The organism is Hymenobacter setariae (assembly GCF_007713685.1).
Taxonomy (GTDB): Bacteria; Bacteroidota; Bacteroidia; order Cytophagales; family Hymenobacteraceae; genus Hymenobacter; species Hymenobacter setariae.
Genome location: NZ_VMRJ01000004.1, coordinates 512,250 through 569,920 on the forward strand (window position 1 = coordinate 512,250; position 57,671 = coordinate 569,920).

Consider the following 57,671-nt stretch of genomic DNA (forward strand, 5'->3'; position numbering starts at 1 on the left):
GTATGGTTTTTACTTACCCACAGCGCGGTGTCTAGCTTCAAAGCCGTGTATACCGGCGCATAGGCCGCAGGGCCTAGCAGCTGGGTTATTCGGGCCGCGTCTTTCACGTACACCTGGGCAATGCCGCAGTCCTGGTTGCGGCCCATCGTTTCGATTTCAAATTCGTCATCGGCCTTTGCTGCGTCCGGGGCAATGTCGTCGTTTTGCCGGCAGCCGGCCATTGACAGCGCTAGTAGCACTAGGTATTTTTTCATGGCTGGGAAGCAGCTTATTTACTGACAGATTCTCACAGGTAGCCTACTAGTTGCATCTACTTGCCAAACCGCACGCCAAAGAAGTCGCCCTTATTCCAGGTGGGGCGCTTCACGGCCTGGGCCACTTGGTAGCCAATGAGAAAGTTGAGCTGCGCATACTTGGCGCCGGCCGCCCAGTCAAAAGTGCCGCCCTCAAAATTGTCTTGCGGCTTATGGTAGGTTAGGGCGCGCCACTTCTGCACAGTCTCGCTAAGATTATTCTGGCCGTCGGCCGTTTTGTTGCCGTACTTGATGTGCAACGCCGGAATACCCTGCACTACGAAGCTGTACTGGTCGCTGCGAATGAAGCGGTTTTGAGTCGGCTCGGGGTCAGGCTCGATGCTGAGATTTAAGTAATTGGCCGCCCGCGTCACTTCCGTAAGCAGCGACGAGTGGTCGGCACCTAGGGGCACCACCGCAAGCAGAGGCGCAATGAGCGTGGGCATGTCGGTGTTGACATCGGCCACCAGCGCCCGCTGCGGCACCGTCGGCAGCTTGGCAAAATAGGCCGAGCCGATTAGTCCCATTTCCTCACCCGTCATCAGCACGAACAGCACCGAGCGGCGAGGCTTAGACTTGAGGCCAGCATAGAGCTTGCTGATTTCGAGCACGCTGGCTACGCCCGTGGCATTGTCGTGCGCGCCATTGTATATCGAGTCGCCGTTGATGGCCGTGCCCACGCCTAGGTGGTCGAGGTGGGCGCTGTGCACCACGTACTCGTTTTTGAGGATGGGGTCGGAACCCGTGAGCTTACCCACCACATTGTAGCTGTCTATGTCCTGGTAGCGGCTGCGGTAGTGGGCACTCAGCCGGCCCGTCAAAGCCACCGGGGCCGCTTTGCCACCGCGTAAGGTACCTAAGGCCCGCGTGGTATCAGTAGTGGCGCCCGCAAAAAGCTGTTGCAGCGTAGCCGGGCTAATAGACCCCACCAGTTGCACCGAGCCCGCTGCGTAGCTGCGCGACACTACCACTTGCCCATCGGGACCTAGGGCGCTCACTACACCTTTCGGAAACTCGGGTAGCTTGGCCTCGGCGTGGGCACTGGCCATCAGCACACCCACCGCGCCGTGGCGAGCGGCTGTTTCAAGCACCGTGCGCACGTCAGCGAAGTATTGGCGCTCATTATCAGCAAACTGCTTAGGCGGCTGGCGCGTGACTACTACCACCTTGCCCTTAGCATCGAGGCCAGCATAGTCGTCGTATTTTAGCTCGGGCGCCGAGATGCCGTAGCCCGCGAACACCAGTGGGGCATTGGCCACATCCACCGCGGGCTGGCCAGGGTTAGGGTACACCGTAATGGCCGGGCCGTAGGCCAGCGGCTGGGTGGCCCCCGCAGCAGGCTGGTAGCTCAGCGTAGCACCCGGCTCTACAAAGGCGCGGCGCAGGCGCACTTTCTGGGTGTAGCCGCCTTGGTCGCCGGCCGGGGCCACGCCGTTTTTCTTAAACTGTGCGGCCACGTAGTCTACGGCCATCTGGTAGCCGGGCGTGCCGGGCAGGCGGCCGCGCAGACGGTCGTCGGCCAGGTACCGCACGTGGGCTTCTAGGTCAGCGGGGCGCACGGTCTGCAGTTGCTCGGCCACGGGCTTGGGCAGCGTGAGGGTTTGGGCGGCAGCCGGGAACGCCAGCATACTCGCACCTAGTAAATTAATCCAAATTTTCATAAAAGGGTATCAAGTTAGTAAGCCAGTTAGGCACACCACCTAGGTCTCTGTCAGCACGGTTTTGAACCCAGCTAACCGCCCTGCTACATCGCGGCCCAGCGCGTAGGCGTGCACCTGGGTTCCCTCGCCGATGCGGTACACCTGCGCGCCGTCCAATTCTTGCTTCATATAAAGCTGCAAGGCTTTGTAGCGGTTGGCAATACTTACATCGCCCGACTTGCCGCTATCCGCAGTTTGGTTGCGCAAAAACTGGGTGAGCTCCACTTTCTCTACGTTGGCTCCAGCAGGCTCCCCTAGGGCCTGTAGCAACTGAGCATCGGAAAGGTCACCGGTGGGCGCGGCATAGCTCACGGCTTCAAGCGGGGCCTCTGCTTCGCTGCTGAATACCAAGCCTTCAGTTAGTTTTTGCAACTGAGTTAGCGTCGCATCATTGGGGTCAGCAGCGGGCGCGGCGGTAGTTCTAGCGGCCGATGCAGCAGCGGGCGCGGGCAGGCCACTGCCCCCTGGCACCTGGGCCGCAATGGCGGCAGCTAGCTCCTGCATGCGCTCGGCAGGCACGGTTATTTTGGGGTTGGCAAAATTCATATCCCCCACCTTGTTCATCGGGATGAGATGGATATGTGCGTGGGGCACTTCTAGCCCAATCACCGCCACGCCAATGCGCCGGCACGGTACGGCCGCCTGCACGCCCTTGGCCACGCGCTGGGCAAAGACATGCAGCGCCGCCAGCGCCTGGGGCGTCATGTCAAAAATGTAGTCGACTTCCTTCTTGGGGATAACAAGCGTGTGGCCTTCGACCAGCGGCGTAATGTCAAGAAACGCGAGGTGGTCAGCGTCTTCGGCCACCTTATGGGCGGGCAGCTCGCCCGAAACGATGCGAGAGAAAATAGAAGGCATTTTGATTGGCTATTAGCTACTGGCCGTTAGCTGCTAGCTTCCAGCCGGTGAATGGTGACGCTAATAACGACAAAAGGCCGCTGATTCGCTCAGCGGCCTTTCTATACATGAAAAGCTAACAGCTAGCAGCCAGAAGCTAACAGCCCAAAAATTACCGACCTACCTCCAAAATCTCAAATTGGAGCTTGCCAGCGGGCACCGTGATTTCGGCTACGTCGCCGGCCGATTTGCCCAGCAATCCTTTGCCGATAGGCGACTTAATGGAGATTTTACCAGCGGCCAAGTTGGCTTCTTCCTCAGCTACCAGCAGGTAGTCGAGCACCATGTTGTTTTTGAGGTTCTTCAGTTTCACCTTGCTCTGAATGAGCACTTTGCTGAAGTCCATATTCGTCTCGTCCAAGATGCGGGCGTTGCCGACCACTTCTTCGAGCTTCGATATTTTTAGTTCGAGCAAGCCTTGGGCGTCTTTAGCAGCGTCGTACTCGGCGTTCTCGCTCAAGTCGCCCTTATCGCGGGCTTCGCGCAGGTCTTCGGCGGCCTTGGCGCGGCCCCGCACTTTGAGGTCCTGAAGTTCGTCTTTCAGCTTTTGCAGGCCCTCGGCGGTGTAATAATTAATAGTAGCCATAAGTGGTCAGGACTGTTTTCGCGTAGCGGGTGGGTCTGATAAAAAAGAAAGAGAACGGCTGGCACCTGGCCAGCCGTTCTCCCCCATAGGTAAGGCAAAGATACGGCAAAAAGTTGGGCCTTGGTACTCCGGCCCTGCCAGCGCATACCTAGGGAAGCAAGCAGCAAGGCCGTGCTTAAACCCGAGATGGCTAGGATGGCGGCACTAGTACTTACTCACCCAGTAGCACCCGAATTTTCTCTACTAGCACTTCATTAATACGCTGATAGCTCTGGTGCGTCCAGCCGCCGACGTGGGGCGACAGCACCACATTTGGGGCGGTGCGCAAGTAGTCGAAGCTGGCCTGCTGAGCGGGCGTGAGGGTGGCGAGCTTTTCGTTGTCGAGCACGTCGAGGGCCGCGCCGCGCACCTGGCCGCTTTGCAGGCGGGCCACCAGGGCGGCTTGGTCGAGCACCTCGCCACGGGCGGTATTCAGCAGCCAGATGTGGTGCGGGAAGGCCGCCAGAAACGCCTCATTCACAAACTGGTGGTTGGCCTCGAAGTACGGAATGTGGATGCTCAGCACCTCGGCCCGCGCTTGCAGCTCGGCCAGCGGCACCAGTTCGGCGTTGCCGTCGGTGGTCACGGCCGGGTCGTGGTCGTGGGCCAGCACCGTGCAGCCGAAGCCGCGCAGGCGCTTGGCAAACGCCCGGCCCATGTGCCCGTAGCCGAGCAGGCCCACGGTTTTGGTACCTAGCTCTTCGCCGCGGTTGGCTTCGCGGTGCCACTCGGCGCGGCGCACTTCGGCGTCGGCCGTCACGGTGTGGCGCAGCAGCGCCAGCAATTGGCCCACCGCAAACTCGCCCACCGCGTCGCGGTTGCCCTCGGGGGCATTCACGAGCGTCACGCCCGCGGCGGCCAGGGCGTCCTCGTCGATGTTATCGACGCCGGCGCCGGCGCGGGCCACGTAGCGCAGCTGCGGGCCGTGGGCCAGCAGCGCAGCCGTGATACGCATTTTGCTGCGCACCATTAGCCCTAGGTAGGGCTTGGCCGCCAGGGCGGCGGGCACGTCGGCGGCAGCTAACTTAGGTTGATAGTCACCCTCGACGCCGATGCTGCGGAGCATCGGCAAAAGCGAGGGGTGCATTTCGTCTATTATCAGGCAGAGGTTCATGTTAAAATCTTCCTACTGGGCGCAGCGCCGAATCGCCGGTCAGTTGCACCATCTTTCTATCTAACTCAGACCTAGAAAACGGCCCGAGCCTGTTTTGTTGCACCTCTGCCAGTGACGAGGCTCGTAGCGGAAAAGCAAAGTAAAAATTGATGCCCGCCCGTGCTACTACGTAGCTGTCATTGCGCTGGGTATCATAAACCTTGTCTAACAAAGGCTCGTCAGCAAATTTCTCTGGGTCTTTGTGCCAATGCAACGCGGTACCCTCGTCATAATTAGCCGTGTAATAGCCACCACCTAATGAACGGATGTCATCCCCATCAAAGAACTCATTTGATACGACGTACCAGCCTAAACATAAGGCTACTATCGCTCCTACCCAATAAGATAATGACTTGTGTGCCACTGTTGCGCTAGGCTAACTGGCCTGAAACCAGATTTGTCAATTCCACAAACTCCCCTACCCCCAGCTGCTCGGCGCGCTTGTCGAATAGCTCCCCACTCATAGCCTCACTAGATAGACCTAAGGGCTTCAGGGCATTGCGCAGGGTCTTGCGGCGGGTTGAGAAGGCTTGTTTCACGACCCGGAAGAACAGCTTCTCGTCGCAGTCCAGCTTTTCGGTGGCATTGCGGGTGAGGCGCACCACGGCCGACTCGACCTTGGGCGGCGGGATGAACACGTGCGGCGGCACCGTAAACAAGTACTCGATGTCGTAGTACGCCTGCAAAAGCACGCTCAAAATGCCGTAGGTTTTAGAGCCAGGCGGCTCGGCCAGGCGTTCGGCCACTTCCTTCTGAATCATGCCCACCACCTCGCGCACCTGCTGCCGATTGGCGAGCACCTGGAAGAATATCTGGCTGCTGATGTTATAGGGAAAGTTGCCGATAATAGCCAGCGGCTGCCCCGGAAACATCGTCCCTAGGTCCTGCCGCAGAAAGTCGGTGGCATAGATGCGCGGGGCCAGCGCCGGGTAGTGCTGCCCTAGGTAGGCTACCGACTCTTGGTCAATCTCGACCACGCTGGTCTGGTAAGCCGGATTTTCGAGCAGGTACTGCGTGAGCACGCCCATGCCAGGACCGATTTCGAGTACCTCGCGCACCCCATCGGGCAGGCGCAGGCTCTCCACAATGCGGCGGGCAATGTTAGGGTCGGCCAAAAAGTGCTGACCTAGGTGTTTTTTGGGGCGAACGGCAGGTTGGGCCACGGCAAGAGTATCAGTTAAAAGCAGTTGGCATGCTGACGAAGGAAGCATCTCATCAGGAAAGGGCGGTACCATGCATTCTGACAAGATGCTTCCTTCGTCAGCATGACAACCGTGAGGCTAGCTAATTAGTCTATTAGCACGCCTACGTAGTAGTTAAACGTGTCGACCTCCACATTGTCTTTAGTGGCGCCCGGCAGGTCGAGCGCAGCCCACTTGGTGGTCGGCGTCACGAAGCGGTACTCGCCGCCCTTGGTGCGCACCCGCACGGGCAGGTCGAAGTTTGGCACCGAGGCCACCCAACGCCCTAGGAGCTGGTTTTTCTCCATTCGCATTTCAAGCACCGGCAGTTCGCCGTGCTGAAGGTATTGGGCAAAGACCCGGCTGAAATCACGGCCCGATTCCTTATTGATGTAGTCGATAACCTGCTGGCCAGTCACGGTCTGGTGGTAGAAAGTCTTGCTGAGGCCACGCAGAATATTGCGCCACTTGGTATCGTCGTTGATGGTAGTGCGCACCATGTTGAGCAGACTGGCGCCCTTATCATACATGTCGCCAGAGCCCTCTTTGTTCACGCCGTAGGGGCCGATGATGGGGCCGTCGTTTTGGATGTTGCGGCGCTGGCCGTGCAGGTATTCCTGCCCCGCCTGCTTGCCGTACTGCGTCTCCACAAACAGACCTTCGGAGTAGCAGGTGAAGCTTTCGTGCACCCACATATCGGCGATATCCTTAGTGGTGATGTTGTTACCAAACCACTCGTGACCGCTTTCGTGGATGATGATGAAGTCGAACTTGTCGCCCCAGCCGGTGTTCGAGCGGTCGCGCCCTAGGTAGCCATTTTGGTATTTATTGCCATAAGCCACAGCGCTCTGGTGTTCCATTCCAAGGTGCGGCGTTTCTACCAGCTTGTAACCATCTTGGTAAAACGGATATGGCCCAAACCACGCTTCCATGCTCTTGAGCATAGGCTTCACGTTGGCGGCAAACTGCTTTTTAGCCTTCTCTAGGCTTTCGGGCAGCACCCAGTAGTCAAGCGAAAGCGGCCCTTTCTCGCCCTGATACGTGTCGGAAAAGTGGCTATAATTAGCCACGTTCAGGGCCACGTCGTAGTTGTTGATGGGGTTGCGCACGGCCCAGTCGTAGCGAGTGTAGCCACCTGCTAGCTTCTTGGTGCCACGCAAGCGGCCATTTGACACGTCTTTTAGCCCCTGCGGCACGGCCACGCTGATGAGCATGCTGTCCACCTCATCAGCTTGTTGGTCTTTGGTAGGCCACCAGATGCTGGCGCCCACGCCCTGGCAGGCCGTGGCTACCCATGGTTGGCCCTGCGCATCCTGCGCGAACACCACACCACCATCCCAGGGTGCTTTTTTGGCGATAGTCGGGAAGCCCGAGTATTCGACCGTAAACTCGTCGCGAGTGCCTTTTTTAATAGGCTGGGGAAAGGTCACGAATACGGCGTTGGCCTCGCGCTTATAAGGTACTTCTCGCCCGTGGTACAGCACCTTGCCTACCTCTAAGTTGGCAAATAGGTCGAATTGCAGCCGCGTAAAATCTTGGGTAGCCGTGAAGCGGAACAGATTAGAGCCACTGATATACTTGCGGGCCACATCGAGCTTCACATCGAGGTGGTAGTAGTTGATATCGTAGCAGGTGCGGGCGGCGGGCTGCCCACCGCGCAGCGAATCGGCGCGGGTGAAAGTCGCTTTCGGCTGCATTAATTGGGCCGAAGCCAGCAGCGATGAGCCGAGCAGCGGCAGCAGTAGCCGGAGAGTTTTCCGAAGAATCATGGGGGTGTAAAGCGAAGTGGCACGCCACTTCTTCTGAGAGCAGACCTGACGCAAAACGGAGTGCCACTCCGTTTTACAATACCTTCACGCCAAAGTTACGTTTCTATTTGTTGCTCTATGTCGCTCACGCTCGCCCACGCCACCACCACTCCGGCCCAGGCCACCCAGGTGTTTGTGCTTCCCCTAGGTACCACGGCCCTGCCCGCGCCCGCTGCTACCGACCTGCCCGCCGAGGCCCGCGCCTACGTCGATGGCGCCCTGGCCGCCGGCCAGAAGTTTGTTGTGCTCAACCACTTTTCGCACCAGCACTACTTTGTGGTGCTCGAAGAAAAGCGCTCGGCCGACCTCACCTTAGAAGCCCTGCGCCAAGCCGGCCACCAGCTGTACGCCGCGCTGAAAAAAGAAAAAACCGCCGAGGTTTTTATTCAAAACCTGACCTCAACTACCGACGCTGCCCGCACGCTGGCTGAGGGCTTATTTCTATCGGCCTACCAGTTTGCCGGCTACAAGACCGATGAGAAGTCGCGCGAGGCCGCGCCCCTTACTACCATCACCTTGGTCGGGGAGGCCGCTACTGAAGCTCAAGTTAAGGAGCTGCAAAACCTACTCGAAGGTGTCGTTTTTGCCCGCGACCTCGTCAATGCGCCGCTCAATAAGCTCAATGCCCAGCAGCTGGCCGAGCGCCTCGCCGAGGCCGGCGACGCGGCTGGCTACACCACCGACATTCTCGACCTCGCCAAAATCGAAAGCCTGCGCATGGGCGGTCTACTCGCCGTTAACCTAGGTTCGCCTGAGCCGCCCACCTTCAGCATCTTGGAGTGGAAGCCCGAAGGTGCTAAAAATGAGCGCCCCTACGTGCTGGTGGGCAAAGGTGTAGTGTACGACACCGGTGGCCTCAGCCTCAAGCCTACGCCCAACAGCATGGACATGATGAAGTGCGACATGGCCGGCGGCGCAGCCGTGGGCGGCACACTTTACGCCTTGGCTAAGAACAACGTACCGCTGCACGTCATCGGCTTGGTACCAGCCACCGACAACCGCCCCGGCGGCCTCGCCTATGTACCCGGCGATGTGCTCACCATGTTCTCGGGCCTCACCGTGGAAGTCAAAAACACCGACGCCGAAGGTCGCCTGCTCTTGGCCGACGCCCTGAGCTTTGCGAAGAAATACAATCCCGAGTTGGTCATCGACCTAGCTACCCTTACCGGTGCCGCCGTGCGGGCCGTGGGCACCGAGGCCGCCGCCGTGATGGGTACTGCTGAGGCTGACACCACTGCGCAGCTGCTAGCCGCCGCCCACCGCGTGCACGAACGCCTCGTCGAGTTTCCGCTCTGGGACGACTACGCCGACCACATGAAGTCGGACATCGCCGACCTCTCCAACCTAGGCAAGGGTGATGCCGGCCACATTTCGGCCGCCAAGTTCTTAGAACGCTTCATCGAAGGCACGCCTTGGCTGCACCTCGACATTGCCGGCCCTGCCTTCCTCACCGCCCCCGACTCGTATCGTGGCAAGGGCGGCACTGGCATGGGCGTGCGCTTATTATATGAATTCCTGACCAAGCAATTGGCGTAAGTAACAACGGGTATCGCACTGCACTACACGCTGCGCGATACCCGTTCGTTGGCGGCTGAAAACAATATCGCTGCTCGCAACGCCGGCTAGGCACAGGTCCACGCCTCTACCCTCTTCTCTAATGGCTGACTTCCTCGTCATCGGGGCCGGCATTGGCGGCCTAGCTACCGCGCAGGCGCTGCTGCGGCTAGGCCACCAAGTGCGCGTGTACGAGGCCGCCGCTGAGCTCCGCGAAATCGGGGCCGGAGTAGTTCTGGGGGCCAATGCCACGCGGGCACTCGACGAGCTAGGCCTGCACGCGGCCGTGCGGCCGGTGGGTACGCCTCTCACCACCGTGCGCCTGCTTAGCGAGCACGGCCGGATACTCAATCGGGCCAATACGTTGCCCTTCACCGAGCGGCTGGGCTACGATAACCTAGGGGTGCTGCGGGCCGATTTGCAGCACGCGCTGCTGCGGGCGCTGCCGCCTAGTGTGATGCACCTAGGGCGTCGATTGGCGCGCTTCGAGCAGACTGATACCCACGTCACGGCATTTTTTGAAAACGGCGAGCAGGCTACGGCTGAGGCGCTGATAGCAGCCGATGGCATTCGCTCGCGGGTGCGCCGGCAACTATTGCCAACCAGCCAGCCACGCTATGCTGGCTACACCTGCTGGCGCGCAGTGGTTCAGGCCGATATCGCCGACCTGCCCACTACCGGCTCCAGCGAAACCTGGGGCCGTGCCGGACGCTTTGGGCTAGTACCAGTGGCTAATAATCGCGTTTACTGGTTTGCTTGCCTCAACAGCTCCGTCCCGAACAACCCGACTTTTCAGGCTTACCGAGTAGCCGACTTACAACGTCATTTTGCCGGTTTCCACGCGCCCATTCCGCAGGTGCTGGCTGCTACTACCGATGCCAATTTGCTTTGGGGCGACCTCTTCGACCTCGTCCCACTAGCCAGTCTGGCGTTTGGCCGGGTGCTGCTGTTAGGCGATGCTGGGCACGCCACCACGCCCAACCTAGGGCAGGGCGCCGGTATGGCTGTTGAAGATGCGGCCGTGCTGGCGCGCTGCATAAGCAATGCAGCAGCCGACTTGCCCACTGCGTTCAAGGCCTTCGACCAGCAGCGTCGGCCTCGTACCCGCCGCATCGTGCAACAGTCGCGGCAATTAGGACAGCTGGCACAGTTTACCCCGGCTTGGCTAGCTCCATTGCGCAACGCGGTTCTGGCCGCTGTACCCGACTGGCTCACGGCCCGTCAGATAGCCTGGCTTTACCAAGAGTTGTAAGCGCCTGACTACTTACTCCAAGTATACTACCCTAAGCTACCCGCACAAGCGGCGCTACTTTTGAGCACTAATTAGCGGCCCACCGCGCCAGCTACCCCGGTGCCTTCCCGACCATGAGCCTTCCTCCCGCAAAAAATACACTACCTCGCCTCGGCTTTTCCGTGGGCGACCTCGCCGGCATCGGCCCCGAGGTTATTTATAAAACCCTGCGCGACGAGCGCCTACTCCAGCAGTGCACCCCAGTGGTGTACGGCACGGCAACCGCGCTTTTCGATGAATTTCCGGTTGAGCAAGGTGCCGAGCCGCTCACTTTTCGGCAACTACGCAATGCGGCCGACATTGCCCCCGGCCGCCTCAACGCCGTCACGTGCTGGGATGAGGATTTTCACCTCACCCCTGGCCAGCCCTCGCCCGCTAGCGGCCAGGCCGCCCGCGAAAGCCTCCTCGCCGCCAGCCGCGACCTAAAAGCTGGCTTGCTCGATGCCATCGTAACGGCCCCCATCAGCAAGGAAAACACCCAGTCCGACGACTTCCGCTATCCCGGCCACACCGAGTTCCTGGCCAGCTACTTTGGCGCCGCTGACAGCCTCATGTTTTTGGTTGATGAGGAAAAGGACCTACGCATCGCCACTGCCACTGGCCACCTGCCGCTCAAAGACGTGTCGACGCGCCTGACGGGCGACCTGCTGCGCACCAAAATTCGCCTGCTGCTACGGTCATTGCAGCACGACTTTGGTATTCAGAAACCCAAGGTGGCCGTGCTCGGCCTCAACCCCCACGCGGGCGAAAATGGCCTCCTAGGACGCGAAGAAAACGACGTGATAGCGCCCGTTATCCGGCAGTTTGAGCACGATGGCCACCTTGTTTTTGGCCCCTACCCTGCCGATGGCTACTTCGGTACCGGGCAGTTTCGGCAGTTCGATGCCACCCTTTCTATCTATCACGACCAGGGGCTTATCCCCTTCAAGCTCATGGCTTTCGAGCGTGGTGTTAACTTCACGGCAGGCCTGCCCGTAGTGCGCACCTCGCCCGACCATGGTACGGCCTACGGCCTAGCGGGCAAGTTTGCAGCCGATGCTTCCTCCTTCCGGGCGGCCGTGTACTTGGCTTGCGATGTAGTGCGCGCCCGGCAGTTCGGCGCTGTCGACCCACGCTCGGTACGCTAGGGCTGCTTTTCGATTAAAAACCGCCTGAGGCTGAAGCTATAGCCCTAGGTAGGCTTGATAAAGCCAACAAAAACCCGTACCTTTGCCCCCCGTTAATTCGGCTAACTGTGAAAAACGACCCCCAATTCGACCTGCCTATTGCTAGGCTTTCGCTTAAAACGCACCACTTTGCGTTTGAGCTCGGGCGTGCTTTTTTCGAGCAGTTCGACCCCAAAGGCGAGTTTATTGCCGATGGCAATCTGCATGCTGACGTGACGCTCCATAAAACCGAGCGCCTCATCACTATCGACTCGCACATCACGGGTACGGTACGCCTCACCTGCGACCGGAGCCTCGATGAGTACGACCAGCCGCTCGACATCGACAACCAACTGCTCGTGCGCTACGGCGACGAGCCGAAGGAGCTTGACGACGATGTGCTGCAAGTGACGCCCGACACGCTGACGCTCAATATTGCGCAGCACCTCTACGATTATATCGGCTTGGCTTTGCCGATGAAAAAGCTGCATCCACGCTTCCAAAACGAAGCCGATGACGACCCCGATTCCGAAACCAAGCTCATTTTCTCGACCCGGCCCGCCGACGAGAAGCCCGATGATGACGAGCCTATCGACCCCCGCTGGGCCGCTCTCAAAAACCTGAATTAGGACCCTGTGCTAATTCATCATTCCTAATTCTTAACTCTTAATTTTCTTCCAAGACCATGGCACATCCTAAGCGCCGGACCTCCACAGCTACCCGCGACAAACGCCGTAGCCACCACAAGCTGACCCCCAAAGCCGTGACCATCTGCCCCAACACGGGTGAGTTGCACCTGCGTCACAAGGCTTATGTAGTAGATGGTGATTTGTACCACAATGGCCAGCTGGCTATCAAAAACTACACCTCGGTAGCAGCTCCGGCCGCCGCTGGCGACACGGGTTCGGACGAAGAATAGCCGAAAGCGTTGTTATTTCGCGGTACCATCGGGCCGGACTGCTCTAGTTAAGCTTGGCAGTCCGGCCCGGTTTGGTTTCGCACGTTGCGCTCTCTGGCTGATTCTTTCCTATTCCCGCGTTCATGAAAATTGCCCTCGACGCTATGGGCGGCGACTTTGCCCCCCAGGCTGCCGTGGCTGGTGCCGTGCTGGCTGCCCAGCGCCTAGCCGGCAAAGCCCAGGTGGTACTCATCGGCACCGAAGCCGAGGTACGGCCACTTCTCCAACAGTATGGCCCCGCTGCGGCTGCGCTAGAGCTCGTCTTTTCGACCCAGGTCATTGAAATGGGCGAGCATCCAGCCAAAGCTTTCCAGCAAAAGCAGGATAGCAGCATTGCTGTAGGCTATCGCATGCTGCACAGTGGCGAAATAGATGCCTTCTGCTCGGCTGGCAACACTGGCGCTATGCTAGTAGGCGCCATGTTTACGGTGCGGCCGGTGGCAGGCGTACTGCGCCCTGCCATTGCCAACTTTGTGCCCAAGCTGGCCGGTGGCTACGGTATTTTGGTAGATGCGGGCGCTAACGCCGATTGCAAACCCGAAATGCTCGAGCAGTTTGGTGAGTTGGGCTCTCTCTACGCCCAGTACGTGCTCGGCATTGCCCGCCCCAAGGTGGGCCTGATGAGCCTAGGTGAGGAAGAGGGCAAGGGCTCGGCCGTGACCCAGGCAGCTCACCAACTCTTCAAGGTGAACCCCCATGTGCACTTCATTGGCAATATTGAGGGCCGCGACTTGTTCAATGACAAAGCCGACGTCATCGTGTGCGATGGCTTTGTGGGCAACGTGATGCTGAAAATGGCTGAGTCGATGTACGACATCATGGTGCAGCGCAACCTAAACGACGAGTTTTTTGAGAAAGTAAACTACGAAACCATCGGGGGCTCGCCCATTTTGGGTATCAACGATAACGCGATTATTGGCCACGGGGTAAGTACGCCGCTGGCTATTTGTAACATGCTGATGCAGGGCTACCAAATGGCCCATTCGGGCATCGTGGACCAAATCAAAGACTCTTTCAAATCCTAACTCGAAAAAGCCGGGCCTAGGGCCGGCTTTTTGCGTTTGGGCCGCACCTTTGCGCTCATGAAGATTACCGCCGCCATTACCGGAGTCGGAGGCTACGTGCCCGACTACGTGCTCACCAACCAGGAGCTGGAGCAACTGGTCGATACTACTGACGAATGGATTACGACGCGCACCGGCATTAAGGAGCGCCGCATTTTGAAGGGTAAAGACCAGGGTAGTTCGGTGATGGGCATTAAAGCAGTGCAGCAGCTGCTTGAGAAGACCAATACTCGCCCCGAAGAGGTAGACCTGCTCATCTGCGCCACCGTGACGCCCGATGTGCTATTTCCGGCCACGGCCAATATCATTTCTAATGGCTGCGGCATCACGAAGGCGTTCAGCTATGATATGAATGCGGCGTGTTCTAGCTTCCTGTTTGCGCTTACCACCGGGGCCCAGTTTATCCAGAGTGGCCTCTATAAGAAAGTGGTTATTGTAGGCGCCGATAAGATGTCGGCCATCGTGGATTATACTGACCGCTCCAACTGCATCATTTTTGGCGACGGTGCGGCGGCTGTACTGCTAGAGCCCAACCTAGAAGGCTACGGTGTGCTCGACCAAGTGCTATGCACTGACGGCAGCGGCGAGCAGTTTTTGCATCAGAAAGCTGGTGGCAGTCGCCGCCCGCCTACGGCCGAGACCATCGCCAACCGCGAGCACTTTATCTACCAAGAAGGTGCTACGGTCTTCAAGTTTGCCGTTAAGAACATGGCTGATGTCGCCGCCCAAGTAATGGCTCGTCAGCACCTTAGCCACGACGACATTGCCTGGCTGGTGCCTCACCAAGCCAATAAGCGCATCATCGACGCCACGGCCAACCGCATGGGAGTGGGCCCCGAAAAAGTAATGCTAAACATCCAGCGCTACGGTAACACGACCAGCGCTACTATTCCGCTGTGCTTGTGGGATTTTGAAAAGCAGCTTCACAAAGGCGACAATCTCATCTTGGCTGCCTTTGGGGGTGGCTTTACCTGGGGCGCGATGCACGTGAAATGGGCGTATAATTCTTAAGTTAGGAGTTGGCATTTTTGCCACTAGAATTTATAGCTTCAACTCTTAACTCAATAACTTTTAACTCTTAACCAAACATGGCATCCACCGCCGACTTTCGCAACGGGCTCGTGCTCAACTACAACAACGAGCTGCACGTTATCACTGATTTTCAGCACGTAAAACCTGGCAAAGGCCCTGCCTTCGTGCGCACCAAGATGCGCAACATCAAGACTGGCCGCACCATCGACAACACCTTCAACGCTGGGGTGAAGGTAGAAACAGCCCGCGTAGAGCAGCGCCCGCACCAGTTTCTATTTAAGGACGACTACGGCTACACGTTCATGAACAAGGATGACTTTGAGCAGGTAGTGCTGCCCGAAGCCATGGTACCCTTTGCCGACCTCATGAAGGAAGGCCAGGACGTAACCATCCTATTTCATGCCGAAACCGAGCAGCCCCTCACTGCCGAACTGCCCACTACTGTAGACCTAGTAGTAACTTACACCGAGCCTGGCTTGCGTGGCGATACCGCTACTAATACGCTGAAGCCAGCTACGGTAGAAACTGGTGCTCGCATTCAGGTGCCGCTGTTCATCGACCAAGACACCAAAATCCGCATCAAAACCAGCGATTACTCTTACGTAGAGCGCGTTAAGTAACTTTTTTTAAGCTGTTGGCTTTTAGCTGCTGGCCGCAGAAAAGCTAGCAGCCAGCGGCTGATAGCTAACAGCTTAGAAGTATGTCGAAAGAATCCTCCAAAACCCCGCCGAAAAAAGACGCTGCCATGAAAGCCAAAGAACTCCAGGAACTACTTGACTTCATTGCCAAGTCGGGCCTCAATAAAGTAAATATTGAAACCGAGGAGTTTAAAATCTCGGTGCAGCGCGAGCCCTCTACCAAGCAGGTAGTGAGCATGAGCGCCGCGCCCGTGGCAGCACCCGCCCCAGCCCCCGCGGCTGCCCCAGCTGCGCTGGCCCCCACCCAAGCAGCCAGCACCCCAACTCCGGCTGCTAGCCCGGCTGCTCCGGCTGCCAACCACACACCACTCAAGTCGCCAATGATTGGCACTTTCTACCGCAGCAGCGGCCCCGACGCGCCTGCGTTTGTACAAGTGGGCGATACGGTGGAGAAAGGCCAGGTTATCTGTATCATTGAGGCGATGAAGCTGTTCAATGAAATTGAAGCTGAGCAAAGCGGCCGCATCGTGAAGGTGCTCGTGGAAAATGCGACGCCGGTAGAATACGACCAGCCGCTGTTCCTGATTGAGTAGTTTATCCGCTTAGTTATTTCGCTCATTTACTCGTCATCCTGAGCTTGCGAAGGACCTTATCACGCCAGTACAAGCCGTTGGATTGCCTAATCCTAACGACATTGCTGTGATAAAGTCCTTTGCAAGCTCAGGATGACAGGTTTTTTAGAGTAGTTGTTTTTGCTCAGCCCTCCCATGTTCAATAAAATTCTAGTTGCCAACCGGGGCGAAATTGCCCTGCGTGTTATCCGTACCTGCCGCGAGATGGGCATTAAAACGGTGGCCGTGTACTCTACTGCCGACAAGGAAAGCCTACACGTGCGCTTCGCCGACGAGGCTGTGTGCATTGGGCCACCCGCCAGCAGCCAGAGCTACCTTAATATCCCCACGCTCATTGCGGCGGCCGAGATTACCAATGCTGATGCTATTCACCCCGGCTACGGCTTTTTGAGCGAAAACGCGGAGTTTTCGCGCATCTGTGCCGAAAACGGCATCAAATTCATTGGTGCGTCGCCGGACATGATAAACCGGATGGGCGATAAGGCGTCGGCCAAGGCAACTATGATTGCGGCGGGCGTGCCCGTGGTGCCTGGCTCGACTGGGCTGCTCGACTCTGTAGAGCAGGGAAAGAAAATCGCGGCCGAAATAGTATATCCTGTCATCCTGAAAGCGACGGCCGGTGGCGGCGGGCGCGGCATGCGCATTATTAATTCGGAAGACGAGTTTCAGAAAGCTTGGGATGATGCCCGCACTGAGGCAAAGGCCGCTTTCGGCAACGATGGCGTATACCTAGAGAAGTTTGTGGTGGAGCCCCGCCACATCGAGGTGCAAATTGTGGGCGACCAGTTTGGCCACGTGTGCCACCTTTCGGAGCGCGATTGCTCGATTCAGCGTCGCCACCAGAAGCTGGTAGAAGAGGCGCCTAGCCCTTTCATGACCGACGACCTGCGCGAGCGCATGGGTGCAGCGGCCATCGCTGGCGCCTCGGCCATCAACTACGAAGGTGTGGGCACCATCGAGTTCTTGGTCGATGCCAACCGTGACTTCTACTTCATGGAAATGAATACTCGTATTCAGGTTGAGCACCCGGTAACTGAGGAAATCATTAACTATGACCTTATTAAGGAGCAAATCAAGGTAGCGGCTGGCATCCCGATTTCGGGCAAAAACTACTTCCCCAAAATGCACGCGATGGAGTGCCGCATCAATGCGGAGGACCCTAGGGCTGGTTTCCGCCCCGCGCCGGGCCGCATCACTACGCTGCACATCCCGGGTGGGCACGGCGTGCGTGTGGATACCCACGTGTATGCCGGCTACCAGATTCCGCCGAACTACGACTCCATGATTGCCAAGCTCATCACCGTCGCTCAAACCCGCGAGGAGTGCATTGTGAAAATGAAGCGTGCCCTGAGCGAGTTTGTGGTAGAGGGCGTGAAAACGACCATTCCCTTCCACTTAGCCCTAATGGATAGCGAGGACTTCCAAGCCGGGAATTTCACGACCAAGTTCTTAGAATCGTTCGACTTCTCGGTAGTGTAAGCTGCCATTTTTAAAAGCAAAAGCGCTCCGGTAGTTAAACTGGAGCGCTTTTGCTTTTAAAAACAATCATCTTTACGCAGATTATTCTCCACTACCATACCACGTGATGAAAGCGATTTTACTGGGTTTGCTTGGGCTGGCGGGCAGCCTGCTTACTAGCTGCGCCGAGCCCTGCAATGGGCATATCGAAAGCACGGTGCTCTATTTTGCCGAAGGCCCGAACCACCAAGGCCAGCTTGTGTACGCCAATGTGCTGAATAAGCCCGACCTAGGTAGGCAGCACACGCTGATGCGCGATGACAAAGAGTATGGCACCTTCGGCAACGTCATCATTATCGAAGACCCTCAGAACCAGTTCAAAGGCCGGCGCAGCGTTTGCTTCGACGAGTTTAAAGTGCAGCCTATGCCTGCCGATGGGCGCTTAGACGAGACAGATATTACCCGAATTGTAGTGCTCAAATAAAGCGGTTACTCACGCGAGCGGCGGCGTGGCAGCGTGAGAAGCAAAATAAGAAATACACTGAACCCTAGGCTATACCACGTAATGACCGGAAGCCCCCGGTAATACGGCATTTGGGGTGCGTAGTGCCCAAGCAGGCTGAGGCCTGAGAACAAAATACTACCTAGGGCCAACAGCGCCAGGATGGTGCGACCCACCAACTCGTCGGCCTTACGCAGCAGGCTACTGTAGCCACTCAACTCTACTTTTACCCGGAGCTCACCCTTGCTGACTTTGCGCATAATCTGGCGTAAGTCGACGGGCAAGGTTTGGAGCAGGGCTAGGAGCTGGGTGCCAGTGTACTCAGCCTCACTGAGAATATTCTCGGTAGAGTATTGCTCACGGATGATTTTAGCGCCGTAGGGGCGCACAAATTCAAAGGTATTGAAATTGGGATGCAGCACCTTGCCAATACCTTCGAGAATAACTAGGGCGCGCAAAATGAGAAAGACTGCGCCCGGCACTTGCAGCTTGTAGCGGTAGATGATGCCTTGCAGCGAATCGGCTAGGTCGCTCATGCTCATGTCTTTGACATCTAGCACCGCAAAGTCCTCGATAAGCAGCCCTAGGTCGGCTTCGAAGGCCCGCATGTCGGGAATGTCGCTGCTGAGGGCAAGGCGCCGGAAGTTGAGCGCCATGCTGCGGGCATCTTGCCGAGCCATGCCGATGAACACGCCGGCAAAGGCGTATTTCTGCTGCTTGGTGAGCTTGCCCACCATGCCAAAGTCGATGAGCACGAGCGTGCCATCGGGGCGCACAAGCACATTGCCGGGGTGCGGGTCGGCGTGGAAGAAACCGAATTCGAATATCTGGGTCAGGTAGATATCCATACCGGTTTCGGCTACTTGCTCGGGGCTGAGCCCCCAGGTTAGCAACTGCGCTTTATCGGTTATTTTACAACCGTTTACAAACTCTATCACCAGTACTTTGCTGGTGCTTAGCTCGCGGTAAACCTTCGGGATGTAGAAAGTGGTGTAGCTTTCGTAGAGCTTGCGCAACTGCTCCATAGAGCGCGCCTCGGAGGTATAGTCGAGTTCCTTGGTCATGCTGCGCTCGAAGGCATCAACCACGTCTTGCGGGTTGGTGAGGCCCTGGTTGCGCAGGAAGCCCCCGGTGAGGCGCACCAGTTCGTGCAGCAGGCGCAGGTCGCCCTCTACTTTATCGCGCACGCCGGGGCGCTGAATTTTCACGACCACTTCTTCGCCACCATGCAGCCGGGCGCGGTGCACCTGCCCAATGCTAGCCGAGCCAATCGGCACATCATCAAACTCGGTGAACACCTCGGCGAGTGGCCGACCCAACTCCTGCTCAATAAGCTGGCGGGCCGCCTCTACAGAAAAGGGAGGTACATTGCTTTGCAGCTTCTCAAACTCGTCGATAAGCGCTTCGGGCAGCAGGTCGGCGCGGTTGCTCAGGGCCTGGGCTAGCTTGATGAATGTGGGCCCTAGCTCCTCGATAATGAGGCGAATACGCTCCCAACGCGTGGTTTCGAACACGGGGCGCTCATCTTCTTCGAGCCAGCGCAGGCGGCGCTTCTGGCTGACGAGCCGGCGCAGGGGCGTATTCGTGACGACGTCTTCGAACCCGTAGCGTAGCAGCACCTCGGCTACTTGGCGAATGCGAGTGAGATTGGAGAGCGTGTTCTTAAAAATCACGAAGTGAAGGTACTAAATCAATGGGCCTAAGCGTATAACTGCCCCACCCTAATGGCCCGGCCTACGTAAGTGGGGCATAGCTTTTGCTCAAAGCTACGCCTGCCTACGCCGCTCTATCTCCCTCCCACCCGCTTACCTCATGACTCACCGATTACACTTGCTGGTCGAGCAGCTCGACCGCGCCACCAACAATGCTCTGGCCACGGCCGAAGCCCTAGGGCCGCGTGCCTACATTGCGCCGGTACCCGGGCAATGGGCCGCCGCCCAAGTCATTCATCACTTACTTACGGCCGAGCAGCGCATTGTTGGTGCGCTCCAAAAGGCTTTGTCTACCAGCGCTGACACTTGGCGGCTAGCTACCCTCAAAAACCGCTTGCGGAGTACGCTACTGCGCATGGCTCTGCGCCTGCCGGGCCTCAAGTTCAAGGTGCCACCTACGCTGCCCCCGCCCCCGGCCCCCGAAGCGATTGCGCCGCTAGCAACCTTGCGCGAGCAGTGGAGCAGCATACGCCGCCAGCTAGAGCAGGTGCTCAATGAGTTTCCGGGCAATAAGCTAACGCACACGGTATTTCGCCACCCTAGGGCGGGCTGGCTCACCGTGGGCCAAACGGTTACATCCATTCTCGACCACACGCTGCACCACCAGCAGCAGCTCAATCGCATTAGCAAGGTGCTGAAGTAAGGTGAGAAACTTACCTCCTTTATTACTCTACTGTTTGGCTTATTCCGCTTGCAAGGCTGCTGCCAGCTCCGGCGGGGGCACCGTTAGTTTACGGCGGTCTAGGTCGAGCCAAGCCCCATCGACGGTAACGGTAGCCGCCACGCGGCCGTCGGCCTTGTAGATGGTGTGCTCGATGGTCCAGCGCGAGCCATCGGGGGTGCCGCTGGCCATGCGGCCTTCTACCCGAATTTCTTCGCCCGCGTGAATTTCCTTGAGGTACTTAGTTTCTTCGCGAAACAAGATGGGGCCAATGCGCAGCTCGCCAAACTTGCGCAGGTCGTAGCCATAGCTGGCCAGCCAATGCACCCGTTGGTCGGCCGCAAAGTCGGCGTAGGCCGAGTGGCGCATGTGGCCGTTGGGGTCCAGCTCGGCCCAGCGCACGGTGTAGGTTTGGGAATGCGGCATGTTGAAACGAATAAGAGGAAAATGGGAAAAGTAAACCAGCACTGCCCACCTAGGTTACGCTTGCGTGGGGCCAGTGCCGATTTATTACATTTGGCTTCTCTTCTTAGCTTTCATAACATGCTGGTTAACCTACGATTGCTGCTAAAAATAGCTTGCGTACTAGTTCTATTCCCGGCAGCAGTTTTTGCCCAGGGCGATTCGACGGTTGTGAAGCTGTACCAAAGCGGCGCGCCAGGCTTTAAAAACCGGCGCAATGAACCGGAGAAAGGAACGAACACGATAAGCAACGTGCATAACCCATCCATTACCGTGTTTCTGCCACCTAAGGGGCAGGCCACGGGGGCAGCAGTGGTTATATGCCCAGGCGGGGGCCACGTTCGGCTGGTAGTAAAGTCGGAAGGCTATGCTCCTGCGAAGTATTTTACCAGCATGGGAGTGGCGGCCATTGTACTCAAATACCGCCTAGGCCGCGATACGCTTTCGCCCTACAAAATCGAGGAGCACGCGCGCCAAGATGGCAACCGTGCGATGCGCCTAGTGAGGGAGCACGCCGCCGAATGGGCAATCGACCCAAACCGTATTGGCATGATGGGCTTTTCGGCCGGGGGAGAGGTCGTGAATATGGTCGCTTACGACAATGCTAATCCAGGCCTAAAACTGAACGACGCAACCGACAAATTAAGCTCTCTGCCCAACTTTGTGATACAGGTCTACCCCGGCCCGCTGTTTGTCCCTGACAAAATAGCCAAAAATGCGCCGCCAGCCTTCCTGGTAGTGGCCAATGACGATGCCTGTTGCTCCACTCCTATCGTGAAGCTCCTAAACGCCTACCGCGAAGCTGGTGCTTCGGTAGAAACTCATTTATATGCCAAGGGCGACCACGCATTTAATATGGGCTACCGCGCTAAGTTTTTAGGTCTAAAATCGTGGCCTCAGCAGCTATCCAACTGGTTTATAGACAACAACTACTTCAAACCACAAGCGCCCTAGGTTAGGAAACAGCTCCTCAACCGCCAATAGTGGAGTTGTTTCCTAACCTAGGGCAGGCGGAACACATGAGTTACTAAGTAGCGGGGCCTTCAGCGGCTGGCTCAAACCCACCGGCTAGCGTAAGGCGCACGAGGTACTGGTTATTCTCATCTTCGCCCAGAAAATCAACTTCATACCCTGCCTGGCGGGCGGCGTCTTCTAGCAGCGATGCGTCGATAAAGAGCCAGGGAAAGGTCTCGCCCACCTGGTCTCTATAGCGGAAGGTATACTCGACCTCGCCGTAGTAAGGACCGTTCAGATTGAGGACCAGGGCCCCTTGTTCGTCTTCATAGAGATAGCTGATATCGGAAGATGTAGCCAGAATCTGGCCGTCGGGCGCGAGCAGGGTGCGGGCGTGAACCAAGAACTTATCGAGTCCTTCGAGAGTGCCCGCCAAACCTAGGCCATTCATGAGCATCAGAATGGTATCGTAGGGCCGCTCTTGAGCGGCGCGCGGCGCCATGATGTCGTGCTGCGCTACTTCGCGCACGCCGCGGGCCTGCATCACCTCCACAGCGCCAGCCGATTGGTCGATGGCGCGCACATCGGTGAAACCCCGGCTTTGCAGCTCCAAGGAGTGGCAGCCGGCACCCGCACCTAGGTCAAGTACACGGCCCCTAGTTTCATCAAGCGCTTGGCGCTCAAGCTCGGGCATAGCTAGCAACGTCCGAAAAAAATAGGCAGCGGGGAGCGGTTCGTCGTCGGCCACGTTGCACTGCACGGTGAGGGCGGCTTTGTGCTGGCCGTGCTGGTAGTCAAGCAGGGCTTGGCCGAGGAGGTCGGGAGGGGAAGTAGACATGGAGAGAGTAACTAAGCAGAGCAGATAGCCAGCAGCGGGCGTTTAAACGTAAACAGCACCGAGCCGGGCGGCAAAGGTCCGGCTGTTCGGTCCTTTTCTTTTCTTCTTATGGCTGCTACGCTCAAAAAAGGCCAGCTTCCCACTAAAATTTGTGCTACTTGCGGACTACCCTTCGAGTACCGCAAGAAGTGGCGTAACAACTGGGAAGCGGTGAAATATTGCAGCGAAAAATGCCAGCGCAACAAAGAAAAAGCAGTCGTTAGCTCTTAGCTTTCAGCAGCTGGCTTTTCGAGGTCCCCCTCCCCTCTCACTTTTCTTTCACCTTACTCTCAAAGCTAGTAGCTACCCGCTGCCAGCTTACAGCTTGAAAAATGGCTTCTAATCTTGATTATCTCGACCCCGCGCTTCAACCACTGGTTGACAAAGTAGAGGCCTACCTTGTGGCCAAAGAGGATTTGCAAAAGCTCACTATCGCAACCCGCAACGAGCCCCTACACGATGCCCAGGTAGAGCAAGCGGCTACGCAGTTTGAGCAGCGCCCACCCACGGGTTCTTTCGACCAGCACCACGATGAGCTGGTGCAGCAGCACCAAGATGCGCTCGACGACCTACATCGCCTCGAAACTGATATCCTAGGCCTGTTGCCTACTCGCGACGAATGGGTAAAAGTGAACCTAGGCTACGGACCCAGCCGTGTAGGCGCCTGGCGCGTGCCCAATGCCGAAGGTTCTAAAGAAGAGCACTACGAAATTCGAGTAGTGTTTTAATAAGTTAGCAGCCCGTCTATCGTGCACAGTAGGGGCACGATAGACGGGCTGCTAACTACTAAGTAACTAGTGCCCCGAGTCCCAATCGTAGCCTTGCTCGGCCCAGTAGTCGGCAGGGCGCTCGTCGGCAAAGGAGATGGTGCCAATACGCTTGAGGTGCTTGATGCCATACTTGAGCGGCGTGACTAGGCGTAAAGGAGCGCCGTGCGCAATGCTGAGTGGCTGGTTGTTAATCTCGTAGCAAAGCAGCGTTTGGGGGTGAATGACGCTGTGCATGTCGAGGCCTACGTAGTATTCTTCGTCGGGCGTCACCACGCTCACGTAGGGCGCTAGGTCAGACGGCGGGTTGGCTATGTCTTTGACCGGCTGACCACTGCGGCTGGCCAGGGGGTACTTGGCTAGGAAGTCGGCGAAGCGAGCGCCGGCCCAATTTACCACAATGCTCCAACCCTCGATGCACTTGAGCTCGGTGGTCATTTCGACGCGAGGCAACGCCTTGATGTCGGCTAGGGTAAACTCCTGGGCTTTACCGCCGCGGTAGGGCTGCACTACCATGCGCCAAGCTGCTAAGTCGATTTCCGATTCTAGGCCCGCGCTGCCGTTGGTGCGTACCTGCTTCACAGCCTGGCTCTTGGGAAACTCGCGAGCTAGCCGCGTTTCGCGGAAATAAGCAGATGAGAGACGGCCATTGGCATCGAGCACCCGCCGGAATGGCTGGGGTGTGCCATCGGCGTAGGGGCGCTGCAGCAGGTAGCGCCAGCCCAGCACGCCCCCTAGGGCCGCCAGCCCACCCACAATAAACGAGCGCCGCGTGCGCCGCGCGGCTTCTTGCTGCTGCGGCGAGCCGGGAGGCAGCGTCAAGTCCTGGCCATCGGGGGAGGGATGCGGGGGAATCTGGTTGTCGGGTTGCATATCAGGTAGGTTTCCTACAGAGTTCGCGTGGTTAGCCGCAGGGTGCTAACGTCTTGTATATTACAACAAGACCCTGCCCAATTTTGCGCCCTAGGCGGCGAAACCCGGCGGAATTTTTACTTTTTCACTTCATTTACTGGTACTTCTGCCACCTCAAACCCTGCCACCATTGAGCGGAAGTTGTTCCAGCCGGCGCGTACCACTTGGGCCACGTGCACCACAAAAAACAGTACGTAACCAATGGTGAGCACAAAGTGCTCAATACGAGCCGCTTCGTAGCCACCGAGTAGGCGCGTGAGCCAGCCAAACTGCACAGGCTTGTAAATAGCCAAGCCCGTCAGCAGCGACCCTAGGCCCATGAGAATAACGGCGGTATAAGCAATGCGCTGGGCGCCATTGTACTTGCGCACAGGCGGCGCGGTTTTGCGCAGCCCTAGGTCGTGCAATAGCACTTGCCCGGCTTCGCGGAAGGAATCGCGGTTGGGCAGCAGGTAGCGCCACTCGCCCGAGAAGAAAGTGTAGAGCACATACAGCAGCCCGTTCAGGAAGAAAACCCACATCAGCAGGAAGTGCCACGACATGCCCTGCGCCAGCTTGTGGTCGAGGTGAAAGGCCTGGTAGAACGACTGCGGGAAAAACTTAAACAGCGTGGTATTGCCCCAGCCGAGGCGGTACACGTCGTTGGCCCAGTATATCCAGAGGCCGCTCCAAATCATGAGGGCCAGTACCGGGAAATTCAGCCAGTGAAACCACCGGATGGCCAGCGGGTGCTTCTCAACAAGTTGCTTCATACAAGGCAATTACTCCAAAAGCCTAGGGCTCGGTTTTACTTTATTTTTTGCACGCGCAGATAGTCGAGCATAGCTTGGTTCACGGCGCCGTTCATGTTTGTGTTGGCCGGCTCGTAGGCTAGCGTGAGCTGATGCGTGCCCTTGGGCAGCTGCACCAGCACGGCGTTGGTAAAGCCCCAGTTCGACCACTCCTCTACCCCGCGCTGCGGTAGCACAATGGTACCTAGGGCCTTGCTACCCAGCCGCAAAGTGCGAATGCCGCACTTATTGTTGGTATTAACTGGCCCATTGCCATTGGCGTAGCGAAAATCGACGGCGTACAGTCCAGCTTCGGGCACTGTAACAGGAATGGTGAGCGTGCGGTTCTTGGTAGTGCTAATTTCGACAAAGCCTTGGCCAGAATATCCTTTGTAAGGCTGCGTAGCCTTGGCAGTCACAGTTTCGAGCTGCACGTGCCGGGCAGCACCTAGGCCACCTACTGGCAGCGGCTCGCTAGCAAACGACTCTAGCCCGTTCCCGGCCACTGCAACCACTTGGTATTCAGCATAGGGACCGGTGGCCGCCACTGCTTGCTCAGTGGTGTTGACGGAGGCTAGTAGCTGTCCGTCTTTCAAAACCTTATACTGCTGCACGCCAGGCTGTGCCGGCCAGTGCAAGCGGCTACCAGTCAGCGTAACCATTGGCGTTTCGGGCGTAAACAAATTGGCTACTTTGTTAATAGCCGCATTGGCAGGCGCTTGGCTGCTGAGCACAATGCGCAGCGTGTGGCGGCCCGTGAGGGTGGCGGGCACGGCCGCTCCGGCCAGCGGCTGACCATCTAGGGTAATGGTTTGGATGACATTGCCAAAGCCTTGCAAGTCGATATCCAGCACCGCCTGGCGGTATTTGAAGTTGGTCAGCTTGCGGTTGCCTTGAAATGCTTGCGGCACAAAGGGCCGAAATACCAGCCGGTCGGCCTCGTAATGCATGCCAAACAGAATTTTGTAGACCAAGCTCAGGCTGCCCGAGAGGCTCCAGAGCATGTTACTAGAGTTAATCTGGGTGCCGGCGTAGTCGCCGTTTTGGGCCACAAAGTTTTCCTTATTGGTCAGAAACAACGCCGCGGGGCGGTAGATGGCGGCCATGCTCTCAGCGAGCGAGGCTTCATTGCCAGCCTTGGCAGCAGCCAGGGCCCAGTAGCTCTGCACAAAGGGCCACACCGCGTTATTGTGGTAGGGCGGAATGCCAGGAATCTGCGGGTAGATGCATGGAATTCCAAAGTCGGTAATGGGCGTGCGCGCTACCACCGTCTTGGCCCGCGCCTCGTCGGCGATGCCAAACCACACACTCAGCGCCTCCCCTAGGGCCTCGGCGCGGGGCGACAGCGTGAGGTAGTTGCGGCCGTAGAGGTACTGGCCGTAGTAGCCGGCGCTTTCTTGCCACAAGTGCTGGTTTAGGCCAGCCTTGATGGTAGCCGCGGCCTGCTCGTGACGAGCCGCCACGGCGGGCTCGCCCAGCTGCCGTGCCATGAGGGCCAGCACCGTATTGGCCTGAAAGTGCACGGCGTTGGTACCTAGGGTTTCACTTTGGTAAATATCGACCGGCTGCATCCAGCGCGGGTAGGTCTGTTCGCGCCAGTCCAGGAACGACGACTCGCCGCGCACCAGGCCGGTAGCCGGGTCATAGGCATTAGCCATGTCGTCGGCAATCGACTGCTTTATAATTGGGTACACCTTCCGCAGCCACGCCTCGTCGCCGGTCACCTTATAGATTTCCCAGGCGGCCACCGCCCATATCATGCGGTCGGTCGAGCAGGGGTACGCTCCACCCGTACCGGTATCCTGGATGATGCGGCCCTCGGCCGACACCTTGCGCAATAGGCTGTTCATGGCTACCTTGGGCTGCAAAGCGGCCTGCGCCAAGATGATGGAGTAGCTGATGTCGCGCGTCCACACGCCGGCCCATTCCTTACCGGTGCGGAAAGTGCTGTCAGGCTCCACGGCCCGGCGTGCTTCTTCCAGCGCTAGGTTATACAGCGCGTCTTCCAGCGCGTGGCCCGAGCTATACTGCGGAAAATCAGCAGTATTGATACTCTGCTTCCAGCTAGCGGCCGTGGTTTTGGCCGCCTTGGGGGCGTTGAGCGTCAGTGTCACTTCATAGATGCCGTCGCCATCGGGGTCGTGTAGCTCCAGCTCGGGCTTGTTCACGAGGTTATCAAAGTCCCAGCTCAGCGGCGCCACGTTGCCGGCCACAAGCACGTGCTTGAAGTCTTGCTTGTACAGCTTGTCGCCCTTGAATGTGGTGTAGTAGCCTTGCTTCTTAAACGCTTCGAGTACCAGGCGCATATCCAGCCTGATTTTCAGCTGGGTATTGGGCGCTAGGTATACCTCGGTGGGCACAGGCCGGGGGTCCACGTAGCGCTGGCCAAACACGATAAGTGGCGTTTCGAGCGCACCGCCCCCCTCCCTAGGTACCGCCAAAAACACGTTGTCCTGCCCCACGGGCAGCTCGTTGTCCTTGCCATTAATACTGAATTTGAATACTACCTGCGGGCTTACAAAGGCATTGGCCGGGCTCTGGTAATTTGAGGTAAGCTCGGTGGCGGAGAGGGCGCGGGCATGGTGCGTGCCCTGCACCACACTATCGGGGTACAAGCTATAAGCTTTTGATTGCCAAGTGGGGCGGGCGGCCGCAGGTGCAACGGCGTCAGACGCGGGCACGGGCCCGGTGCCCGCCGCAGGTTTGGAAGTGTGGCAGGAAGCAAGCATCAGACTACCAGCTAATGCGCTGGCCGGAATCCACAGGTGGTTCATAAAGGACAGCCGCCGTGCTGCGGCAGCCTAGGCAAGATGGAAGCGCGAAGGTAGGGGCATGAAAAAGACCTACCCCATTGGAGCAGGTCTTCTCGGCAGAAACACCCGTGAAAATCATATTGTTCAGTATCAGTCGCTCTGGACCCGGGATGCTACCTTGGCGGGGGCAGCTAGTGAAAATCTGCCCTAGCGAACGCTTGGCCGCGGCCCCTAGGTTAGTCTTAGGGCCGGTCGAGGCGATACAGCCGGCCCTGGTCGGTGATGGTGTACAGGGCGCCATCAGTGCCCTGGGTTACGTCCCGAAAGCGCTGCCCTTCGCTGGCCAGCAGCCGTTCTTCACCCAGCACTCGGTTGTTGTCAATGACCAGGCGCAAGAGGTGCATGCCGCTCAAAGAGCCGATAAACAAGTTGTTCTGCCACTCCGTCACTCGGTTGCCAGTGTAGAAGGCCATGCCGCTGGGCGACACCACCGGGTCCCAATAATACACTGGCTGCTCCAGGCCGGAGCTTTGCTGGATGGCCCCGCCTATCGGCTGGCCGCTATATTCTATGCCGTAGGTAATGGTGGGCCAGCCATAGTTAGCGCCCGCCCGAATGTGGTTGAGTTCGTCGCCGCCCCTAGGTCCGTGCTCACTCTGCCACAGGTCGCCGGTCGTTGGCTGAATAGCCAGCCCCTGCGGGTTGCGATGGCCAATGGAGTACAGCTCAGGGCGAGCCCCGGCCTGCGTGAATGTGGGGTTGCCGGGCGCTGGCTGTCCATCCTTGGTGATGCGAATTATTTTACCTAGGGCCGACGAAACTACCTGTGCCTGGGGTCGCGTGGCAAGGTCTGAGCGCTCGCCAGTGCTCACCAGCAGGTTGCCAGTACGGTCAAACACGACCCGGCCGCCGTAGTGCAAGGTACCCGCATAAGCAGGCTCTGCCCGGTAAATGACGGTGGCGCCCTCGATGGTCCGCTCATCGGTAGCCAAGCGGCCCTTGCCGATGGCCGTCAGGTTGCCGCCAGGACGGGCTTCCGAAAACGACCAGTATACTAATCGGTTGGTAGCAAAATCGGGGTCGAGGCACACCCCTAGCAGGCCACCTTGCCCGGCGGCGTTCACGGCCGGCAGCCCCGTGATGGGGGCGCTGACCGCGCCAGCAGCCGTCACGATGCGCAGTTGGCCCGCTTTCTCGGTCACGAGCAAGCGGCCATCGGGCAGGCTGGTGATGCCCCACGGGCTAGTCAGCGACGATGTCACAACCGTGGACCGGTAGCTGCTAGCAGCCGTCGTGACGCTGCCCGCCCGGGTTTGACCCGCAAACGCCGGCTGGTAAGTAGTGTTGGGAGCAGCGGTTTCGACGGGTGGCGCCGTGGAGGGCTCAGGCGTTGCCTCGTCTTTATCGCGTGAGCACGATAGCAACGCAAGCGAGCAACCTAGGACAGATAGCAAACGCTGTTTCATATGCCAGCTTTAGATTAAGATTTGATGAACTTAGCGGGATTAATACTGTAAGTGCTCCCTTTCGGTTGTGTCTGCCTGACAGCCCGACCCGCGCACCGGCGCTTCTTTCAGCCTACTTCAGCAGATTTCTCCGAAGGCCACCTAGTCAATCAGCACCAAGCCTTCAGCATACCACGGCTATCCTCAGAAATCCTATCTAACTGGGCATCGTTTGTCGAGCGCTTTGGCTCGCGAGCAGCTGACGTAACGCCGCCAGGAAATGCAGGTAACTACTTGACACCTATATAAATGAAAATTGCCCCCACGCATAGCGCAGGGGCAATCCAACCAAAACACCTTAAAAACTATTCTTTCACGCAGATACAAACAGCAAAAAGACTAAAAGATTCCTTCAGAATTATAGATTTTTTGACGCCTTCAAATCAACAGTTTTAGTATCAAACTTTTAAATACTAATCCCAGCTTTTAACTTGCTATATTACCGCAACAAAGCCAGCCTTAACAGACCTTTCCAAAGTTCTAAAACTTCAGAAAGTATCCCTTGGCAAAGGAGCTTTCCCGGAAATCGTGAAATCTGCGGTAAGAGTTAGAAAAGTGTCCTGCTGAGTCTCATGAAACGCCTTCTCGCGCCAGAACAGCTCGTACTGATGTGAGAAGACGCACTGCAGGGCTTAGCAGGACGACCAGGGAGAGGATGTCAGAAAAGCTTATTCTCTTTTTGCCAATATTGGCCGCTGTCTCTACCCTGCTACCGGCAGTTCAAACAAGCTAACAGTGGCATCATGGTAATGGGCCGGCAGGCCCACCGTATCGGTGAGCGCCGACAACCCTAGGTAGGTAAAACCGCATGCAGTGTAGTGCGCAATCAGCCCTAGGTTCTCGCCGATGGTATCTAGGCGCACGTACTGTTTGTGCTGTTGCTTGGCGTATTCCTTGGCCCACTGCACGATGGCAGCTACGAAACCCTGGCCCCGAAAATCAGGATTGGTGGCGATGCGATGGATATAGATGGCGGGGTCCGCATTGCGGGCGCCCCATATCTGTGGGTCGTCGAAGGTGTAGGCCCACATGCAAGCTATGGCGTCGCCTACCATCAACTTCCATTGGCGGCCTTCGGCGAGCTCCTGCTCTACCAGTCCGCGCTCAAAATCGGGCCATACCACAGTCGCCCTGGGGGTAGCAGCTTGGTAAGCGGCCGCAAGCCGGTAGAGCCGGAAAATTTCGTCGATGTCGGCCGGCGTACTAGGTAGGAATTGTTGGGCAGGAGAAACGATGGTCATATAAGCAAATAGAATAGCCAGGGGCGGTGCACTAGTGCGCATGAAAGCAAAGCGCCCGCTACCCCTCAAATGGGGTAGCGGGCGCAAATTACTCGGGTGCCAGGCAGACGGCCGTTACACGTCGAGCTTGGCGTACTTAGCGTTCTGCTCGATGAAGTCGCGGCGCGGAGCTACCTCGTCGCCCATCAGCATCGAGAAGAGGTGGTCAGCCTCGGCGGCCGAGTCTACCGATACCTGCTTGAGCGAGCGAGTGGCGGGCTGCATGGTCGTCGTCCAAAGCTGCTCGGCGTTCATCTCGCCTAGGCCTTTGTAGCGCTGCACGTTCACGGTTTCGGGGCGGCCACGGCCAATCTCTTCAGTGGCGGCGGCGCGCTCTTCTTCAGTCCAGCAGTAGCGCTCTTCTTTGCCGCGCTTCACGAGGTACAGCGGGGGTAGGGCGATGTAGATGTAGCCCTGGTCCACAAGCTGGCGCATGTAGCGGAAGAAGAACGTGAGGATAAGCGTACGGATGTGCGAACCGTCGATGTCAGCATCGGTCATGATGATGATTTTGTGGTAGCGCAGCTTGTCGAAGTTCAGCGGGCCCGTTTCATTACCTTCATCGTCGGTGCCGAAGGCCAGGGACTTACGCTCGTTGAACGTGACACCTAGGGCGGTAATCATGTTCTTGATTTCCTCGTTCTCCAGAATCTTGTGCTCCTGGGCTTTCTCTACGTTCAGGATTTTACCGCGCAGCGGCAGAATGGCCTGAAACGCCCGGTTGCGGCCCATTTTGGCGGTGCCACCGGCCGAGTCACCTTCTACGAGGTATAGCTCGCACACTTCGGGGTTCGAGTCGGAGCAGTCGGCTAGCTTACCGGGCAAGGAGTTAGAGCCCAGCACGTTTTTGCGCTGCACCATGTCCTTGGCCTTGCGGGCGGCGATGCGGGCCTTAGCAGCCAATATCACCTTGTCCATGATGCGGTTAGCCTGGTTGGGGTTTTCCTCTAGGTACTGCGTCAGGATTTCGCCCACTACCGTATTCACCGCGCCACTCACTTCCGAGTTGCCCAGCTTGGTTTTGGTTTGGCCTTCAAACTGCGGCTCGGCCACTTTCACCGAGATAACGGCCGTGAGGCCTTCGCGGAAGTCGTCGCCGGTGATTTCCACCTTAGCCTTCTCAAACAGCTGCTTCTTGTCGCCATACGCCTTCAGCACCCGCGTCACGGCCGAGCGGAAGCCGCCGACGTGTGTACCACCTTCGATGGTGTTGATGTTGTTGACGTAGGAGTAGACGTTTTCCTGGTACGAGGTATTGTACTGCAGGGCCACTTCTACAGGCGTGCCACCCTTCTCACTTTCCACATAGATAGGCTCAGCGAGCAGCGAAGGGCGCTCAGTACCATCTAGGTACTGCACGAAGTCGCGCAGGCCGCCTTCCGAGAAAAACTCCTCGTAGCGGTAGCCTTCGGCATCGACGTGGCCCACGGCCGCATCGCCCACGGGCTTCTCACGGCGGTCGGTGAGCGTAATGCGGATGCCCTTGTTCAGGAACGACAAGTCGCGCAGACGGCCAGCGATGGTGGCGTAGCGGTACTCAGTGTCAGCAAAAATGGTAGGGTCGGGCAGAAATTGCACCTCGGTGCCGTGCTCGTCGGTGTCGCCCACCTGCTTCACGGGGTAAAGCGGATTGCCAATGTTATACTCCTGCTCGTAGATGTGGCCTTTGCGGCGCACGGTCACTTTCAGGTCGGTGCTGAGCGCGTTTACGCAACTCACGCCTACGCCGTGCAAGCCACCCGATACTTTGTACGAGTCTTTGTCAAACTTACCGCCGGCGTGTAGCACGGTCAGCACTACCTCGAGGGCCGAGCGGCCTTCTTTGGCGTGGAAATCAACTGGAATACCCCGGCCGTTGTCGCGGACGGTAATCGAATTATTTTCGTTGATGGTAACTTGAATCAGGTCGCAGTGGCCAGCCAGCGCTTCGTCGATAGAATTGTCGACCACTTCCCACACCAAGTGGTGCAGGCCTTTGATGCCCGTATCGCCAATGTACATGCTCGGGCGCTTGCGCACCGCCTCCAATCCTTCCAGCACCTGAATGCTATCGGCCGAGTAGTCGGCGGGGGCTTTCTTTTCTACTACTTCACTCATGCGAGAGAGGGGGTTAAACTGACCGGAAATACGGTCAGGAAGAGAACATCCAAAAGTACCGTTTTTATTCCATTTTGCCTATTTTTAATGGGTATATTTGGCGGTATTTTCGGGCACAAAAAAAGCCCTTGCCAAGCGCGGCAAGGGCTTTTTTTGTACACCGCACAAGTCTCGCCAGACCTATTCAGCAAGGCCCTAATTGGTATCGTGCTTCTATGTAGCACAACCTGTCCTAGGCTGCACTACAGCTTCAAAATCTGGGTAACACCCTTGTTAAGGCAAGTTTACTTAGGGGGTCTACTAGTTGGGCCGCGCACTATTTTGGGTGCATTATTTCAGGATGCACCGAGTACCTTCTACCAAGCTGCTAATAAGGTTGAGTCGCCGTACTCAAGCGAGTCATGACGTGACCTAGGGCATTTTCTTTTAAGTATGGGCTGCTCAAGCCCAGCATTATCATGTCCGCGTCTGTTTGGCGTCCTAGCCGAGCTTCCAGTCGGGGCGTGTAGAATTCCTAGGGCCCCTAGGTAGCATCTCGACACCAATGTTTTCTTAAGCGCTTCGAAGTCTGTATCACAGAAAGCGGCAGCAAGCGTGGCCTTTTCAACTTTTGCTACTATGCTCGCCTGCCTGGTAGTGCGGAGCGCTGCACCTGAGTATTTAATAGACACGCCACCAGCCAAATAACTGGTTGAGTTGTGCTGATAGGTAGCTAGCGCCCGTGCGAACTTTTAGCACTTAGTATCCTAGGTGGTGCCGGGTATGATGCAGCAACCTTCAATAGCTAGGCGTGATAATGCTTGGCGAAACATGTTCTACATGAGACTAGCAAGTTAGCGCCGCTTATTAGTAGTGTTAGCATGAAAAAAGCCCCGTGATGGGGCTTCTAGCTACATTGTAGTTTGGGCAACTGTCTACGCGAGCGGGAGGGCAGCGGGCTAGCGGGCGCGTTGAATGAAGGAAGCCAGCGGTTGCATAGTCGCACCCCTCCCCTTCCAAGAAAGCTGGGCAAACACCTCATGAGGCAGCAGCATCGCCCCGTATAAGTCAGTGGAGGAGTGCTTCTGGGTAGACCAGTAGTCAGATATCAACGTGATTTCCTCCGGCGTGAGGGCCGACATCCGTCCCTCATGGTGCCGAAGCTTATCCCAGCCGCGCTGGGCCAGTAGCTCCCCTGCATGGTTGAGGAAGGCTTGTAGCTCCCCCACCTGGCGGGGCCCCGTATGGTACTCTACTTGAATGTAGTGCTCAACAGGATGCTCGAGCAACCTTCCTACTGGGTTTTCGAAGTACGTGCGCAGCAGCGTTGGCACAGGATTAAACGTAGACACAATTTTATATTTTAAATAGCAGGAAAATTATTTGATTCAAAGCTATTTGCATCTATTTACAGCCAAGCTAATCATTCGATAAAATAACGGAATTAGGGGTTAAACTGGATTGCATCCCGTTCAAATCAGGTTTTGAAGGGCTGGCAATGGGCATAAAAAAAGCCCCACAAGAAGCAGAGCTTTTTAAAGGAATCAACTATACCTATAGCTGGCGGCGGTACGGCTGAAACGTGCTGGCGGGCGAAGCGGCAAGCACGGCTCCCATTCCTCCGTGGGCAGTATAAAAAGCACTCATCGCCGCTTGCAGGGCGGACCGGTCATGCAAGCCAACACTAGCAAATACATCTTGGGCGGTCAGGGGTGCTTCCAACGTACTGAGCCGACAGACCTCGATGCCGAGCGGATGCTCAATAAATAAGGGCATCCCATCGGCGGCCAAATGGTCGAACTGGTAGCGCCAGGCTTGGCCAAAAGCCACCTGGCTGCTGCGAGGAGTGCGGGCGGTGGGAACAAAGCCAAGGCTTCGTAGATAGGTGTCAGTCATGGCTATGAGGATAAAATATAATTTATTTACTCCCAGGCACTTGCCCGCGTTATAATGCTACTATTCTTCCCGGCATAGTCCTATGTAGAGATGCCGCGCTATCCACAGCGCTTTTCTCTTGTGACACCATCTTGTTACTCTCCACAAGGCTTTGCACTATAACAGCGGGACAGCGACGTAGCCACTCGTAGGCAGAGGCGACATCTTGAAAGATAGCCACTGCGGGCTGTGTTACGCGAGAAAGCATTTGCTGCATGGTCGTGAGGTTGTGGCGGCTCTCGTTGTACACCCAGGCGAAATGAGCAACGCCTTGCGCAGCTAGGTAGTTAAAGTAGCTCTCCATGGCCCAAGGCGCATTTGCTGGCCACTCCCCCACAAACCCGCTGTGGTCGCTCAAAACTTTAGTGTAAGGGCGCCCATGCATGCAGATGCAAATGGACTCGATGGCCTGCTGAATAGAAGCTTCCGTATGCCGGCCAAGCCAACGGGTATAGAGCCACTCACGGACTGCATCGTGATACACTTCTAAGTTAGAAGTAGCCAACAAGCAACGCAAATCTTCCATAAGCACTATACAGAATAACGAATAATAAGTTATTCATCAGCTTATTACCCGGCATTTGGACTGTGATGCATCACTCGTGGACCCCAATGGCTTACCCACGCACTTTGCCACCATCGCCCTGCACTGGTTGTGGCTGCCCGACGAGGTGACGCTCGTCATAGACCTGAACTATTTGGACCTGCTTACCCCAATCCCCACACGTGCCCGCTGCGCCTGCCCTTTACTCTTAACTAGACTACTTCTCCATCTGATGAGCACCGAGGCTAGAGCAGGCGCCATCCGAATATGGGTAATCCAACTGCTGCTAGCACTATCAAAAAGCCAATCCACTTATCGCGCTTTATTAGCGCTACTCCCCACCACCCGACCAGCAGGCCAACTAGCACTAAAAGGACAAAGCGGCCGAGAATAGAGTTTATATCGCTTGAGGATATGAAGACATCGCCCAAAACTAGTAACGTATTTATCATGAGCCATTTGGTTGCATAAACGATGCCAACGCCACTAACCCCGATATCAACTACCCGGTCCGAGATACGCCGAGCGCCTCAATCAGTGCATCTACCTACCCCAAGCAGCCTAAGGCTCTACCGTCTATCTGGTCCCGTTGAAGACTCTGCGCCTTAATCCGCCCCTCGCGGACCAATTTTCTTCTTTCGCGGGCTTCGATGGGGTAAAAGCTACTACTTCCCCATATCAGCAGTAGCACTGTCATTACCGCGAGTTATATGGGTCCCTGCGGAGCAACATACTCCCCCGCATTATGGAGAATTAATAGTGTATCCAAAGCCACTCCACGTTAGTCTCTCTTAGTGAACCGACGCCTTTTTCGCTCAAAAAAGCTTACAATTAACACCAAGACCAGTAATATAAGCCAAGGATGCCCACTTTCTATGGGACCCAGGTAAAGTAGAATGCTCATAGTACGATACGCTAAATGTCTTACCGCTCACGCCGCAGGCACAAGGCCAACAACATGGCCGCTAAACCAAATGCCACAAAAGGAAAGGCATCGAGCATCCTGGGCAGCGGCTCGATAAAAAGTAGCTCATCAGCCCCTACAATGTCCCCGCCGCGTCGGCTGGCGAAATAGCTGACTACCTCAACCAGCTGCGCCTCCTGCTGAGACTACTAGCCCTTCTTCTTAACGAGCATGTAAATCACACCTATAGCCACCATAAAGTAGAAAATCACCTTAATAGCTATCCCAATAATCATGAACCATGTGTCCATAATATGCCCTACTTCACTTGCATAGGCCAAACTTGGGAGTCCAAGTAGAAGCAGTATGAGCCACACACTTACACGGTCTTTCATGCCACTAAACTACCGCTGCGGACCGCCTCTCGAGTAGATTATGGCTTGGTAATAGGTTTACCAAGTATTAGAGTAGATTCTGCCCAATAGGCATTGTTACTCACCCCTGGAATAACCCCCTGTAATACGTATCCTTGAGTATACAATTTGGAAAGCACAGTGTAGTAACTCGATGCAGCCTTTTGCTCCTTCTTCAGTGCGACCTCTATTTCTTCGGGCTGCTGTTGCCCGCGCGCAATCGAGAAACGAAGACTGTTTGAATGTTCCAGTACACGTACTACTATCACGTCCGGCGCAGCAGTCTGCGCCATCACCGGCTGCGAGGCCAATACCATCAGGCAGGCCCCCAAGAATAAGGGTTTTTTCATGGCTGTAAAGTAATGCTGCGCACTGCCCCGAGTTCTGTGTTATCCAGCCCACCTCCTACTTGCTAGTAGTTCGTGTGAAGACTAGTGTCGTGTTAACGGTGCCACCATCGGTATAGGCTGCTCCCGGGATAGTAGTCTGCACTTGGTAGCCTTGTTGGTAGAGTTTGCTCAACGCCTCTAGGTAGCCTTTGGAGGCCCGCTCCCATTTCTTGCCGATACGACTATCCCAATCAAACTCTATTTCCTCGGGCTCTTGTCCCTTCCGCTCCACAGTTAAGTGAGTGCAGCCACTACGCTCCGCCACCCGCACTATAATAACATCTATTCCGACCGTCTGCGCCATCACTGGCTGCGAAGACAACGCCACTAAGCACGCCCCTGAGAGAAAGAGTTTTTTCATATCCACGAATATACCCCAGCTCCTAAGCCCTACCCCGCTACCACGCCCGCTAAATTCTTATGAGTAACAGTCTCTGCCATAATATTTGGTGGCAGCTTTGATTTGGAAGGGTTTAGTCCCCAAGCGCCAAGCCTTGCAAGATTTCAGCAAGCAACTGCGCACCTATTCGATAGAGTCAAAGAATGTCCAAGTCTCGACGCCCTTCCTAAAAGATGGGGCTGCAACGTTAGGCAACATCCTCTAGGATGCTACTAGCAAAGTAGCTTTTGCTGAGGCAGGTATTGACACACTTTTTACCTTCAGCTTCGCTGGCATCATTGACGTTTTATCTGATTTTGTCGAAAAAAGGTCGGCTTCTTATTACTGTCGGCATTGCTGGTTTAGCTATACTTAGCCTTCAAGCTGTTGGGGCTGCCGTGTTAACGGGTGGTATTGGCTTGCTGGCGGCGGGCGCGGCGGTTATTAGCGCGAGTGCCAGTTCAAGCAATAGCAGTCTACAAACCCTACTGCCAGCAATTACGGCTAGAAGAGTGCGCAAGCCACCGCTAAAGTTTTAGTTACGTGATGCTACGCTGGTTGACACACTACAGCAGGCTGAGTATCGTTCTCACGTCTCAGGTTAAGACTACGCCCGCCTACCAGCGGGAATTTTGCGTAAGTGGATACGTAATTAAATAACGTAAGCACCCCTATGAAAGCTGTATTCCTCTTACTGCTGCTGGCTAGTTGCTCTATGCAGCACCAAACTGAATCTACGAAGCATCAACAACGAGTCAATCAGCGCGGCCGGGACCGGCACCTTCATCACGACCAGAAGATTCAGAAGCGAAACTTCTTTAACATGTAGTGCCGAAGGTCCCGTCCACCAGCGGGGCCTTCGGCATCCCCCCTAGGTCCGGCCGGAACTTCGGGCATGGCTTGCATATTGTTATGCCTCGCGATTCTTTCTAACGCTCTTGGCAGGGGTTTACCTTACCAAGTCATTGTGGTGCGGTCATTCAGCAACTTAATCATAACGCGGCGCGCAGCCTCGGCGCCCCGTTCTTTGCTAAGTACTAGCACCTATTGCTCCTCGCCGTCGTAGCTACCTGTGGCACCGATATGAGTGTGGGTTTCAGTAGCAGTATTCGTCACAATCTGGGGGCGAACAACAAAAAAGCCCCTTAGCGGGGCTTCATGTGGGGTTTTCGTGGCCCCAATTGGATTCGAACCAATGACCGGCTGCTTAGAAGGCAGCTGCTCTATCCAGCTGAGCTATGGGGTCAAATCCATTAAAAAGTCGGGGTGGCAGGATTCGAACCTACGACCTCCTGGTCCCAAACCAGGCGCGATACCGGGCTACGCTACACCCCGAAAAAATAACCTAGGAGTCAACATACTGAACACTACAAGCCAACTTACGGCGGGTTGCAATCTTCACTATTCGATTCGCTAGTAAAGCACTTTAACAGAAGGCGGTATCAAGTCCTTCGTTGTTTGTAATCCGTTTGATTGGTGCAAAGGTACACTCACTAGTCCCTTCCAACCAAATTGGAAAGCAATACAATGCTAGCAACCATTCATTTTTCATTACCTGCTAGTAAGAGTAGCACGTAGGAGCCGGGCCATTACTACCTTCTACTCAAGGTCTTCTAAAAAGACCATGCGCCAGCCGGCTCCACGCCAGCCAGTCAATATAAATGTTTGGTTCACTTGCGAACTTTCTACCTGGCCGGCACCTGCTACGGGCAGCACGTGCGGCAGCCATAAGTCTAGCAGCTGTTCTTGATTTTTAAGCTCACTCATCATATCGCTTTGTTGATTAGACCCTTTAACTCCATTTATCGAGCAAAGTTCATAAAAAATTCATAATTTAATTTCTAGTTTGTTTGATACCCTACGTTAGCGGCGGCATGATGGTAGGTAAATAGTCCCCTTGGTGGTCACTATGCTCAAAACAATGCGGCTGCGGCACCCCTTGTAGCTTTCAGCTGCGCTCTAGGTAGCTGCGCAATCTACTGCTTGACTTGTCTAGTAACTATTAGTCAATATATTGCTTGTTTCATACGCACTGCAGCGCTCCATAACATAACCTATTTGGCACTACCTTCCGCCGCCTTTTAGTGTCCTACTCTATGCTTAAAGAGTTTATAGCTACGCCAGTCTTACCTAAGCAAACGCCCAATGCCCTGCTTGAGTCAGAAGCTACGCTCCGCACGTTTGTTAACCTCGTGCCCGACCTGCTGTGGCGCAATGATGCCCAAGGCAGCGCCACGTGGCACAACCAGCGCTGGCTCGACTACACGGGCCAAACGCCCGCTGAAGCTGTGGGCGATGGCTGGCTGCTGGTAGTGCACCCCGACGACAAAGCGCAGGCCCAGGCCAATTTTCAGGCAGCGCTGGCAGCTGGCCGGCTACTAAGGCAAGAGCACCGTCTGCGCAATGCGAGCGGCGAGTACCGCTGGTTTCAGATACGAGCCGAGCCCGTACTCGACGAGTATGGGCGTATCAGCGAGTGGTTTGGGGCGGCCACTGACATCCATGAGTGCAAAACCCCTGGATTAGCACTTCAGGCCAGCCGTGACTTATTGCAATCTGCTTTCGATACCAGTCTGGTAGCCATGTCGGTATTGGAGGCAGTGCGCGACGAAAGTGGTGCGCTGCAAGATTTTACTATCCGCCTAACTAACAAGGAACTGGAGCGGCAAACGGGGCGCACTGACCTAATAGGCAAGCTCTACGCTACCGAATACCCGGGCATTCGGCAGGCTGGCCTGTTTGACCTTATGCAACAGGCCCTAGAGAGCGGCAAGCCAACTGGCATGGAGCTGTACTACGGCTACGAAGGCTTGAATAACTGGTTTTCGTGTCAGTTTGTGAAGCTAGGCGATGGACTACTGGCCACCAACCTAGACATAACCGAGCGCAAGCTGGCCGAACAGGAGCATGCGCTAAACTTGCGCCTGCTGGAGCAGGCCGAGCGAGTGGCCGAAATGGGCAGCTGGGACTATGAGCTTACCACTAACACCTTTCGCTGGTCGGAAGGTATGTACAGCCTGTTCGGACTGGCGCCGGGCACGCCGGTATCGCCTCAAGTCTACCTCAATTTTGTGGTGCCCGAAGACCGGTATATTGCTGAGTGCCTTGTGAGCCACTTGGAGGCGGGCTCAGCGGGTTTCGAAAAAACACTGCGCATTCGGGTAGGCAAATACCTTAAGACGCTAAGCCTACGAGCTGTGATGGTTTATGATGACCAGGGCAAGCCCGTGCGGATGCTGGGTGTAGACATGGACATCAGCAAGCTAAAGCAGCTTGAAGCCGATAATTTGCGCTTGCGCCTAGGCCAGCAGCAAGAGCGTATTACGGCCGTACTGGAAGCTCAGGAAGAAGAGCGACGCCGCATTGCCGAGAGCCTGCACAATGGGCTCTGCCAGCTGCTTTACGCCACTAAGCTGCAGCTCGACCGCCTCCACCCTACCCCCACACAGCCAGCGCGCGCCGAGGCCAGTAACTTATTAGCTGAAGCCATAAGGCAGGCACGTACCATCTCGCACGAGCTTACCCCGGGCATCATTGCGGAGTTTGGCTTGCATGCTGCGCTAAGCGACATCTGCCAAAACCTCAGCAGCCCAGCCCTACGCTGGCAGTGCGTGGTGCACCTCGATGAGGCCCATCCGGTGCCGCAGCTATTGCAAGTGGCAATCTACCGCTTGGCGCAAGAGCTAGCTCAAAATGTAGCCAAGCACGCGCAGGCTAACCACGCTACCCTCGAAGTAGACGTGTTACCCGGCTGGGCCGTGCTACGGGTCGAAGACGATGGGCTTGGCTTCGAAGTAGGCACGGCCACCCCCGGCATTGGACTTAAAACGCTACGCGACCGGGTGGCGCTGCTTGATGGACTCGTATACATTGATACCGACCTAGGGCGCGGCAGCCAGGTGCAAGTGCGCTTGCCCCTACCTGTTTCACTGCTTGCTTAGGCCGGCATCATAAGCTTCGAGCACGACAGCCAAACAGAATGCTCAAAGCGCTGGCAACATACTCCTTATGGCTTAAAATCAGTCTAGGCTTTAGTAATAAACATGCTGCTTAGAACCTAGGACTATTCCACGCGGGGGAGTAAATACCGCTTGCTATCCAGCGTGACAAAGCCACTAGCCAAGTAATTGCCTAGGTGACGTGGCAACTTGTCTTGCGTACCGGGCAACGGCCGTGTAATAACCAACCATATGGTGTGGCTATTGAGTAGTTCCTGCCTCATCAATATCCTTCCATTTAAGGTAACCTGCCGATACTGCTGCACACGTCCGTTGCGCCGATAGCGGGTAACCTGCCGCCATTGAATGAGCCGCTTTTCTAGTGGATAAGAAGGCGTAGATAGCATTTGCCCCCACACGACAACGCGACGCTTGCCCCGCGTTACCGCGTTGGTTTGATATGGAGCACTGGCTTGCTGCACAAAGTGTAGCAAGTGGTCGGCTTCGTGCAGCAACGTGTCGCGGGCGGCAATGGCTTGCTGCGGGTCAGTAATTTGCTGGGCCTGGGCCGCGGTGATACTAAGCAGGCAAATAGAAAGGATAAGAAGCTTCATGCCGGCTAAGATAGATGGTCTCCTTGCCTGGGTCTGTCAGGTGCATGGCAAGAACTTCATAAACCTATAGTGGCCGTTTTCCCTTCGCAATGGCTATGGTACCGCCGCGATGCTCTAGGTACTACTGATAAGAATAGACCACGCGGAAGCCCAACCAGCCATTGCTTACGACAGCAGCTTCGCCGATGAGCATACAAGTTGCAATGGCATATCTTTCTATTAGGCTCAGCACCTAGGCGGATGCAAAACACAAAAAAGGCCCCTAGCATGATGCTAGGAGCCTTTATGCGGAGAAGGGGGGATTCGAACCCCCGGTAACCTTTAGAGCTACGGCAGTTTAGCAAACTACTGGTTTCAGCCACTCACCCACTTCTCCGTAGAAGTGGCTTGCTAGTGTCTTAGCGACCTTAGCGGGTGCAAAGATAGGACAGCTCGGCAAAATTTGTGACAAATTCAGAACTTTCTATTGCCATTTTTTTGCGCAGCCTTCGTTTAGGGTTGGTTACGCGCTAATTAAGTTTTGAAAAATCCTTTTGCTAGCTAGCCACTCACGCCCGCCTCAACGGGCACTGCGGGCTACTAGCCCTAGCTTTGCCTGCTATTTACAGGCTTCGGTCTCGTGTTTCTCTTCTACTATATCCCATTCCCGCCCCTATGCTAACTTGGGCCTACCCTGATTTTGCGTCGGCGGCGTTGGGCCTAGGATTACTAGGGCTGCTCTTGGCCTTGCAATGGCAACGCACAGCGCGCTTGGGGCGCCGGTTGGGCCAGGGCGTTGGCCGCCTAGGGTGGAAGCTACCGTTGCGGATAGTAATAGGAGCCCTATTACTGCTGGCATGGCTGGGGCCAGCCCTAGGGGTGCGCCAGCAAGCCGTGCGCACCAGTGGGCTCGACCTATGGCTGCTGGTCGATGTATCGCACTCGATGGACGCGGCCGATGTAGCGCCGACTCGGCTGCTACGCACGCAGGCCGCCCTCACCGAGCTGGCCACCGCATTCCCCGCCGACCGGCTAGGGCTAATTGTCTTTGGGCCAGAAGCTACTGTGCAGTGCCCGCTTACCTACGACCAGCCTGCCCTGCAGCTGTTTCTTAATACACTCAGCACCCGCCTACTACCTCCTGGGCCTACTACCCTGCGCGCACCACTCGACCTGCTGCTCTCGCGCCTAGGGCCCGCCGAGGGTGCTCCTGCGACTGGTGGTGCTCCGCCCCGAGCTACCGCGGCCGTGATTATCAGCGATGGCGAAGACTTTGGCGAAAACCTGGAGCCCGTGCTTCGCACGTTGGCCCGCACCGGGGCTCGCGTCTACGCCGTGGGGGTAGGCACGGCCGCAGGGGCCCCGGTACCAGCGCCAGGGGGCAAAGTAGCCCTTCGTGATGCCCAAGGCCGCCCCGTAACTAGCCGGCTACGAGAGGCTCCCTTGCTACAAGTAGCGGCTCAAACCGGCGGCCAATACGTGCCGCTGAATGACCGCGAAAACGGCTTGCCTACACTGCTTACTAGCCTACGCACCATTCCGCCGGCTAGCAGTGCCCAAACCAATCGGCTCGTGGCGGTGGCCAATAATCGCTACCGTTACCCCCTAGGTCTGGCCCTGGCTTTATTGCTGCTTGATAGCCTTCTAACAGTACGCGTACTGCGCCCTGACCAATGAAAACTGGGCTTCTCATCTTATTACTCCTAAGCGCTGGGGCACCTGGGTGGCACTGGCTGCTGCGGGTGCGCGAGCACAACGCCGCGCAGGCCCAGGGGCAGGCCGCTGCCCAGCGAGGACGCTCGGCCGAGGCCGTGTATTACTATCAACAAGCCGTGGCACTGGCGGGGCGCCGTGGCCCAGCCCCTACACTGCTCCTCAATCTGGCGCAAGTGCAGGTGCAAGCAGGCCAGTTAGCCGCGGCCCGCGCTAGCTACGGCCAGCTGCTGGCTCCGGCAGTGCCCGCTGGCATTGGCAGCACGGCCCGCCAGCAGCTAGCGGTGCTGCTGGCACAGCAGGGCCAAGCTGCACAAGCAGTAGGACTGCTGCGCCAAGCACTGGTTTTGAATCCTAGGAACACCACTGCGCGCTACAACTACGAGTTGCTAAGCCAATACGTAGCCGATCAGCGGCCTGCTCCGCTGCCACCGCCTGCCTCCTCTAAAGGGCCTAACCCTTCCTCGCCTCGCCCTAAAACCCCGCGCGACTCGACGCAGCAGCCTAACCAAGGCCGCGAACCCAGTCCCGATGCGCGCGCTGGCACTGACCGCACCGGCGAAGCGCCCACCCCCGACGCGCCCCTTAGGCCCGATGTCCCGCCAGCCAGCCCGATACCTAGTGCCAATGGCCAGCCTGACAATCAAAGGTCTACACCTAATGCAGGAACGAACGCTCAGGGTGGCTTCAGGCCCGGCAGCGGCGAAACGCGGCCGCTCTCCAGTGGCACGCAGCCAGGCCGCCAGCGTGGCCTTGATGCGAGTGCTACTACCGGGGCAGATGCCCCCGCTGGCCGTGGTCAACGCCCCGGCCGCGAAAGCGCTACCGATGCCGACTTGCAGCTGCAAACCCAACGCGAGCGCCTCAAGGCCATGAGCCTGACGCCCGCCCAGGCCCAGCAGCTACTCGATGCACTGCGCGCCAGCGAGCAGCAGTATTTGCAGCAGCGGCCCCGCGACCGGCAAGGCAAACCTCCTGCGCCGGGCACGCCTACGTGGTAGTGCTTAGTGCTTAGTGCTTAGTGCTTAGTGCTTAGTGCTTAGTGCTTAGTGCTTAGTGCTTAGTGCTTAGTGCTTAGTGCTTAGTGTGTATGAAATAGTCAGTATTAGGTTTAAAATCCGTCTTCAAAAAGAGGGTCGTACTTTTACACCTTCGCTTGGCTGCCTTTGCCTCATTCCGGAGCACTAGGTACCAAGCGCCAAGCCCTAACCCACCCCTCCCACCCCAAGCAGTTATGCAAGTAAAAGAAGTAGTTATCGTTGCCGCCGTGCGCACGCCCATCGGCTCATTTGGCGGGGCATTGGCCTCGCTCACGGCCGTCGAGTTGGGCGCCATTGCCCTCAAAGGCGCGCTGGATAAGGCCGGCGTGGCGCCCGAGCAAGTTGAGCAGGTTATCATGGGCAATGTCATTTCGGCTAACCTAGGGCAGGCGCCTGCCCGGCAGGCAGCCAAGAAAGCTGGCTTGCCCGATACTGTGGAGTGCACCACCGTGAACAAAGTGTGCGCCTCGGGCTCAAAGGCCATCATGTTTGGTGCACAAGCCATCATGCTGGGGCAGGCCGATGTGATTCTGGCTGGCGGCATGGAAAGCATGAGCAATGTGCCCTATTACCTCGACAAGGCGCGTTTTGGCGCTAAGTATGGTAATGGCCAAATGATTGATGGGCTGGTAAAGGATGGCCTCTGGGACCCTTACCACGACTATGCTATGGGCAACGCGGCCGATGCCACGGCCCAGCATTATGGTATCACTCGCGAAGAGCAGGATGCTTTTGCTCGCCAGAGCTACGAGCGCAGCGCCGCCGCCGCCCAAGCTGGTAAGAAGAAGGACGAAATTGTGCCCGTAACTATCACGGTACGCGGTAAGGAAACCGTGGTGAGCGACGATGAGGAGTACACGAAGGTGCAATTTGAGAAGTTCGCGGGCCTCAAAGCAGCCTTCACCAAAGAAGGCACTGTGACGGCAGCCAACGCCTCGACGCTGAACGACGGTGCCGCCGCCGTGCTGCTAATGAGCCGCGAAAAGGCCGATGAGCTAGGCATTAAGCCCTTGGCTCGCATCCGGGGCTTCGCCGACGCCGAGCAGGCGCCCGAGTGGTTTACTACAACGCCGGCATTGGCCATCCCGAAGGCGCTGAAGCACGCTGGCCTCGCGGCTAGCGATGTAGATTTCTACGAAATCAACGAGGCCTTTTCGGTGGTTTCGCTAGCTAACAATAAGCTGCTCAACCTCGAAGGCACCAAGGTGAATGTGTATGGCGGCGCCGTGAGCCTGGGCCATCCCCTAGGTGCCTCGGGCGCTCGCATCGTGACCACGCTGCTAAGCGTGCTGGCGCAGGAAGGCGGCAAAATCGGCGTAACCGGTATTTGCAACGGCGGCGGTGGTGCCAGCTCCATCGTGCTCGAAAAGCTGTAAATTTTACTTTCAAGCACTTTGCGCCAGGATTCGCGAGGCGGTAATGGTTTTACTAATTGGCAAGACCACTACCGCCCCGCGAATCCTGGCGCAAAGTGCTTCTTAGAAGAAGTAGTTGCTTACCTCTGGCAAGTTGGTTTGAGCGCCGCTTGCAACTTAGTGGCAGGCCAAAAGCCACCTAGGGGCGGATAAGCAGCTTTTGGCGCTGGGGCGGCCCCTCGGCGGGGCGCAGGCTAAGCAGGTAGAGCCCTGGTTCTACCCCGGGCACTTCACTCACTACGTGGTTATCGCCCGCCTCCAGGTGCACAGTTCGCTCCTGCACGATGCGGCCGCGCTGGTCGCTGAGCGTGAGCATAGCGGCTTGCGCCTGCGGTACCGTGCAGGTGAGGGTAAAGTGCCCGGTGCTCGGGTTCGGATATACCCGCAAGTTGCGCAGGGCAGCAGGAACGGGGACGGGAGCGGGAACAGCGGCTACGCGCTGGGAGCTGCTTGTCGCAGCCGGGTTGCTAGCTATTCGTCTCAGAATTTCGATGGCCGAAATCTTGGCTTGGTCGACGCCGCCACTTTCGTAAGGCACCCGAAAATCAAGATTCAACACGCCATCGGTGACGGGCACTACGAACGACTCTAGGGTGGCCGTGAGCGGGCCTACCTTTTTCACAATGTCGTAGTTGCTGAGTACTTTCTTGCCCTCCAGGCTCACATCAAACACGCGCTGGCCAACCTGGGTCCAATAAATTTCGGCAAAGTGCAGGATGACGAGGTACTCGCCATTGCCGGAGTCGAACGAGAAGTGGAGTTCTCCGTTGGTGCTGTAGCGCTCGCTCTGGTACAGCAATTGGTCGGGTGTGCCGCTGATGAGAGCGGTGGTGGAAGCACGGGCACTACCAAAATCCGGGTATTTATCGGCATAAAACCAGCCCCGCGTGGTGGACCCGGCGCTGCCGCCCATATTCACCGGAAACACGATTTCGTAGGGCGAAGGAACAACCGTAATGGTGACGGTACTCACGTCGCTGGTCGCGCCCTCGTTGTCGCTCACCACTAAGCCAAAGACATAAGTGCCGGCTACCAGCCCACTCACGAGGGGGGTAGCACTAACCGGACTACTGAAGACGGCCGGCAGCGGCCCGCTGAGCTGCGTCCAACTGTATCCGGTTACCACGCCATCCGCATCGGTCCCCGTCCCGTGCAGGGTAATGGAGGCAGTGGGGGCCGGCGGGTAGAGCACGGCGGGGAGCGTCGCGGTCTGGGCAGGCCCTGCATCAGCTACCGGGCGCTGATTGGTCGCGGACGTAGGCAGCACTTCCAACGCCGAAAGTTTGGCTTGGTCGGCGCCGCCACTTTCGTAAGGGACGCGCAGGTCCAGATTTAACACGCCATCGGCGACGGTCACCCGGAGCGTTTCGGAGGTAGCGGTCAGGGGCCCAACCTTGGCCACGATATCGTAGTGACTGCGCACGAGACGGCCCTCTAGGCTAATGTCAAACACGCGCTGGCCCGGCCGGGTCCAGTAAATTTCGGCAAAGTGCAGGACGACGGAGTAGGTGCCATTGCGCACGGGCACGGCGTAGCTCAGCATTCCATTGGTACTGTAGCGTTCGCTCTGGTACAGGGCTTGGTCGGCGGTGCCCGCAATGGAAGCCGTGGTAGCAGCCGCACTGCTGCTGGGTGAATAGTATTGGTCCGCATCAAACCGCCCGCTAGCAGTTTGCACCGACCGCCCCCCGCTGTTTAGCCGGTAGGCTTTTGGTTTTGGTTTAGCAGCCGTCAAATCCTTGCCCGAGGATAGGCCTGCGGTCTGGTGCGCTGGTGTGCCTAGGTTGCCTAGCGCAGGGACTTGGGCGTGCGCGCGCCCCGCAAAGAGGGCAACGACCCATAAAGTGAGGCCTACCCAGCAAAGGGGGGGCATAGACAAGTGCGTAGCAAGTGCTTTCATAGTTTAGGACAGCGTAGAAACTGAAAAGGATAAAGTCGCAAACGTCTATGGCCGTGGCACCCAGCGCGAAGAAGGCTGGACTTACTGAAAGCTTCGAAGCTCGCTTTGTAATCAAATATATGAATTATAAATTTATTTAAATTGCTTTTATTCAAGAATTTCACGCAATAATTCACAGCACTGGTAGGCGCAGCCATCACTAGCCTAGCTTGCCTTTAGAGTAGCCTTGTTTTAAACACGCGCTGCATACCCTCCTACTGTGACAAAAGCCTGTCGAAGCAATGCTTCGGCGGGCTTTTTGCCTAGCCTGCGTTAGCGCACGGAAAGCGCATTTTTAACGTTCTTGCGGCCATGAGGCATTTTTTGTTCCTAGTATTCGTGCTGCCGCTAGTGGCCCACGCCCAGCGTAGCCAGCGCATCGTCACGTATTTTGACTCGACCAAAACCCACCCGCGCGAGATTTTCCGGGCCCTCGTAGCCGCCGACACGGTGATGCAGGGGCCCTACAAGCGCTTCTACTACCGCGGCCAGCTAGAGGCCCAAACCCGCTACACCGACGGCAAGCGCGATTCGGTGTACGTTGAGTATCACCTAAATGGCCAGCGACGGCTCGAAGCCACTTACCGCGCCGGTGTGCGTCAAGGTCCTTTTAAAACCTACTATGAAGGCGGTAAAGTAGCCCAAACGGGCACCTTTGTCGATGACCAGCCCAGTGGCCCGCTCACCACCTACCACCCTACCGGCGAAATCAAGCTGCAAACTACCCTCGATGGCAAGGGCCAGCCTACCGGGGCCGTGCGCGAGCTGTATGCCAGCGGCCAGCCCGCCGCCGAGGTCACCTACGTCAACGGCCAGCCTAATGGCGCAGTTAAGTTCTTCTACCCTAATGGCAAAGTACAGAGCGAAGGCACGTTGCGCAGCGGCCTGCTAAGCGGCTCGTACAAAACCTACTACGATACCGGACAGCTGGAAAGCGAAACTGTGCTCAACGACCAGACCGGCAAGGGTACCTATCGCTCGTACTACGCCACCGGCCAGCTTCAGACTGAGGGCAACTACTCGCCGGCCGCTGTAAAGGAGCGCGCCGTGACCAATAAGCTCGGCGATGACCTCACTAAGCGCGTAGCCCCGCGCACCGGCACCGCCGCGCTCGATGGCCTAGCTACTTCTTACTACCCTAGTGGCAAGCTCAAAAGCAAGACCACCTACCGCCTAGGGGTGCCTACCGGCCGCGCCCTCGATTACTACGAAAGTGGCCAGCTGAAGGAAGAAACCGACTATTCGGCCCAGGGCCGCGACCACAAAACGGTGCGCTACTACGACACGGCCACTCCCACCCGCCAGGCCGAGGAGCAGTACCGCAGCAACCACCCCGTGGGCACCTGGCACGAGTACTACCCGGACGGCAAAACGCCCCGCAAAGTCGAAAACTACGCTCTCACTGGCAAGCTGCAAGGTGAGCGCCTCACCTATTTCGACAATGGCCAAGTGCAATCGCGCCAGCAGTTTGAAAACGGCCTACAAACCGGCCTAGGGCAACAATATTTCGCCTCGGGCAAACTTTGGAAGGAGGGCACGTACCTCAAGGGCATACTTTCGGGGCCTTACCGCGAGCTGCGCGAAGATGGCACCCAGGCAGAAGTAGGCCAGTATAAAAACGGTAAGTCCAGCGGCCAGTGGACTTACTACAAAGCCGATGGCCAGGGCATCGACCACCAAGTCACGTTCCGCGACGGCAAGCCCCTAGGTACTGCTACCCGCACCAAGCTCAATGGCAAGCCTTACGTAGCTCCAAAAGCCGCGCCTAAGCGTAAGTAAACAGCTTAGGGCAATTAATAAATTGAAAAGTCAGAATATCAACCAATAAACCGGTTGATATTCTGACTTTTGCTTTTGATACGCTTGCTAGTTACGAGTCCTTTTTCAGGCAGATTTATCGTAGTAGTAGCCCCGCTAACCACCTAGCTTTAGACATGCAACTGCCAAGGGGGCAGGGGCCTGGCTACTGCTCGTATGGAGACTTACTTACTGCCTACGTTGCCAACTGCCATTGGCGGTTGGCCAGCTTACGCGCTGTTTTACTTGCTGGGCTTTGGGCTAGCGGGCGCGCTGCTGGTGGGGCATGGGTGGCGGCGGCAATACACCTGGCAGCCCTGGCTACTGCTGGTAGCGGGCACCGTGTTGGCTTTTATTGCAGGTACGCGCGTGGCCGCTGGCAGTGGGGCCGATTGGCACGCGCTGCTCACCCACGGGCACTGGGGTACCGGGGCGCCGCTGGGCCGCACTGCGCTGGGCGGCATAGCCGCTGCGGTGCTCGCCCTGGCGGGCTTGCGGCGCTGGTTAGGCTTTGGACGCGAGGCGGCTGATGCTTTTGCACTGCCACTGATGCTTGGGCTGGCGGTACAGGGCTTAGGGTGCCTGCTGGTGGGCTGCTGCTACGGCACGCTGCTGGGCGCTGGTCCGGGCCTGGGTATATGCTACCTGGCCGGCACCGAGCCATGGCTGGCGCAAGTGGCGCAGGGGGCGCTACCACCCACGGCAGCCGTGAGCTTACCTGTGCAGGCAGTACCGGTTTATCAAATAGCTTTATGCTTGGCCTTAGGCGCTGGGCTGCTGGCGGGCCGGCGCACCTTGGCGCAACGGCCGGGCCTAACCTTTGCGCTGGCGCTGGGCCTGTTTGCGCTGGGGCGGCTGGGGCTAGAGTATCTGCGCGCGCCCCTAGGTGACGTAATGGGAAGCGGCTTCTGGCACGGCCTCAAACCTGTGCAGTGGGGCTTGGCAGCTGCTGCGCTAGGGCTACTGGCCACCGCGCGCCACCGCTTGAACCCGGCCAAGAGCGCTGCGCCGTTGCAGCCCGTGCCTAACCGGCCCTTACCCAATCTGCTCCTGCTACTGGCGCTTTTAGTGCTACCACCCTGGCTGTTGCCGGGCCAGCTAACGGTAGCCGAAGCCCTAGTACTGCGAGCCTTGCTACTACCTGTATTGGCGTTAGAAACCTGGCGCTGGGTACGGGCGCTGCGGGTGGCGGGCCCGCTGCCAGCCGCTTTGCTTGGCGTAGGCTTTGGACTCATGAGCCAGGCCCCCGCCCCGGCCAGCCGGTTTTCTGAGCCCGATAAGTCATTGACAATAAGCGGCGGCGGCCTTGTAGGCAGTAACTATCAACTATATCAAGACTACACTACCTGCAGTACGCCGCGGGCTGACATCACTTCGTTTCCTGGCTATCACCAGCGCTACGGTGGGGGCGCGCCAGGTGTAGCCTACTCGCAGCGCCTAGGTGCTGCGCACAATCGCCGGCTCACCGTAGGGTTTAATGGATTTCTGGGTAGCACGAGCTTCGACCCGCCGGCCGGGCAGTTGCGGCTGGGAGGCACACGCGGCGATTCGGCCTATCTGCTAAATGGGGCTACGAGCCGCCGACTACGCAACCTGAACCCTTACGTAGAGTACACGACCATTGGCCAGAGGGCCTATGGCAAAGCGCAGCAGCACAGCTACCTGCGCCTGGGCTTGGGCATGCACTTAAGCCGTGAGCGAGCCTACGACTATGCCACCGAGCCGCTGCTCGAGAGAGAAGTCCGTCCTGGCTTTTTGATTGAATACGGGGCAGCCCACCTGCTTTGGCTACACGTAAGCAATTACTACGGCACCGATGCGGTAGGTAACGGCCTGTTTCGAATGGGCCTAGGCACAAGCTTCGGACACGAGCGCCTCACCGTGCTGGGCGGCGCTACGATAGCCAATAGCAACACGCCCAACGACAACTGGTTCAGCATCATTTTATTTGGCCAGCCTAGCTATACTGCCCCTGGTGGCTATTTTTTGCAGGCTCGCTGGCAGGCCACGCCCAGTTGGCTAGTAGAGGGCGGGGCCACCAGCAATTTCAATGACATAAGCCAATTTACCCTAGGCACCCGCTACCGCTTGCCGCTGGGCACTCGCTAGGCTACAACGACTAGCAGTCCTTAGCCGAATACTGGTACCACGCGCCCCTCGTCTACCTTCAGCGCCGCGTCGTATTTCTTACCAGTTTTGGCCGATAAAAAACCTTTAATAACGCCCGTTTCGCCGCGACGCAGTAGCTGGCGTAGCTGCGTGTCGGTCAGCTTTTTGCCGCCCCACTCGAAGGGCACCCGGAACTGGCAGTCTTCGCGGAAGCGCGAGCAGCCGAAAGCGCTGCTGCCCTTGAGCATAGTACCGAGCTTGCACACCGGGCACGGTATCTGGCCGGGGTCGGTGGCGGTAGTGGGCTTGCTTTCGGCGGCAGGCACCAGTTCGGGTTGCAGCTTAGCGTCCAGCGTCAGCGCGCCGTCGAGCTTCTCGCCCGCACCCGTCACGAACCCTTTAATGAGCTGCGTGCGGCCTTTGCTCAGCAGGGCTTTCACCTGCGAGTCGGTCAGTTTCTTACCTAGGATTTCGGCGGGCAGCCGGAACTGGCAGCCTTCCCGGAAGCGGGCGCAACCGAAGGCCGTTTTACCCCGCAGGATGTGGCCGGTTTTGCAGGCCGGGCAAGCACCTAGGCCAGTGGCCGAGGCAGGCGCACTGCCAGCTTTCTCCTTAACAGTACCAGTGTTAGCTGGCTGGCTCTTGGGCCTAGGTAACTCTGCAACGGCGACGGGCGCCGACGATACTGCCCGCCCACTGCGGTCGGTTTTCACCTCTTGCACCATTTCGCGCACCAGGCCTTTCAGCTCTTCTAAGAACTGGTCGGAAGGCAGCTCATTGCGCTCAATCTGGCGCAGTTTCTTCTCCCACTGGCCAGTTAATTCCGCCGATTTTAGCGTGGGGTTACGGATGAGACCAATCAGTTCGATGCCGGTGGGCGTGGGCAGAATACGCTTTTTATCGCGCCGGATGTAGTTGCGCTTGAACAGCGTTTCGATGATGGCGGCGCGGGTACTGGGGCGGCCAATGCCATTTTCCTTCATCGCCAGGCGCAGTTCATCGTCGTCGATGTTGCGGCCGGCCGTTTCCATACCGCGCAGCAGGCTGGCCTCGGTGTAGTCTTTGGGCGGCTGGGTCATCTTGCTTTCCAACCTAGGTTGGTGCGGACCACTTTCCCCCTTCGTGAAGTTGGGGAGCACAGTGCTTACTACGTCGTCGTTGTCTTCGGCGCCAGTGGCAGCTTTCTCACCAGCTGGGGCGGCGGGCTTGGGCGCGGCCTGCTGCGTAGGGTCGCCGTAGATGACGCGCCAGCCGGGACTGAGAATCTGACGTCCGCGCACGCGGAACAGGAAGCCCGCCGCCTCGGCCAGCACGGTGGTATTGCTTACCTCGCAGTCGGGGTAAAACGCGGCGATGAAGCGACGCACGATGATGTCGTACACGCTGGTTTCCATGCCACCGCTCGGCCGGCCGCTACCCGTCGGGATAATAGCGTGGTGGTCGGTTACCTTGTTGTTGTTAAATACCTTAGGCGTTTTCGGAATCTTCTTTTCCAGCAGTGGCCCCGTGAAGTTCTCGTACCCAATGCCACGCAAAATAGCCGGAATCTTAGGGTACACGTCGTCGGGCAAGAACGTGGTATCGACCCTAGGGTAGCTCACGGCCTTCTTTTCATACAAGGCCTGCACAATCTTGAGCGTGTCCTCGGCTGAGAGGCCCAACTGGTTGTTGCACTGCACTTGCAGCGAGGTCAAATCGAACAACCTAGGGGGTGATTCGCGGCCCTTTTTAATCTCGACGCTCGTGACGGTGAGCGGCGCGGGCCGCACGGTTTCGAGCGCCTGCTTGGCCTCGTCTTCCTTCACGAAGTATCCTAGGGCGCGCAGGCGCGACTGCTCGTCGGGCGCATCCTGAGCTTCCTTCTGCTCGGCCTCGGTGTTGATGCGCGTGAAGGTGGTATTGCGGTACTCGGTCTTCAACACCCAGTAAGGCTCGGGCTTGAAATTGGCGATTTCGTGGTGGCGGGCCACCAGCAGGGCCAGCGTGGGCGTTTGCACCCGCCCAATGCTCAGCAGCTGCTTGTCCTGGTAAGTAGTGTATTTGAGGGTGAACAGACGCGTGGCATTTAGACCCAGCAGCCAGTCGCCCACAGCGCGGCTACGCCCGGCCTGGTATAGACTGTCGAACTCCTTGCCCTCGCGCAGGTTTTGAAAACCTTGGCGGATAGCTTCTTCAGTAAGCGACGAAATCCAGAGGCGCTTGACGGGCTTGCGGCACTTGGCTTCGTGAATAACCCAACGCTGAATGACCTCGCCCTCCTGCCCGGCATCGCCGCAGTTGATGACTTCGGTGGCCGCATCGAGTAGGCGCTTGATTGTGTTGAACTGCTTGACGACGCCTTCGTCGCGGCGCATGAGCTTGATACCAAACGCGTCGGGTATCATGGGCAGGTCGTGCAGGCTCCAGCGCTTCCACTCGGGGCGGTAGTCGTCGGGCTCCTTCAGTTGGCAGAAGTGGCCGAAGGTCCACGTTACTTGGTAGCCGTTGCCCTCGTAGTAGCCATCCATGCGCCGGTCGGCCCCGATGACCTGGGCTATTTCGCGGGCTACACTGGGCTTTTCGGCAAGGCAAACTTTCATCGCAGATTCAAACAGATTAAACGTATTTCGTAGATGCGCCAGCTTTGCTGGCTGACTTTAATCAACAAAAATACGTTGCAAAAAGGTCGGGTTTACCGAGTATCTATTGGGCGGTGGGCTCGCGGAAATACCGTGCCTTGAGCCGTCGTTGCAGCGACCTCGGTAGCCTATGCGCCTGAAAAGCGTCGATTGCTCGCTGCTCGCGCTTTCGGTTGTAAGCATTATAATAGAGCAGCTCGGCCCCGAGTACCGGGAGGCCTAAAAATGCTACCGCTACGCGTTGCGATATAATGGCTTTCGGGGAGCCGTCTGGAATCAGCCCGATGCCCACAAGCAGCGCCGTCGCGCCCACTACGTAGCTACGCTTATGGCGCTGCGCCGTATAGAACCGGTGCAAGGCGGCCACGGTATCGAGCGGAGCCGGGCGGACAGCCAACGTATCGGGTGGGACCACCGCTCCTACTAGTTGGGCAAGCGCTACGGGGCGGCTAGCTGCTATAAGCAGCAGCACTAGCGAAAACTTTGAAATTAGACGCATAAAATAGCGGGTATTTAATATACTACAATTATAATATATCAACTACCCGCGTAGTAACCCGCGTCCGAGTTACATGCTATGAACGTGATAGAAATTCCACTGGCATATCCTGCTGCTACTGACGTGAGTACCTGCAATCCTACGCATATTCTGTGCTAGCACCAGCGACTTGCTTACGCCGAGCTAGCGCCTAGGCGACTCCGGCTTAAAGTATTCAGGTTTCAGTTGCTCTCGCGTGCTACTACGCAGTTGATGAGCTCGGAACTCCTCAATGGCCCACCGCTCGCTGCGCTTGCTGTACTGGCGATAATAAAGCGCCTCGGTACCTAGCGCTGAAACGCCTAACACTCCAATATAGAACGGCACCAAAGAGCCGCTTAGATTTTGTGGTTCATCGGCAAACGTGTTCTGAATAAAAATAGTAAGCGCGAAAAGCCCACCCGTCATCAACAGTACCCGTGGTAAGGCCCGCCGCTTTTGCTGATAAAAGTTATGCAAAGCCGCCACGGTATCTGGAGCTACCGCAGCTTCGTTAGCAACTAGCGGCAACGGAGTGGCCGAAGCAGGAGCCTGCGCCCGGCCCACCAAAGTGGCTAGTAAAAAGAACCCAACTAGTAAAAAGTGTCGCATCGGAAAAGGGGGTTAGTAGCAAAGAATGCAAGTAGCACCGCCCTAGCGAATACCATACCACGGGGCTTGTTAGCCTGCCTTTTCAGATGGCGCGGTAATGAGCACCACCGAACCCACGATAACTACCGCTCCTACCAGCATTCGGCCGGTGAGCGCTTCGCCGAGCATCACCCAGCCCAGCAGCACGGCCACCACCGGGTTGACGTAGGCGTAGGTGGCCACGCGGGCCGCGGGCGCATTTTTCATGAGCCAGCTATAGGCCGTGAAGGCTACTAAGGAGCCAAACACCACTAGGTATCCGAAGCCCAGCCACGACGCCCGCGACACCTGCCCTAGGTGCAGCTCGCGCCCCTCGCCAATGAGCAGGCCCAGCAAAAGCAAGAGCACGCCCCCGGCCAGCATTTGCATGCCCGCGCCCTGCACGGCCGACCTAGGGCTAGGCGCCCGCAAGCCATAGAGCGAACCCGCCGCCCAGCAAAAGGCCGCCCCAATAACCGCGCCGGCGCTCAGCAGCTGTTGCGAACCTGAGCCAACGCCTAGTTGCTCGCCCACTAGCAAATACACCCCGCCAAAACCCAGTAGCAACCCCAGCAGCACCTTGCCGCTGGGCCGCGGCTGGCCTAGCCATAGCCAGCTCAGCAGCACTATCCAGAAGGGCTCGACCGCCACTAATAGCGCGGCCAGGCTCGACGGAATGTAGCGCTCGGCCAGCACCACGCCGCCATTGCCACCCATCAGCAGCAAGGCCCCAACTATAAAACTGGTGCGCCACTGTGCAGCGGTAGGCGGCTCGTAGCCAGCCGATGCCCGGCCAACCGCCGACATTACCAGCCCCGCTAACAGAAAGCGGGCGCCCGCCATAAGTAGCGGCGGCAATGTAGCAATGGCATACTTAACTGCCAGGTAAGTAGAACCCCAAATGAGGTACACCGCCGCAAACGCCAACAGCAGCAGCACCCGGCGCGGCGCGGTAGAACCTGGCGTAGAGGTTAGAGCGTTCATAGCTGCGACAAATCAATGCTAACGTTTTCTTATTGACGTGGAAGTTCACTAAAGCTCCTGACGCGCGTGGGGCCTAACCGAGCAGGCTCTAAAAACGCCTGTCATGCTGAGCTTGTGAAGCATCTTCTCACGCTAGGTTATCTCAACCGTGATAAGATGCTTCGCAAGCTCAGCATGACAGCTTTTCACCCAAGCACTTACCGGCGCAGGGCTACCCGCACCCCGGCCATAAGCCAGCGCGTGGGCATTTGGGCACCTAGGAGGTCCGAGTACTTGGCGTTGAACAGGTTCTGGGCCTGGCCCGTGAGCCAGAGGCGCTCAGGCAGCAGCGCCAAGTCGAGGCGAGCGTTGAAGACGGCGTAGCGCGGCGTGAGCTCGCGGCTGATGGCGGCGGCCGCTTGAGCATCGCGCTGCTTGAAAAGGCCACCTAGGGTAAGCGTGCCGCGGCGGTGCGTGAGGCTTACCGTGCCCGATACCAGGTGCTTAGCTACGTTGGATAGGTACTGCGACACTACATCGCCTTCCTTGCTGAGGTGCACCCAGGTGTAGCCCACCGAGCCGTCGAGGCGCAGGCTAGGCGTAAGCTGGGCGCGAGTGGTCAGCTCCGTTTCGATGCCTTGGGTAGTGACGGCAAACAGGTTTTGGGCAAAGCGGTAGGTCGCGTTCGGGTTCAGGTTGGTGAAGCCCGTAGCTTCAATGACTTGGTTGCCCGGCTGGCTCACGTAATCAATCAGGTTCTTACCGTAGCGATTGAAGTAGGTGCTGCGCACCGTGAGCGCCTGCCAGGGCTGATAGTCGAAGCCCGCTTCATAGTTGAAGGTGCGCTCGGCAGCTAGGCCGGGATTGCCCACGTTGAAGCCCGTGGGCACGATGCCAGGGCGAATGGCCGAGTTGTATTGCTCCGTAAAATTGGCCGCTCGAATGGCGCGGCCCACTGCCCCGCGCACCGTCAGCTTCTCGCCTACTTGCTGGCTGGCATTGAGCTGCGGCACTAGCTCGGTGCCGTAGGCTTGGTCGTGGTCGAGGCGCAGGGCGGCCGTGAGGTTCAGGCGAGGGGTAGGCGCAACGACGGCCACCGCAAATGCCCCCGTGTGCCACACCGCGTGGTCGCCGCGGTCGTTGCTTTGCACGGCGCGGCGGTCGGCTTGCCCCCC

49 protein-coding genes and 3 tRNA genes (2 of these 52 cut by a window edge) are annotated in these 57,671 nt (G+C 57.4%); 22 read left to right on the forward strand and 30 right to left on the reverse strand.

Annotated elements, in window-relative coordinates:
• From FNT36_RS17110 to FNT36_RS17145, 8 genes are all read right to left on the reverse strand, one after another.
• On the reverse strand, window positions 1-254 hold the 5' portion of the coding sequence (locus FNT36_RS17110) for a hypothetical protein (protein WP_144850170.1). 121 nt of this gene lie to the left of the window's left edge; only the first 254 of its 375 coding nucleotides appear in the window; the start codon lies at window positions 252-254; its stop codon lies off the left edge, out of view.
• 56 nt (window positions 255-310) lie between these two features.
• Complete coding sequence (locus FNT36_RS17115; protein ID WP_144850172.1) at window positions 311-1,954, reverse strand: M28 family peptidase; 1,644 nt, start codon at window positions 1,952-1,954, stop codon at window positions 311-313.
• Window positions 1,955-1,993: 39 nt separating this feature from the next.
• Window positions 1,994-2,851 (reverse strand): nuclease A inhibitor family protein, encoded by an 858-nt coding sequence (locus FNT36_RS25940; RefSeq protein WP_144850174.1) that lies wholly within the window; start codon window positions 2,849-2,851, stop codon window positions 1,994-1,996.
• 151 nt (window positions 2,852-3,002) lie between these two features.
• Window positions 3,003-3,476 (reverse strand): transcription elongation factor GreA, encoded by a 474-nt coding sequence (greA, locus tag FNT36_RS17125; RefSeq protein WP_144850177.1) that lies wholly within the window; start codon window positions 3,474-3,476, stop codon window positions 3,003-3,005.
• A gap of 211 nt (window positions 3,477-3,687) precedes the next feature.
• Window positions 3,688-4,629, reverse strand: coding sequence for an NAD(P)-dependent oxidoreductase (locus tag FNT36_RS17130; RefSeq protein ID WP_144850179.1), 942 nt, complete (start codon window positions 4,627-4,629; stop codon window positions 3,688-3,690).
• A gap of 1 nt (window position 4,630) precedes the next feature.
• Window positions 4,631-5,032 carry a hypothetical protein gene (locus FNT36_RS17135; protein WP_144850181.1) on the reverse strand — a complete coding sequence of 134 codons (402 nt, stop codon included), beginning with the start codon at window positions 5,030-5,032 and terminating at the stop codon, window positions 4,631-4,633.
• 7 nt (window positions 5,033-5,039) lie between these two features.
• Window positions 5,040-5,831 carry a 16S rRNA (adenine(1518)-N(6)/adenine(1519)-N(6))-dimethyltransferase RsmA gene (rsmA, locus tag FNT36_RS17140; protein WP_233636009.1) on the reverse strand — a complete coding sequence of 264 codons (792 nt, stop codon included), beginning with the start codon at window positions 5,829-5,831 and terminating at the stop codon, window positions 5,040-5,042.
• Window positions 5,832-5,956: 125 nt separating this feature from the next.
• Window positions 5,957-7,618 (reverse strand): M1 family metallopeptidase, encoded by a 1,662-nt coding sequence (locus tag FNT36_RS17145; RefSeq protein WP_144850185.1) that lies wholly within the window; start codon window positions 7,616-7,618, stop codon window positions 5,957-5,959.
• Between the two features lie 117 nt (window positions 7,619-7,735).
• Here FNT36_RS17145 and FNT36_RS17150 point away from each other — a divergent pair, with 117 nt between their 5' ends.
• From FNT36_RS17150 to FNT36_RS17200, 11 genes are all read left to right on the forward strand, one after another.
• On the forward strand, window positions 7,736-9,193 hold the full coding sequence (locus tag FNT36_RS17150; protein WP_144850187.1) for a leucyl aminopeptidase family protein: 1,458 nt from the start codon (window positions 7,736-7,738) through the stop codon (window positions 9,191-9,193).
• 121 nt (window positions 9,194-9,314) lie between these two features.
• The gene (locus FNT36_RS17155) at window positions 9,315-10,463 is read left to right on the forward strand and encodes an FAD-dependent monooxygenase (protein WP_144850189.1); all 1,149 of its coding nucleotides are present in this window, start codon (window positions 9,315-9,317) and stop codon (window positions 10,461-10,463) included.
• 113 nt (window positions 10,464-10,576) lie between these two features.
• Window positions 10,577-11,629, forward strand: a complete 1,053-nt coding sequence (gene pdxA / locus FNT36_RS17160) for a 4-hydroxythreonine-4-phosphate dehydrogenase PdxA (RefSeq protein WP_144850191.1) — start codon at window positions 10,577-10,579, stop codon at window positions 11,627-11,629.
• 107 nt (window positions 11,630-11,736) lie between these two features.
• A complete protein-coding gene (locus FNT36_RS17165) occupies window positions 11,737-12,276 on the forward strand; it encodes a YceD family protein (RefSeq protein WP_144850193.1) in 540 nt (179 codons plus the stop codon).
• A gap of 56 nt (window positions 12,277-12,332) precedes the next feature.
• The gene (gene rpmF / locus FNT36_RS17170) at window positions 12,333-12,566 is read left to right on the forward strand and encodes a 50S ribosomal protein L32 (protein ID WP_144850195.1); all 234 of its coding nucleotides are present in this window, start codon (window positions 12,333-12,335) and stop codon (window positions 12,564-12,566) included.
• A 122-nt stretch (window positions 12,567-12,688) separates the two neighbouring features.
• A complete protein-coding gene (locus FNT36_RS17175; RefSeq protein WP_144850197.1) occupies window positions 12,689-13,630 on the forward strand; it encodes a phosphate acyltransferase in 942 nt (313 codons plus the stop codon).
• A 57-nt stretch (window positions 13,631-13,687) separates the two neighbouring features.
• Complete coding sequence (locus tag FNT36_RS17180) at window positions 13,688-14,680, forward strand: beta-ketoacyl-ACP synthase III (RefSeq protein WP_144850199.1); 993 nt, start codon at window positions 13,688-13,690, stop codon at window positions 14,678-14,680.
• Between the two features lie 77 nt (window positions 14,681-14,757).
• Entirely contained in the window at window positions 14,758-15,321 is a 564-nt protein-coding gene (efp, locus tag FNT36_RS17185; protein ID WP_144850200.1) for an elongation factor P, read from the forward strand.
• A 125-nt stretch (window positions 15,322-15,446) separates the two neighbouring features.
• Window positions 15,447-15,932 (forward strand): acetyl-CoA carboxylase biotin carboxyl carrier protein, encoded by a 486-nt coding sequence (gene accB / locus FNT36_RS17190; RefSeq protein ID WP_144850784.1) that lies wholly within the window; start codon window positions 15,447-15,449, stop codon window positions 15,930-15,932.
• Between the two features lie 174 nt (window positions 15,933-16,106).
• Window positions 16,107-17,450 (forward strand): acetyl-CoA carboxylase biotin carboxylase subunit, encoded by a 1,344-nt coding sequence (accC, locus tag FNT36_RS17195; RefSeq protein ID WP_144850202.1) that lies wholly within the window; start codon window positions 16,107-16,109, stop codon window positions 17,448-17,450.
• 106 nt (window positions 17,451-17,556) lie between these two features.
• The gene (locus FNT36_RS17200; RefSeq protein WP_144850205.1) at window positions 17,557-17,913 is read left to right on the forward strand and encodes a hypothetical protein; all 357 of its coding nucleotides are present in this window, start codon (window positions 17,557-17,559) and stop codon (window positions 17,911-17,913) included.
• Between the two features lie 5 nt (window positions 17,914-17,918).
• Here FNT36_RS17200 and FNT36_RS17205 read toward each other — a convergent pair whose 3' ends face one another.
• Entirely contained in the window at window positions 17,919-19,604 is a 1,686-nt protein-coding gene (locus FNT36_RS17205; RefSeq protein ID WP_233636010.1) for an ABC1 kinase family protein, read from the reverse strand.
• 139 nt (window positions 19,605-19,743) lie between these two features.
• On the opposite strand from FNT36_RS17205, the gene FNT36_RS17210 reads away from it, so the two are divergent.
• Window positions 19,744-20,286, forward strand: coding sequence for a DinB family protein (locus tag FNT36_RS17210; RefSeq protein ID WP_144850207.1), 543 nt, complete (start codon window positions 19,744-19,746; stop codon window positions 20,284-20,286).
• 39 nt (window positions 20,287-20,325) lie between these two features.
• Here FNT36_RS17210 and FNT36_RS17215 read toward each other — a convergent pair whose 3' ends face one another.
• A complete protein-coding gene (locus FNT36_RS17215) occupies window positions 20,326-20,730 on the reverse strand; it encodes an acyl-CoA thioesterase (RefSeq protein ID WP_144850209.1) in 405 nt (134 codons plus the stop codon).
• A gap of 117 nt (window positions 20,731-20,847) precedes the next feature.
• On the opposite strand from FNT36_RS17215, the gene FNT36_RS17220 reads away from it, so the two are divergent.
• Entirely contained in the window at window positions 20,848-21,720 is an 873-nt protein-coding gene (locus tag FNT36_RS17220; protein ID WP_144850211.1) for an alpha/beta hydrolase, read from the forward strand.
• Between the two features lie 73 nt (window positions 21,721-21,793).
• Here the strand turns inward: FNT36_RS17220 and FNT36_RS17225 are convergent, their stop codons facing one another.
• Complete coding sequence (locus tag FNT36_RS17225) at window positions 21,794-22,558, reverse strand: class I SAM-dependent methyltransferase (RefSeq protein ID WP_144850213.1); 765 nt, start codon at window positions 22,556-22,558, stop codon at window positions 21,794-21,796.
• 108 nt (window positions 22,559-22,666) lie between these two features.
• On the opposite strand from FNT36_RS17225, the gene FNT36_RS17230 reads away from it, so the two are divergent.
• Both FNT36_RS17230 and FNT36_RS17235 read left to right on the forward strand, forming a co-directional pair.
• Entirely contained in the window at window positions 22,667-22,828 is a 162-nt protein-coding gene (locus FNT36_RS17230; RefSeq protein ID WP_144850215.1) for a DUF2256 domain-containing protein, read from the forward strand.
• Window positions 22,829-22,929: 101 nt separating this feature from the next.
• Window positions 22,930-23,325: a hypothetical protein gene (locus FNT36_RS17235; RefSeq protein WP_144850217.1), complete on the forward strand. Its 396-nt coding sequence runs from the start codon at window positions 22,930-22,932 to the stop codon at window positions 23,323-23,325.
• Window positions 23,326-23,391: 66 nt separating this feature from the next.
• Here FNT36_RS17235 and FNT36_RS17240 read toward each other — a convergent pair whose 3' ends face one another.
• The 10 genes from FNT36_RS17240 to FNT36_RS17290 all read right to left on the reverse strand — a co-directional run bounded on the left by FNT36_RS17240 (window position 23,392) and on the right by FNT36_RS17290 (window position 37,206).
• Window positions 23,392-24,237 carry a molybdopterin-dependent oxidoreductase gene (locus tag FNT36_RS17240; RefSeq protein ID WP_144850219.1) on the reverse strand — a complete coding sequence of 282 codons (846 nt, stop codon included), beginning with the start codon at window positions 24,235-24,237 and terminating at the stop codon, window positions 23,392-23,394.
• A gap of 116 nt (window positions 24,238-24,353) precedes the next feature.
• Window positions 24,354-25,028: a cytochrome b/b6 domain-containing protein gene (locus FNT36_RS17245; protein ID WP_144850221.1), complete on the reverse strand. Its 675-nt coding sequence runs from the start codon at window positions 25,026-25,028 to the stop codon at window positions 24,354-24,356.
• A 35-nt stretch (window positions 25,029-25,063) separates the two neighbouring features.
• Window positions 25,064-27,820 carry an alpha-L-rhamnosidase-related protein gene (locus FNT36_RS17250; RefSeq protein WP_144850223.1) on the reverse strand — a complete coding sequence of 919 codons (2,757 nt, stop codon included), beginning with the start codon at window positions 27,818-27,820 and terminating at the stop codon, window positions 25,064-25,066.
• 221 nt (window positions 27,821-28,041) lie between these two features.
• A complete protein-coding gene (locus FNT36_RS17255; RefSeq protein ID WP_144850225.1) occupies window positions 28,042-29,265 on the reverse strand; it encodes a PQQ-dependent sugar dehydrogenase in 1,224 nt (407 codons plus the stop codon).
• Window positions 29,266-30,005: 740 nt separating this feature from the next.
• Entirely contained in the window at window positions 30,006-30,545 is a 540-nt protein-coding gene (locus FNT36_RS17260; protein WP_144850227.1) for a GNAT family N-acetyltransferase, read from the reverse strand.
• Between the two features lie 114 nt (window positions 30,546-30,659).
• Window positions 30,660-32,681, reverse strand: coding sequence for a DNA topoisomerase (ATP-hydrolyzing) subunit B (gyrB, locus tag FNT36_RS17265; protein WP_144850229.1), 2,022 nt, complete (start codon window positions 32,679-32,681; stop codon window positions 30,660-30,662).
• Window positions 32,682-33,619: 938 nt separating this feature from the next.
• The gene (locus FNT36_RS17270) at window positions 33,620-34,012 is read right to left on the reverse strand and encodes a hypothetical protein (protein ID WP_144850231.1); all 393 of its coding nucleotides are present in this window, start codon (window positions 34,010-34,012) and stop codon (window positions 33,620-33,622) included.
• Between the two features lie 202 nt (window positions 34,013-34,214).
• Window positions 34,215-34,556 (reverse strand): hypothetical protein, encoded by a 342-nt coding sequence (locus tag FNT36_RS17275; RefSeq protein ID WP_144850233.1) that lies wholly within the window; start codon window positions 34,554-34,556, stop codon window positions 34,215-34,217.
• Between the two features lie 1,920 nt (window positions 34,557-36,476).
• On the reverse strand, window positions 36,477-36,806 hold the full coding sequence (locus FNT36_RS17285; RefSeq protein WP_144850236.1) for a hypothetical protein: 330 nt from the start codon (window positions 36,804-36,806) through the stop codon (window positions 36,477-36,479).
• A gap of 55 nt (window positions 36,807-36,861) precedes the next feature.
• Window positions 36,862-37,206 carry a hypothetical protein gene (locus FNT36_RS17290; protein ID WP_144850238.1) on the reverse strand — a complete coding sequence of 115 codons (345 nt, stop codon included), beginning with the start codon at window positions 37,204-37,206 and terminating at the stop codon, window positions 36,862-36,864.
• 281 nt (window positions 37,207-37,487) lie between these two features.
• On the opposite strand from FNT36_RS17290, the gene FNT36_RS25600 reads away from it, so the two are divergent.
• Window positions 37,488-37,763 (forward strand): hypothetical protein, encoded by a 276-nt coding sequence (locus FNT36_RS25600; RefSeq protein ID WP_233636011.1) that lies wholly within the window; start codon window positions 37,488-37,490, stop codon window positions 37,761-37,763.
• Window positions 37,764-38,396: 633 nt separating this feature from the next.
• On the opposite strand, the gene FNT36_RS17295 is transcribed toward FNT36_RS25600, so the two are convergent.
• Window positions 38,397-38,470 (reverse strand) — tRNA-Arg (locus FNT36_RS17295).
• A gap of 15 nt (window positions 38,471-38,485) precedes the next feature.
• A tRNA-Pro gene (locus FNT36_RS17300) sits at window positions 38,486-38,559 on the reverse strand.
• 761 nt (window positions 38,560-39,320) lie between these two features.
• Between FNT36_RS17300 and FNT36_RS17305 the strand changes: the two genes are divergently transcribed.
• Window positions 39,321-41,165 carry a PAS domain-containing sensor histidine kinase gene (locus tag FNT36_RS17305; RefSeq protein WP_144850240.1) on the forward strand — a complete coding sequence of 615 codons (1,845 nt, stop codon included), beginning with the start codon at window positions 39,321-39,323 and terminating at the stop codon, window positions 41,163-41,165.
• Between the two features lie 122 nt (window positions 41,166-41,287).
• Here FNT36_RS17305 and FNT36_RS17310 read toward each other — a convergent pair whose 3' ends face one another.
• On the reverse strand, window positions 41,288-41,776 hold the full coding sequence (locus FNT36_RS17310) for a hypothetical protein (protein ID WP_144850242.1): 489 nt from the start codon (window positions 41,774-41,776) through the stop codon (window positions 41,288-41,290).
• A gap of 288 nt (window positions 41,777-42,064) precedes the next feature.
• A tRNA-Ser gene (locus tag FNT36_RS17315) sits at window positions 42,065-42,152 on the reverse strand.
• 278 nt (window positions 42,153-42,430) lie between these two features.
• Between FNT36_RS17315 and FNT36_RS17320 the strand changes: the two genes are divergently transcribed.
• The 3 genes from FNT36_RS17320 to FNT36_RS17330 all read left to right on the forward strand — a co-directional run bounded on the left by FNT36_RS17320 (window position 42,431) and on the right by FNT36_RS17330 (window position 45,884).
• Window positions 42,431-43,432 (forward strand): VWA domain-containing protein, encoded by a 1,002-nt coding sequence (locus FNT36_RS17320; RefSeq protein WP_144850244.1) that lies wholly within the window; start codon window positions 42,431-42,433, stop codon window positions 43,430-43,432.
• The gene (locus FNT36_RS17325; protein WP_144850246.1) at window positions 43,429-44,469 is read left to right on the forward strand and encodes a tetratricopeptide repeat protein; all 1,041 of its coding nucleotides are present in this window, start codon (window positions 43,429-43,431) and stop codon (window positions 44,467-44,469) included. Before FNT36_RS17320 ends, FNT36_RS17325 begins: the two co-directional genes overlap by 4 nt.
• Before the next feature lie 233 nt (window positions 44,470-44,702).
• The gene (locus FNT36_RS17330; RefSeq protein ID WP_144850248.1) at window positions 44,703-45,884 is read left to right on the forward strand and encodes an acetyl-CoA C-acyltransferase; all 1,182 of its coding nucleotides are present in this window, start codon (window positions 44,703-44,705) and stop codon (window positions 45,882-45,884) included.
• 178 nt (window positions 45,885-46,062) lie between these two features.
• Here FNT36_RS17330 and FNT36_RS17335 read toward each other — a convergent pair whose 3' ends face one another.
• Window positions 46,063-47,796, reverse strand: coding sequence for a malectin domain-containing carbohydrate-binding protein (locus tag FNT36_RS17335; RefSeq protein ID WP_233636012.1), 1,734 nt, complete (start codon window positions 47,794-47,796; stop codon window positions 46,063-46,065).
• Window positions 47,797-48,174: 378 nt separating this feature from the next.
• Between FNT36_RS17335 and FNT36_RS17340 the strand changes: the two genes are divergently transcribed.
• Complete coding sequence (locus tag FNT36_RS17340; RefSeq protein WP_144850252.1) at window positions 48,175-49,641, forward strand: toxin-antitoxin system YwqK family antitoxin; 1,467 nt, start codon at window positions 48,175-48,177, stop codon at window positions 49,639-49,641.
• A gap of 195 nt (window positions 49,642-49,836) precedes the next feature.
• Entirely contained in the window at window positions 49,837-51,768 is a 1,932-nt protein-coding gene (locus tag FNT36_RS17345) for a prolipoprotein diacylglyceryl transferase family protein (RefSeq protein ID WP_144850254.1), read from the forward strand.
• 20 nt (window positions 51,769-51,788) lie between these two features.
• Here FNT36_RS17345 and FNT36_RS17350 read toward each other — a convergent pair whose 3' ends face one another.
• The 4 genes from FNT36_RS17350 to FNT36_RS17370 all read right to left on the reverse strand — a co-directional run.
• Window positions 51,789-54,347: a type IA DNA topoisomerase gene (locus tag FNT36_RS17350; RefSeq protein WP_144850256.1), complete on the reverse strand. Its 2,559-nt coding sequence runs from the start codon at window positions 54,345-54,347 to the stop codon at window positions 51,789-51,791.
• Between the two features lie 103 nt (window positions 54,348-54,450).
• Window positions 54,451-54,885 carry a hypothetical protein gene (locus FNT36_RS17355; protein WP_144850258.1) on the reverse strand — a complete coding sequence of 145 codons (435 nt, stop codon included), beginning with the start codon at window positions 54,883-54,885 and terminating at the stop codon, window positions 54,451-54,453.
• Between the two features lie 699 nt (window positions 54,886-55,584).
• A complete protein-coding gene (locus tag FNT36_RS17365) occupies window positions 55,585-56,517 on the reverse strand; it encodes an EamA family transporter (RefSeq protein ID WP_144850262.1) in 933 nt (310 codons plus the stop codon).
• A 197-nt stretch (window positions 56,518-56,714) separates the two neighbouring features.
• Window positions 56,715-57,671: the end of a TonB-dependent receptor plug domain-containing protein gene (locus tag FNT36_RS17370; RefSeq protein ID WP_144850264.1), read on the reverse strand. It continues 1,023 nt past the right edge of the window; the window shows 957 of its 1,980 coding nt (coding positions 1,024-1,980); its start codon lies beyond the right edge, outside the window — the gene reads right to left on this strand; it ends in the stop codon at window positions 56,715-56,717.

Excerpts from the sequence above, each read along its gene's own strand:
- FNT36_RS17260 (WP_144850227.1), bottom strand. The coding sequence starts at position 30,545 with ATGACCATCGTTTCTCCTGCCCAACAATTCCTACCTAGTACGCCGGCC.
- pdxA (WP_144850191.1), top strand. The coding sequence starts at position 10,577 with ATGAGCCTTCCTCCCGCAAAAAATACACTACCTCGCCTCGGCTTTTCC.
- FNT36_RS17150 (WP_144850187.1), top strand. The coding sequence starts at position 7,736 with ATGTCGCTCACGCTCGCCCACGCCACCACCACTCCGGCCCAGGCCACC.
- accC (WP_144850202.1), top strand. The coding sequence starts at position 16,107 with ATGTTCAATAAAATTCTAGTTGCCAACCGGGGCGAAATTGCCCTGCGT.
- FNT36_RS17115 (WP_144850172.1), bottom strand. The coding sequence starts at position 1,954 with ATGAAAATTTGGATTAATTTACTAGGTGCGAGTATGCTGGCGTTCCCG.
- FNT36_RS17290 (WP_144850238.1), bottom strand. The coding sequence starts at position 37,206 with ATGAAAAAACTCTTTCTCTCAGGGGCGTGCTTAGTGGCGTTGTCTTCG.
- FNT36_RS17310 (WP_144850242.1), bottom strand. The coding sequence starts at position 41,776 with ATGAAGCTTCTTATCCTTTCTATTTGCCTGCTTAGTATCACCGCGGCC.
- FNT36_RS17255 (WP_144850225.1), bottom strand. The coding sequence starts at position 29,265 with ATGAAACAGCGTTTGCTATCTGTCCTAGGTTGCTCGCTTGCGTTGCTA.
- FNT36_RS17225 (WP_144850213.1), bottom strand. The coding sequence starts at position 22,558 with ATGTCTACTTCCCCTCCCGACCTCCTCGGCCAAGCCCTGCTTGACTAC.
- FNT36_RS17355 (WP_144850258.1), bottom strand. The coding sequence starts at position 54,885 with ATGCGTCTAATTTCAAAGTTTTCGCTAGTGCTGCTGCTTATAGCAGCT.
- FNT36_RS17180 (WP_144850199.1), top strand. The coding sequence starts at position 13,688 with ATGAAGATTACCGCCGCCATTACCGGAGTCGGAGGCTACGTGCCCGAC.
- FNT36_RS17250 (WP_144850223.1), bottom strand. The coding sequence starts at position 27,820 with ATGAACCACCTGTGGATTCCGGCCAGCGCATTAGCTGGTAGTCTGATG.
- accB (WP_144850784.1), top strand. The coding sequence starts at position 15,447 with ATGAAAGCCAAAGAACTCCAGGAACTACTTGACTTCATTGCCAAGTCG.
- FNT36_RS17275 (WP_144850233.1), bottom strand. The coding sequence starts at position 34,556 with ATGACTGACACCTATCTACGAAGCCTTGGCTTTGTTCCCACCGCCCGC.
- FNT36_RS17220 (WP_144850211.1), top strand. The coding sequence starts at position 20,848 with ATGCTGGTTAACCTACGATTGCTGCTAAAAATAGCTTGCGTACTAGTT.
- FNT36_RS17210 (WP_144850207.1), top strand. The coding sequence starts at position 19,744 with ATGACTCACCGATTACACTTGCTGGTCGAGCAGCTCGACCGCGCCACC.
- FNT36_RS17350 (WP_144850256.1), bottom strand. The coding sequence starts at position 54,347 with ATGAAAGTTTGCCTTGCCGAAAAGCCCAGTGTAGCCCGCGAAATAGCC.
- FNT36_RS25940 (WP_144850174.1), bottom strand. The coding sequence starts at position 2,851 with ATGCCTTCTATTTTCTCTCGCATCGTTTCGGGCGAGCTGCCCGCCCAT.
- FNT36_RS17230 (WP_144850215.1), top strand. The coding sequence starts at position 22,667 with ATGGCTGCTACGCTCAAAAAAGGCCAGCTTCCCACTAAAATTTGTGCT.
- FNT36_RS17365 (WP_144850262.1), bottom strand. The coding sequence starts at position 56,517 with ATGAACGCTCTAACCTCTACGCCAGGTTCTACCGCGCCGCGCCGGGTG.
- FNT36_RS17155 (WP_144850189.1), top strand. The coding sequence starts at position 9,315 with ATGGCTGACTTCCTCGTCATCGGGGCCGGCATTGGCGGCCTAGCTACC.
- FNT36_RS17130 (WP_144850179.1), bottom strand. The coding sequence starts at position 4,629 with ATGAACCTCTGCCTGATAATAGACGAAATGCACCCCTCGCTTTTGCCG.
- FNT36_RS17335 (WP_233636012.1), bottom strand. The coding sequence starts at position 47,796 with ATGCCCCCCCTTTGCTGGGTAGGCCTCACTTTATGGGTCGTTGCCCTC.
- FNT36_RS17235 (WP_144850217.1), top strand. The coding sequence starts at position 22,930 with ATGGCTTCTAATCTTGATTATCTCGACCCCGCGCTTCAACCACTGGTT.
- FNT36_RS17325 (WP_144850246.1), top strand. The coding sequence starts at position 43,429 with ATGAAAACTGGGCTTCTCATCTTATTACTCCTAAGCGCTGGGGCACCT.
- FNT36_RS17245 (WP_144850221.1), bottom strand. The coding sequence starts at position 25,028 with ATGAAGCAACTTGTTGAGAAGCACCCGCTGGCCATCCGGTGGTTTCAC.
- rpmF (WP_144850195.1), top strand. The coding sequence starts at position 12,333 with ATGGCACATCCTAAGCGCCGGACCTCCACAGCTACCCGCGACAAACGC.
- greA (WP_144850177.1), bottom strand. The coding sequence starts at position 3,476 with ATGGCTACTATTAATTATTACACCGCCGAGGGCCTGCAAAAGCTGAAA.
- FNT36_RS17200 (WP_144850205.1), top strand. The coding sequence starts at position 17,557 with ATGAAAGCGATTTTACTGGGTTTGCTTGGGCTGGCGGGCAGCCTGCTT.
- FNT36_RS17330 (WP_144850248.1), top strand. The coding sequence starts at position 44,703 with ATGCAAGTAAAAGAAGTAGTTATCGTTGCCGCCGTGCGCACGCCCATC.
- FNT36_RS17175 (WP_144850197.1), top strand. The coding sequence starts at position 12,689 with ATGAAAATTGCCCTCGACGCTATGGGCGGCGACTTTGCCCCCCAGGCT.
- FNT36_RS17240 (WP_144850219.1), bottom strand. The coding sequence starts at position 24,237 with ATGCAACCCGACAACCAGATTCCCCCGCATCCCTCCCCCGATGGCCAG.
- FNT36_RS17145 (WP_144850185.1), bottom strand. The coding sequence starts at position 7,618 with ATGATTCTTCGGAAAACTCTCCGGCTACTGCTGCCGCTGCTCGGCTCA.
- FNT36_RS17340 (WP_144850252.1), top strand. The coding sequence starts at position 48,175 with ATGAGGCATTTTTTGTTCCTAGTATTCGTGCTGCCGCTAGTGGCCCAC.
- efp (WP_144850200.1), top strand. The coding sequence starts at position 14,758 with ATGGCATCCACCGCCGACTTTCGCAACGGGCTCGTGCTCAACTACAAC.
- FNT36_RS17320 (WP_144850244.1), top strand. The coding sequence starts at position 42,431 with ATGCTAACTTGGGCCTACCCTGATTTTGCGTCGGCGGCGTTGGGCCTA.
- FNT36_RS17305 (WP_144850240.1), top strand. The coding sequence starts at position 39,321 with ATGCTTAAAGAGTTTATAGCTACGCCAGTCTTACCTAAGCAAACGCCC.
- gyrB (WP_144850229.1), bottom strand. The coding sequence starts at position 32,681 with ATGAGTGAAGTAGTAGAAAAGAAAGCCCCCGCCGACTACTCGGCCGAT.
- FNT36_RS17285 (WP_144850236.1), bottom strand. The coding sequence starts at position 36,806 with ATGAAAAAACCCTTATTCTTGGGGGCCTGCCTGATGGTATTGGCCTCG.
- FNT36_RS17215 (WP_144850209.1), bottom strand. The coding sequence starts at position 20,730 with ATGCCGCATTCCCAAACCTACACCGTGCGCTGGGCCGAGCTGGACCCC.
- FNT36_RS17345 (WP_144850254.1), top strand. The coding sequence starts at position 49,837 with ATGGAGACTTACTTACTGCCTACGTTGCCAACTGCCATTGGCGGTTGG.